50 protein-coding genes (2 of these 50 running past the window's edge) are annotated in these 57,671 nt (G+C 49.9%); 39 read left to right on the top strand and 11 right to left on the bottom strand.

From position 1 onward, the window contains the following. Positions 1–76, bottom strand: partial view of an ion transporter gene (locus tag AAC007_RS03635; protein ID WP_339674634.1) — the start only. It extends 746 nt beyond the left edge of the window; 76 of the gene's 822 nt are visible here — the first part of the coding sequence; it begins with the start codon at positions 74–76; the stop codon falls past the left edge of the window. A gap of 6 nt (positions 77–82) precedes the next feature. Beyond that, a complete protein-coding gene (gene bioA / locus AAC007_RS03630; protein WP_339674633.1) occupies positions 83–1,384 on the bottom strand; it encodes an adenosylmethionine--8-amino-7-oxononanoate transaminase in 1,302 nt (433 codons plus the stop codon). A gap of 213 nt (positions 1,385–1,597) precedes the next feature. Between bioA and AAC007_RS03625 the strand changes: the two genes are divergently transcribed. Beyond that, a complete protein-coding gene (locus AAC007_RS03625; protein WP_339674632.1) occupies positions 1,598–2,962 on the top strand; it encodes a class II fumarate hydratase in 1,365 nt (454 codons plus the stop codon). Positions 2,963–2,997: 35 nt separating this feature from the next. Here AAC007_RS03625 and AAC007_RS03620 read toward each other — a convergent pair whose 3' ends face one another. Together AAC007_RS03620 and AAC007_RS03615 are read right to left on the bottom strand one after the other, a co-directional pair. Further along, entirely contained in the window at positions 2,998–3,453 is a 456-nt protein-coding gene (locus tag AAC007_RS03620; RefSeq protein ID WP_339674631.1) for a DCC1-like thiol-disulfide oxidoreductase family protein, read from the bottom strand. Between the two features lie 46 nt (positions 3,454–3,499). After that, positions 3,500–4,162 carry an arylesterase gene (locus AAC007_RS03615; RefSeq protein ID WP_339674629.1) on the bottom strand — a complete coding sequence of 221 codons (663 nt, stop codon included), beginning with the start codon at positions 4,160–4,162 and terminating at the stop codon, positions 3,500–3,502. On the opposite strand from AAC007_RS03615, the gene AAC007_RS03610 reads away from it, so the two are divergent. Both AAC007_RS03610 and AAC007_RS03605 read left to right on the top strand, forming a co-directional pair. Continuing rightward, a complete protein-coding gene (locus tag AAC007_RS03610) occupies positions 4,161–4,844 on the top strand; it encodes an ABC transporter ATP-binding protein (protein ID WP_339674627.1) in 684 nt (227 codons plus the stop codon). The two genes, AAC007_RS03615 and AAC007_RS03610, sit on opposite strands and share 2 nt — an antisense overlap. Then, positions 4,841–7,348 (top strand): FtsX-like permease family protein, encoded by a 2,508-nt coding sequence (locus AAC007_RS03605; protein WP_339674626.1) that lies wholly within the window; start codon positions 4,841–4,843, stop codon positions 7,346–7,348. Before AAC007_RS03610 ends, AAC007_RS03605 begins: the two co-directional genes overlap by 4 nt. A gap of 25 nt (positions 7,349–7,373) precedes the next feature. Here the strand turns inward: AAC007_RS03605 and AAC007_RS03600 are convergent, their stop codons facing one another. Then, positions 7,374–8,039 (bottom strand): TetR/AcrR family transcriptional regulator, encoded by a 666-nt coding sequence (locus AAC007_RS03600; RefSeq protein ID WP_296435339.1) that lies wholly within the window; start codon positions 8,037–8,039, stop codon positions 7,374–7,376. Positions 8,040–8,257: 218 nt separating this feature from the next. On the opposite strand from AAC007_RS03600, the gene AAC007_RS03595 reads away from it, so the two are divergent. Then, the gene (locus tag AAC007_RS03595; RefSeq protein WP_296435332.1) at positions 8,258–9,049 is read left to right on the top strand and encodes an SDR family oxidoreductase; all 792 of its coding nucleotides are present in this window, start codon (positions 8,258–8,260) and stop codon (positions 9,047–9,049) included. 20 nt (positions 9,050–9,069) lie between these two features. On the opposite strand, the gene AAC007_RS03590 is transcribed toward AAC007_RS03595, so the two are convergent. Next, positions 9,070–12,777, bottom strand: coding sequence for a translocation/assembly module TamB domain-containing protein (locus tag AAC007_RS03590; protein WP_339674625.1), 3,708 nt, complete (start codon positions 12,775–12,777; stop codon positions 9,070–9,072). Further along, positions 12,774–14,579, bottom strand: a complete 1,806-nt coding sequence (locus AAC007_RS03585) for an autotransporter assembly complex family protein (protein ID WP_339674624.1) — start codon at positions 14,577–14,579, stop codon at positions 12,774–12,776. Before AAC007_RS03585 ends, AAC007_RS03590 begins: the two co-directional genes overlap by 4 nt. A 207-nt stretch (positions 14,580–14,786) precedes the next feature. Here AAC007_RS03585 and AAC007_RS03580 point away from each other — a divergent pair, with 207 nt between their 5' ends. Continuing rightward, complete coding sequence (locus AAC007_RS03580) at positions 14,787–16,100, top strand: MFS transporter (protein ID WP_219041643.1); 1,314 nt, start codon at positions 14,787–14,789, stop codon at positions 16,098–16,100. A gap of 26 nt (positions 16,101–16,126) precedes the next feature. Here the strand turns inward: AAC007_RS03580 and AAC007_RS03575 are convergent, their stop codons facing one another. Continuing rightward, the gene (locus tag AAC007_RS03575) at positions 16,127–16,792 is read right to left on the bottom strand and encodes a nitroreductase (RefSeq protein ID WP_295871821.1); all 666 of its coding nucleotides are present in this window, start codon (positions 16,790–16,792) and stop codon (positions 16,127–16,129) included. A gap of 152 nt (positions 16,793–16,944) precedes the next feature. Then, complete coding sequence (locus tag AAC007_RS03570) at positions 16,945–17,925, bottom strand: malate dehydrogenase (protein ID WP_295871823.1); 981 nt, start codon at positions 17,923–17,925, stop codon at positions 16,945–16,947. 296 nt (positions 17,926–18,221) lie between these two features. Between AAC007_RS03570 and ttcA the strand changes: the two genes are divergently transcribed. The 23 genes from ttcA (at position 18,222) to AAC007_RS03455 (ending at position 41,229) form a co-directional block, all read left to right on the top strand. Beyond that, complete coding sequence (ttcA, locus tag AAC007_RS03565; protein ID WP_295871825.1) at positions 18,222–19,130, top strand: tRNA 2-thiocytidine(32) synthetase TtcA; 909 nt, start codon at positions 18,222–18,224, stop codon at positions 19,128–19,130. Between the two features lie 410 nt (positions 19,131–19,540). Beyond that, entirely contained in the window at positions 19,541–20,233 is a 693-nt protein-coding gene (locus AAC007_RS03560) for a hypothetical protein (protein ID WP_339674623.1), read from the top strand. Next, positions 20,230–21,225 carry a FliG C-terminal domain-containing protein gene (locus tag AAC007_RS03555; protein WP_295871828.1) on the top strand — a complete coding sequence of 332 codons (996 nt, stop codon included), beginning with the start codon at positions 20,230–20,232 and terminating at the stop codon, positions 21,223–21,225. Before AAC007_RS03560 ends, AAC007_RS03555 begins: the two co-directional genes overlap by 4 nt. Before the next feature lie 143 nt (positions 21,226–21,368). Beyond that, positions 21,369–21,713, top strand: coding sequence for an Hpt domain-containing protein (locus tag AAC007_RS03550; protein WP_295871831.1), 345 nt, complete (start codon positions 21,369–21,371; stop codon positions 21,711–21,713). A 119-nt stretch (positions 21,714–21,832) separates the two neighbouring features. Then, positions 21,833–22,786, top strand: coding sequence for a flagellar motor switch protein FliM (fliM, locus tag AAC007_RS03545; protein WP_339674622.1), 954 nt, complete (start codon positions 21,833–21,835; stop codon positions 22,784–22,786). A gap of 93 nt (positions 22,787–22,879) precedes the next feature. Then, positions 22,880–23,299 carry a flagellar motor switch protein FliN gene (fliN, locus tag AAC007_RS03540; protein WP_295871836.1) on the top strand — a complete coding sequence of 140 codons (420 nt, stop codon included), beginning with the start codon at positions 22,880–22,882 and terminating at the stop codon, positions 23,297–23,299. A 67-nt stretch (positions 23,300–23,366) separates the two neighbouring features. After that, entirely contained in the window at positions 23,367–23,933 is a 567-nt protein-coding gene (locus tag AAC007_RS03535; RefSeq protein WP_296435311.1) for a hypothetical protein, read from the top strand. After that, complete coding sequence (locus AAC007_RS03530) at positions 23,930–24,772, top strand: MinD/ParA family protein (protein WP_295871839.1); 843 nt, start codon at positions 23,930–23,932, stop codon at positions 24,770–24,772. The genes AAC007_RS03535 and AAC007_RS03530 overlap by 4 nt, the downstream gene beginning before the upstream one ends. Before the next feature lie 95 nt (positions 24,773–24,867). Then, the gene (locus tag AAC007_RS03525) at positions 24,868–25,239 is read left to right on the top strand and encodes a response regulator (protein ID WP_295871988.1); all 372 of its coding nucleotides are present in this window, start codon (positions 24,868–24,870) and stop codon (positions 25,237–25,239) included. A gap of 238 nt (positions 25,240–25,477) precedes the next feature. Beyond that, positions 25,478–26,374, top strand: a complete 897-nt coding sequence (locus AAC007_RS03520; protein WP_296435310.1) for an Hpt domain-containing protein — start codon at positions 25,478–25,480, stop codon at positions 26,372–26,374. A gap of 286 nt (positions 26,375–26,660) precedes the next feature. Beyond that, positions 26,661–27,296 (top strand): cytochrome c biogenesis heme-transporting ATPase CcmA, encoded by a 636-nt coding sequence (gene ccmA / locus AAC007_RS03515; protein WP_295871842.1) that lies wholly within the window; start codon positions 26,661–26,663, stop codon positions 27,294–27,296. Beyond that, positions 27,289–27,975, top strand: coding sequence for a heme exporter protein CcmB (ccmB, locus tag AAC007_RS03510; protein WP_295871844.1), 687 nt, complete (start codon positions 27,289–27,291; stop codon positions 27,973–27,975). Before ccmA ends, ccmB begins: the two co-directional genes overlap by 8 nt. Before the next feature lie 111 nt (positions 27,976–28,086). Further along, complete coding sequence (locus AAC007_RS03505; protein WP_339674831.1) at positions 28,087–28,830, top strand: heme ABC transporter permease; 744 nt, start codon at positions 28,087–28,089, stop codon at positions 28,828–28,830. Continuing rightward, the gene (gene ccmD / locus AAC007_RS03500; protein WP_295871846.1) at positions 28,831–29,016 is read left to right on the top strand and encodes a heme exporter protein CcmD; all 186 of its coding nucleotides are present in this window, start codon (positions 28,831–28,833) and stop codon (positions 29,014–29,016) included. Positions 29,017–29,076: 60 nt separating this feature from the next. Next, complete coding sequence (gene ccmE / locus AAC007_RS03495; protein ID WP_339674828.1) at positions 29,077–29,538, top strand: cytochrome c maturation protein CcmE; 462 nt, start codon at positions 29,077–29,079, stop codon at positions 29,536–29,538. Continuing rightward, positions 29,535–31,517 carry a heme lyase CcmF/NrfE family subunit gene (locus AAC007_RS03490; RefSeq protein WP_339674620.1) on the top strand — a complete coding sequence of 661 codons (1,983 nt, stop codon included), beginning with the start codon at positions 29,535–29,537 and terminating at the stop codon, positions 31,515–31,517. Before ccmE ends, AAC007_RS03490 begins: the two co-directional genes overlap by 4 nt. Beyond that, positions 31,504–32,061 carry a DsbE family thiol:disulfide interchange protein gene (locus tag AAC007_RS03485; protein WP_339674619.1) on the top strand — a complete coding sequence of 186 codons (558 nt, stop codon included), beginning with the start codon at positions 31,504–31,506 and terminating at the stop codon, positions 32,059–32,061. Before AAC007_RS03490 ends, AAC007_RS03485 begins: the two co-directional genes overlap by 14 nt. After that, positions 32,058–32,549: a cytochrome c-type biogenesis protein gene (locus AAC007_RS03480; RefSeq protein WP_339674618.1), complete on the top strand. Its 492-nt coding sequence runs from the start codon at positions 32,058–32,060 to the stop codon at positions 32,547–32,549. Before AAC007_RS03485 ends, AAC007_RS03480 begins: the two co-directional genes overlap by 4 nt. After that, complete coding sequence (gene ccmI / locus AAC007_RS03475; protein WP_339674617.1) at positions 32,546–33,754, top strand: c-type cytochrome biogenesis protein CcmI; 1,209 nt, start codon at positions 32,546–32,548, stop codon at positions 33,752–33,754. Before AAC007_RS03480 ends, ccmI begins: the two co-directional genes overlap by 4 nt. Before the next feature lie 155 nt (positions 33,755–33,909). Further along, positions 33,910–37,407 (top strand): chromosome segregation protein SMC, encoded by a 3,498-nt coding sequence (gene smc, locus AAC007_RS03470; protein WP_339674616.1) that lies wholly within the window; start codon positions 33,910–33,912, stop codon positions 37,405–37,407. A gap of 127 nt (positions 37,408–37,534) precedes the next feature. After that, entirely contained in the window at positions 37,535–38,569 is a 1,035-nt protein-coding gene (zipA, locus tag AAC007_RS03465) for a cell division protein ZipA (RefSeq protein ID WP_295871859.1), read from the top strand. Between the two features lie 30 nt (positions 38,570–38,599). Then, entirely contained in the window at positions 38,600–40,627 is a 2,028-nt protein-coding gene (gene ligA / locus AAC007_RS03460) for an NAD-dependent DNA ligase LigA (protein WP_339674615.1), read from the top strand. Further along, positions 40,624–41,229, top strand: coding sequence for a transglycosylase SLT domain-containing protein (locus AAC007_RS03455; protein ID WP_295871865.1), 606 nt, complete (start codon positions 40,624–40,626; stop codon positions 41,227–41,229). Before ligA ends, AAC007_RS03455 begins: the two co-directional genes overlap by 4 nt. Positions 41,230–41,241: 12 nt before the next feature. Here AAC007_RS03455 and AAC007_RS03450 read toward each other — a convergent pair whose 3' ends face one another. Further along, on the bottom strand, positions 41,242–41,682 hold the full coding sequence (locus AAC007_RS03450) for a VOC family protein (RefSeq protein WP_295871867.1): 441 nt from the start codon (positions 41,680–41,682) through the stop codon (positions 41,242–41,244). 135 nt (positions 41,683–41,817) lie between these two features. Between AAC007_RS03450 and AAC007_RS03445 the strand changes: the two genes are divergently transcribed. The 5 genes from AAC007_RS03445 to AAC007_RS03425 all read left to right on the top strand — a co-directional run bounded on the left by AAC007_RS03445 (position 41,818) and on the right by AAC007_RS03425 (position 49,362). Further along, positions 41,818–42,291, top strand: coding sequence for an NAD(P)H-dependent oxidoreductase (locus AAC007_RS03445; protein ID WP_295871870.1), 474 nt, complete (start codon positions 41,818–41,820; stop codon positions 42,289–42,291). Between the two features lie 234 nt (positions 42,292–42,525). Then, entirely contained in the window at positions 42,526–44,940 is a 2,415-nt protein-coding gene (locus tag AAC007_RS03440; protein ID WP_296435299.1) for a TonB-dependent receptor, read from the top strand. Positions 44,941–45,212: 272 nt separating this feature from the next. Further along, a complete protein-coding gene (locus AAC007_RS03435; protein ID WP_339674614.1) occupies positions 45,213–47,702 on the top strand; it encodes a TonB-dependent receptor in 2,490 nt (829 codons plus the stop codon). Positions 47,703–47,786: 84 nt separating this feature from the next. Next, positions 47,787–48,758 carry an XdhC family protein gene (locus AAC007_RS03430; protein ID WP_296435297.1) on the top strand — a complete coding sequence of 324 codons (972 nt, stop codon included), beginning with the start codon at positions 47,787–47,789 and terminating at the stop codon, positions 48,756–48,758. Beyond that, on the top strand, positions 48,751–49,362 hold the full coding sequence (locus AAC007_RS03425) for a nucleotidyltransferase family protein (protein ID WP_339674613.1): 612 nt from the start codon (positions 48,751–48,753) through the stop codon (positions 49,360–49,362). Before AAC007_RS03430 ends, AAC007_RS03425 begins: the two co-directional genes overlap by 8 nt. Here AAC007_RS03425 and AAC007_RS03420 read toward each other — a convergent pair. Further along, on the bottom strand, positions 49,359–50,255 hold the full coding sequence (locus AAC007_RS03420; protein WP_219041614.1) for a LysR family transcriptional regulator: 897 nt from the start codon (positions 50,253–50,255) through the stop codon (positions 49,359–49,361). The genes AAC007_RS03425 and AAC007_RS03420 overlap by 4 nt on opposite strands. Before the next feature lie 181 nt (positions 50,256–50,436). Here AAC007_RS03420 and leuC point away from each other — a divergent pair, with 181 nt between their 5' ends. The 6 genes from leuC to AAC007_RS03390 all read left to right on the top strand — a co-directional run. After that, on the top strand, positions 50,437–51,858 hold the full coding sequence (gene leuC / locus AAC007_RS03415) for a 3-isopropylmalate dehydratase large subunit (protein WP_339674611.1): 1,422 nt from the start codon (positions 50,437–50,439) through the stop codon (positions 51,856–51,858). A gap of 10 nt (positions 51,859–51,868) precedes the next feature. Further along, complete coding sequence (gene leuD / locus AAC007_RS03410; RefSeq protein ID WP_295871886.1) at positions 51,869–52,519, top strand: 3-isopropylmalate dehydratase small subunit; 651 nt, start codon at positions 51,869–51,871, stop codon at positions 52,517–52,519. A gap of 50 nt (positions 52,520–52,569) precedes the next feature. Beyond that, positions 52,570–53,667, top strand: a complete 1,098-nt coding sequence (leuB, locus tag AAC007_RS03405) for a 3-isopropylmalate dehydrogenase (protein ID WP_339674609.1) — start codon at positions 52,570–52,572, stop codon at positions 53,665–53,667. A gap of 29 nt (positions 53,668–53,696) precedes the next feature. Then, on the top strand, positions 53,697–54,815 hold the full coding sequence (asd, locus tag AAC007_RS03400; RefSeq protein WP_295871890.1) for an aspartate-semialdehyde dehydrogenase: 1,119 nt from the start codon (positions 53,697–53,699) through the stop codon (positions 54,813–54,815). Beyond that, positions 54,815–55,786, top strand: coding sequence for an Asd/ArgC dimerization domain-containing protein (locus AAC007_RS03395; protein ID WP_295871891.1), 972 nt, complete (start codon positions 54,815–54,817; stop codon positions 55,784–55,786). Before asd ends, AAC007_RS03395 begins: the two co-directional genes overlap by 1 nt. Positions 55,787–55,923: 137 nt before the next feature. After that, a protein-coding gene (locus tag AAC007_RS03390; protein ID WP_295871894.1) for a FimV/HubP family polar landmark protein crosses the window boundary here: on the top strand, positions 55,924–57,671 show its 5' portion. The gene runs 1,528 nt beyond the window's last position; the window shows 1,748 of its 3,276 coding nt (coding positions 1–1,748); its start codon is at positions 55,924–55,926; its stop codon lies off the right edge, out of view.

Here is a 57,671-nt window from a genome sequence, read left to right as displayed (position 1 = left end):
CGAAATTGCGTCCTGCGCCTGGCTCAGTGCCAAAAATAATCTCGTTTAGCCGTGCCTTAAAACTCGCTTTTGGCATGGGTCACTATTCCTCTTCCGCCACAGCAGCCACAATTTGTCTGCAGAGATAAGTCAAATCTTGATCGCTAATAATATACGGAGGCATGGTGTAAACCAGTTTACCGAAGGGGCGCATCCAAATACCTTTTTCGATGAAGCGAGCTTGAATGCTGGTCATGTCAACCGCTTCTTTTAGCTCGATAACACCGATAGCGCCAAGGCATCGCACTGCAGCCACTGATGACAAAGGTAGGGCGTTGGCGAGCTCCTCGCAGAGTATACGCTCAATTCTTTGTATATTCGTTTGCCAGTCATCGGCTAGTAAAAGATCAATGCTGGCATTGGCAATACTGCAGGCGAGGGGATTCCCCATGAATGTTGGGCCGTGCATAAAGACACCCGCTTCGCCATTGCAGATACCTTCGGCAATACGATCACTGCAAAGCGTAGCGGCCAGTGAGAGATAACCACCTGTTAAGGCCTTACCTACGCACATAATGTCGGGGCTGATGCCCGCATGTTCGCAGGCAAATAATTTTCCTGTGCGACCAAAGCCGGTGGCAATTTCATCGTGTATTAGCAGGACGTCGTATTCGTCACAGAGTGCGCGGAGTTGTCTCAGATAGTCGCCACTGTAAAAGCGCATGCCGCCAGCGCCTTGGACTATCGGTTCAACAATGACGGCGGCGAGTTCTTGATGATGTTGTGCTAGGACGGCTGTCATTTCAGCGAGGTCGCCCTCACTGGCGGCTTCACCAAAAGCCGTGCGCGGTGATTCAACAAACAGGTGCTGTGGCAGCACTTTCGTAAATAAGTGGTGCATACCGGTGACGGGGTCACACGTCGCCATCGCGCCGAACGTGTCGCCGTGATAGCCACTGCGCAGAGCGAGTAATCGGGTTTTGTGTTGTTTGCCAATCGAGTACCAGTATTGCAGGGCCATTTTAATGGCGACTTCAACGGCTACTGAACCCGAATCTGAGATGAATACTTTGCTTAAGGGCTGGGGCGTTATGTCGACCAAGCGTTTTCCCAGTGCGGCTGCCGCAGGGTGAGTGATGCCACCAAACATAACGTGGGACATATCATTGAGCTGCGTATTTGCCGCCGCATTGAGTTTGGGATGATTGTAGCCGTGGATGGCGGACCACCAGGATGACATCCCGTCAATCAGCTCTGTGCCATTTGCGAGTGTCAGTCGCACCCCTTTTGCGGAAACGACCGGGACCATTTTTGCGGGATTTAGCATCGATGAATAGGGATGCCAAATGTGGTCTTTGTCCCATTGAAGCCATTGTTCGGTGCTGGCATTGTGGTAGTCAGTCATTATTGTCCCCCTGTGAATTGGCGTTATTTTAAGCATTTAGACGAGATAACACGAGTGCGCCGATATTCTGTGAAGGATTCGGCATCATTTGTGCGCTAAGGTAATAATTGCACGCTTGTTTAGCGCTAGGATTTTGCTAACGGAACGCATATAAAGTTGTCACTATCAGTGAGTGACAATGACAGTGTTTAGAGTGAATAGGACGGAGCGAGTATGAGCGAATACCGGATTGAACGCGACAGTATGGGTGACGTACAGGTGCCGAAGAATGCGAAGTACGGTGCCCAGACCCAGCGTGCGCTGAATAATTTTTCGATTAGCGATCTCACCCTGCCCAGTGACTTTATTTCAGCAATAGTCCGCATAAAGCGCTGTGCGGCGATGGTAAACCGGGAAGAGGAATTATTGCCTGAGCCGATATTTCAAGCCATTACCAATGCCGCAGACAGGGTGTTAGCCGGTGAGTGTAGCGATCAATTCTCCGTAGACGTGTTTCAGACGGGGTCGGGTACTAGCACTAATATGAATGTAAATGAGGTTCTCGGAACCTTGGCGGCCGAGCAAAGTGGCTTGGCGATTAGTGCAAACGACCATATTAATATGAGTCAGAGCAGTAATGATGTGATTCCTAGCGCTATCCATATCAGTGCGGCGCTGGCAATGCGTGATCGCTTGCTGCCTGCCCTTGAGCATTTAGAGCTGGCGATTCGCGATAAGGCACGCAGTCTGGACACGGTGATTAAGACTGGACGTACCCATTTAATGGACGCCATGCCGTTAACGTTGGGGCAAGAGTTAAATGGGTGGGCGGAGCAAGTGCGCAAATCCAGGGAGCGTCTGCAGGATGGGCTGAAATACCTAAGCCAGCTCGCGCAGGGAGGCACAGCCGTCGGCACTGGTGTAAATGCACCGGATCTGTTTGCGGAAAAATTTTGTGCGGCTATAAGCATTGATACCGGCATTGGATTTTCTCCTAATCCGTCTTTGTTTGAGGCCTTGTCCTCGCAAGATACCGCGGTGGCAGTGTCTGGGCAGCTTAAGGTGCTCGCGGTCGCACTGCTTAAGATAAGCAATGATCTGCGATGGATGAATAGCGGGCCACTAGCAGGTTTATCCGAAATTCGCTTAAGTGCATTGCAGCCTGGTAGCAGTATTATGCCGGGTAAGGTCAATCCGGTTATTCCCGAGGCGGTGGCGATGGCCTGTGCGCAGGTGATTGGCAATGATAGTTGCATCACCATCGCCGGGCAGTCAGGTAATTTTCAGCTAAACGTGATGCTCCCGGTGATCGCCTACAACCTGTTGCAGAGTATTCAGTTAATGAGTAATTCCAGCCTAGCCTTGGCTGATCAGGCCATCTCAGGCTTCGAGGTAAACAATGAGGTGTTGGCTGAGAGCGTTGCCAAGAACCCGATATTAGTGACAGCTTTAAACCCTGTTATTGGTTACTTGGCCGCCGCTGAAATTGCAAAAAAAGCCTATGCAGAAAAGCGTCCGATAATAGACGTGGCTGAAGAAATGACTGAATTGACGCGAGAACAGCTTAGCGAATTATTGGATCCGCTAAAATTGGTATGAGCCGTGTCGCAAGGTGCCGCTTGCAGGAGATAAATTTACTGACGGTCAATGTTTAAAAAACGCATTTCGTGGTCCGAGTGTGGCAGTGTACAGGTCGAATATTTGCCGAAAATGGTATAGCGATTTGAGGCAATGAAATCGTAGCAAAAATCCCTCGCGGGACGGGGGATTAACTTGAAAATGACAAGTAGGCGCCAGGGGTAGGGCATGGTAGCCATAATACGTAGGAACGCCGTACTCTTTTGGTAAATTTGGCCACTGTCCAGATAGTACATGGTCTTGTACTCACCCTCTGGTTCATCGATTCGCAGCTGATAGTGATCCATCAGTACTACGCCTTCTCTGGATTGTACTGATGCGAGTTTGAATTGCTTGGCTTTGTCGTATCGAATGATAAAACGGCTCCAAACATGACAAAGCTTGCATACGTCATCAAACAAAATCACCTTATCTGCGGTTTGGAGTAAGCTTGTTTCCTTTGCGGAGCGCATTGCATTCTCGCTTTTAATGACTGGTGAATCGGTGGCTTACAAAAACTTAATCCAGCATGTCTCGCAGTGAGGGTAATACGTTCTGTACTATCAGGGCTTGTGCATCAGCTGTCGGATGAATGCCGTCGCTTTGCATTAGCTTGCGGTGGCCTGCAATGGACTCAAGTATAAAGGGCACCAGCGGCACCTTAAGTTTGTCGGCGAGTTGAGCGTAATTTTGCTCAAAGGCGTCAGTGTAGCGTTTGCCGTAATTGGGTGGAATTTTCATACCCAGCAATAGCACTTGAGCACCAGTATTAGCGCTTTGGGTGATCAATGCGTGTAAGTTTTTACGTATGCTGAGGATAGGGTAACCGCGCAGGCCGTCATTGCCACCCAGCTCAATGATGACAATGCTGGGGTTGTGCTCTTTAAGTAGCGGTGGCAAGCGCTGTAATCCGCCAGCCGTTGTTTCACCGCTAACGCTAGCATTAATGATGGTGACGCTATCTTCTAAATCATTTTGCAAGAGTTGTACCCAGCCTTCTTGCTGGCGGATGCCATACGCGGCACTAATGCTGTCGCCAAGAATTAATATTTTATGTTGGCTTGTATCATCGGCATAGGCGGCCGGTGCACATATTACTAAGCTAATTAGGCTAGTAAGAAGAGTGGTCAGCAGCAGTCGATTTATACCGCGTGAGTATATTAGGGAAATAAATTTCATCATGATTCGTGTCAATAATCTCTGTAAAACGGTTGTCACTGGCGGCCAGCAATTAGACATACTGAAAGGGATCAGCTTTGAAATCAAGGCGGGTGAGAGTGTTGCCATTGTTGGTGCCTCTGGTGCGGGTAAGTCGACCTTGCTTGGCTTGCTTGCCGGTCTCGATAACGCCAGCAGCGGTGATATTTATTTGCACGGAGAAAATATTAGTGTGATGGATGAAGATCAGCGCGCAGCGTTGCGAGCGCGCCATGTTGGTTTTGTATTCCAATCCTTTCAACTGTTACCTGGAATGACAGCTCTTGAAAATGTGATGTTACCACTTGAGCTAGCCGGGCGCCCTGATCCTGTCGGCGAGGCAAAGCAGTATTTAGACAAAGTTGGCCTGGCTGAGCGCGGCGGCCACTATCCGCGCGTGCTTTCTGGTGGTGAACAGCAGCGAGTGGCCTTAGCTAGAGCATTTGCCGTTGAGCCGGATATTTTGTTTGCCGACGAGCCGACGGGTAATTTAGATGAACACACAGGTCAGCGTATTGTTGATTTGCTCTTTGCGCTAAACAGTCAAAGCCAAACGACTTTGGTTCTGGTTACCCACGAAATGAATTTGGCCGAACGCTGCGATCGGATTCTGGTCATGCACGATGGTCAGCTGCGCGAAGAATCCGTTGTGAGCTCGGCAATATGATTGTTCGGGGTATGCGCCATTTAGTTAGAGCTTGGCGCGGCGGTGAGCTGGGCCTTTTGGGATTTTCACTTGCCTTAGCAGTTGCGATTGTAAGCGGTATTGCCGGATTTTCCGACCGTTTGAGTCGTGGTATGGAGCAGCAAAGTCACCATTTTCTAGCGGCAGACCGGGTGTTAAAAACGTCGCGAACAGTGCCTGATGTCTGGCTGAGTACCGCTAAGGACTTCGGACTGCGCACTGCGAAGCTAGCCAGTTTTCAATCGATGGTCTATGCCGGCGACGACGCAATGCAGTTAGCATCGATAAAAGCGGTCTCGGACGACTATCCACTGTTAGGAAACGTTGGTGTCAGTGTCGAACTTTTCGGTGCAGCGGATATGCGCTCATCCGGTCCGAAGTCAGGCGAGCTCTGGATGGACTCGCGGCTATATGCATTGCTTGATTTGTCGGTGGGTGGCGAGGCTGCGGTGGGCGAAAAAAGTTTTGTGGCGACGCAAGCCCTTATTAGCGAGCCTGATCAGGGCAATATGAATGAGATGTTGGCGCCACGCGGCATGATTAATTTCGCTGATTTAGCAGCGACTGGTGTAGTGCAGCCCGGTAGCTTGGTTCGATACCGCTATTTATTTGCCGGCACGGAAGAACAACTTGCTCGATTTGAACAATGGCTGGAACCGCAATTAGAAGAGGGTCAGCGTTGGCAGGATGTCCGTGATGGTCAGCCTGCGATGGCCGCAACACTGAAGCGCGCTGAGGGGTTTTTACTATTGGCTGCAAGTCTTGGTGTTGCTTTAGCTGGCGCCGCTATTGCCTTGGCGGCTCGTCGTTACGGTGAAAGAAATACCGACAATGTTGCGATTATGAAAGCCCTCGGCGCGAGCCGGCGGCAGGTGCTTAGCCACTATATTACGCAACTTACTCTATTGTGCGCGGCGGCGATTTTAGTTGGTGGAACTGCCGGTTATGGTTTGCAATGGGCATTGTTTGCAAGCTTGAAAGAATTTATTTCAGTCGATATTCCCGTCGCAAGTTGGCGTCCGCTTATTGTCGGTGCTGTCACGGCTTTTGCCTGCACAGCCGTGTTTGCGATGCCGCCAGTGTTTGCCTTGAGTAAAGTCTCTCCCCTGAGAGTGTTGCGCCGCAGTGATGAAGATAGCAGTGCGGGCTTGCTGGCTAGTGCTTTGATCGGTGTTGGTGGTCTCGGCTTGCTGATGTGGTGGTATAGCGATGACGTGTTTATGAGCGCCGCAGTATTGCTTGCCACCTTAGCAACAGGAATTTTAGCTAGTGCATTAGTTCTATTTGCCATTTCGTTCGCTCGGCGCAGTTTTCTTGAGCGTGCGGCTGGCGCATTGCGGATCGCTTTGGCAGCGATATATCGGCGTCGTGTTGGCAATGCCTTTCAAGTAGCGAGTTTTGCGTTGTCGCTAATGGTGCTTAGCTCCCTTGGTTTGCTGCGAACCTCTTTGCTAGAGGACTGGCAATTGCAGCTACCCGCAGACGCCCCGAATCATTTTTTAATTAATATCCAGTCCTCAGAAATTGCGGCACTGGCAAGTTTCTTTAAACAAAATGCTTTGAACGACGCCGGCTTATTTCCAATGGTTCGAGGTCGCTTAACGCATATCGATGGTCAAAAAGTCAGCGATATTAAAGATATTGAGGCCAATAGTGGCGGTATAAATCGAGAGCTAAATTTAAGTTGGGCAAAGGATTTACCTGATGATAATTCACTGGTGTCAGGCAGTTGGTGGCCAGATCTTGCGCCGAGTAATTTCGCTGGTGGTGATATCGTCCCAGTGTCAGTTGAATTAGAGCTCGCTGAAAAACTCCACCTTAAATTAGGTAGCGCGCTGTCTTTTAATATTGGTGGGCAAGAGCTTGAGGCCCAGGTGAGTAGCATTCGCCGACTGGATTGGTCGAGTATGCGGCCTAATTTTTACTTTATGTTTCCGCCACAAAGTTTAGAGGTGTATGCCGGCAGCTATATCACAAGCTTTTATTTGCCAGCTGATAAAAAAGCCTTACTCAGTGATCTGCTGCGCCAGTTCCCGACCCTGACACTCATTGAAATTGATGGCGTTATTCTGCAGATGAAAGCCGTGGTGAGCCAAGTCAGTACCGCCATTGGCTTGGTGTTGGTACTCATCGTAGTGTGTGCATTGCTGGTTGGTGTGGCGAATGTGTTGGCGAGTCTCGATAGTCGCTTACACGAAAACGCAATTCTACGGACCCTTGGCGCCAGTAAAAAATTAATAATAAGAGGCTTATTGCTTGAGTTTGCAGCAGTGGGTTTGTTGTCGGGTCTCATTGCCGCAGTGGGCAGTAATATTGCGCTGAGCGTTTTGCAGTACTGGGTGCTTGATATGGATGTGACGCTGCACGCGAGTGTATTTGTTTTTGCGCCAGTGATCGGGGTCCTAACAATGTGTTCTTTGGCGTGGCTGCTATGCCGTCAACTTGTTACCCAACCACCGCTCGTGGTTCTGCGCCAAACGCGCTAGCAATGGTAAATTACCAGCGCGAGTACTAGGCGTTTTCCGGTGGGTAGGGCGTTAGTACGTCGGGAAGTTTCGAAATCTCGCTTGGGTCGGTGCAGAGGCCAGCAATCATCATTCGCAAAGATTTCTCTGCTTGCAGGTCCAGGTCGCGGTGGTAACCGTAGGTGTCACCGTGGTCGAGCATGAGTGTTGCAACGCCGTGTACGGCTGCCCACACTGTGTGAGCCATCGAGGCAACGTCATCTAACTCCCTCAGAACGCCGGTTTTGTAACCGCGTTCAACGCCAGCTCTCACCTTGTATATAGCTTCACGCCCCGCAGCAAATAGCTCGGGATAGTCATTTCGCGGCTGCAACACTGGACCAAACATGAGATGGAACATTTCGGTGTGGGTCTTTGCAAATTGAACATAGCCAAGGCCAAAATAGAGCAGGCTAATATCAGCGCGAGGTTCGCGTTCACTGGGTAAGCAGAACTCAAAAAAGCGACGGAATCCCTCAGTAGCCAGAGCGGCGAGCAGGGCGTTTTTGTCTTTGAAATGTCGGTAGGGCGCAGTTTGAGACACGCCGATTTCTCGCGCGAGGGCTCGTAAACTAAGCTCTGCGATACCACCGGTTATGAGATGCTTTTCTGCCAACGCCATTAATTCCTGACGCAGATTGCCGTGGTGGTAGCTGGTAGTTGTGGTGGTCATAGTCATTGCTTTGTCGTCTGTCATTCAGTGCGATGTTGACAGTGATTATATCTGGTGTCATGTGTTTTTTTTGATTTTTGCCATTATGACGGCAAAGTTGCGCAATTCTAACGAATTTCTATGCTTTAGTCGCTTAATTGCGTTGGCTATTTTAATGTGACAAATGTTGTTGGCTCGGCTTTAACGATGCCAATATTGAATATGTACTTGGGGGACGAATGGAATTACATGTCGAGAATAAAGTGTATTTGGTGGCTGGTGCTAGCAAGGGTCTGGGTTACGCCATTGCTGAGCAGCTTGCGCTCAACGGTGCATCGGTAGCGATCGCCAGCCGCAGTGAAAGTGCAATTAAAGCCTCAGCACGCGCACTGAGTGAGGCAACTGGCGCTGATGTTCGCGGCTACACGATGGATGCCAGTAGCGGAGTAAGTATTGCGGATTGGGTAGCCCAAGCCAGCGCCGATTTCGGCAGGGTGGATGGCTTAGTCGTCAACGCCGGTGGCCCACCGCCAGGGCAGTTTGATGTGTTTAGTGATGAAGACTGGCAGGCGGCGTTTGAACTGACTCTGATGAGTGCGGTGCGCATGATTCGCGCGACGCTGCCACATTTACGCGCGGCGGGTGGGGGATCGATTCTGACCTTGACCTCTTCGTCGGTTAAAGAGCCCATTGATTTTCTATTGCTGTCGAATGTCATGCGCTCTGGCGTCACTAGTTTGGCCAAAAGCTTGTCTAAGCAGTTGGCCCCCGAAAATATCCGTGTAAATAATTTGGTTCCAGGCTTAATCGCAACTGATCGTATGGTGAATCTCGATACCGCGCAGGCTAAGGCAAAAGGGATCAGTTTCGACGAGCAGCGAGCTGCCAGTCAGGCATTGATCCCGATTGGCAGGTATGGTGATCCGAGCGAATTTGGCAAAGCAGGGGCATTTCTATTGTCGGATGCCGCTAGCTACATCACCGGTGCGACGTTGGTCGCCGACGGCGGCACGATGAAAACGGTCTGGTAGTCGCGTTTTGTATACGCAGTTTAATGCTGACCGTGCTCAATTTTGTAGAGAAGATCAATACTTTGCGCCTTACCAGATTGGGCTTTCAAACCCAGGTTTTTACTGAGGCTGTAGTCTAACTGCACACTACCAGCGGGTGTGAACAGGTTTTGAACATAGCTGATAAATAACTCTGGCGTAAGATATTTTCCAACCACTAGCGAGCTGTCTTCGTAGGTATCACCGCCTTGTAAGGTAATGACATCGACGCCAAAGGTATTTTGCAGAGTATTGGTAATACCGCGGCTCTGCGAAATACCCAAGGCGGTGGCGGCGTTCATTACCTGATTCGCGTCGGATTTATTCATGTCAGATGGGGCTTTCCCGGTGATGAGGATCGCTAGCACATCGGTGGGAGGACGCGCTGGGTTAGAGAACAATTCGCTGCGTATGTCCTGTGCAAAACCGCCAATATTGACACCGACCGTGACGGTTTTGGTTTCCCTAACCGCAGTGATATTCAAGCCTGGGTTGTCCAGTGGCCCTTGAAAAATAAGTAAGCCGCGCTCGACATTTAATTTTTGTCCGTAGGCTTGATAGACGCCATCATATAAAGAAAGTGAGCCAAAGGCCTGCAGTAGCCCCTCCGGTTTTTGGGTCACTTTTAATTTGCCGCCTAGCCTAGTGCTTAAGCCATAGCCTTTAAATTCGAAACTGTCATTCAAGCTAATGTCGATGCGGGTGTCGATCGCTCGTGACTGAGAAAGGCTTTTATTGGACTGTTTGTTGACGATGCGTTCGTCTACGGATACCCCAGCAGCTTGCTCGGGCAGTGTTTTGAGAGTGAAGTTACCTTTGGGTATATCTAAGCTACCGCGAATCTTTATTAATTCTGGGGTGAGATCAACATTAATACTTGGCGATATAAGGACTAAACCATCGGCGATATTCAGTGTGGTAAATTCTTCGCCGCGTAGCTGAATTTGGCCGCTAGGTCCGCCGCTGTCGCCCAATTCGCCGTTACCGACAATACTAAGAAACCCTTTGCCAGATTGAATTTTACTGTCAATTTGCCAGGGGCCTTCGCTGTCGAATGACAGTGTTGCATACGCATTTTTCAATGAAATCCCCAGGTCGGGTAAACCCATTGCCAGCTCAGTTAGCTTAACGCTGCCCTCTGCTTTCGGCGCGGCGAGCTGTCCAGTTGCGACCACATTGGCAGTGAGGACGCCGTTCAATTTTTCAAGTTGTGGGAAGAGTCCACCTAACCACAACAGATTGCTGAAGCCACCGTTGATATCACCATTAAGTTGACTGTCGCTCTGCAGGCCGTCGGTGTGAATATTGGCCGTGATGCTGCCAATATCATCAATACTAAAGCCCGTCTTACTTGTTAATTGGTTGTGTTGGATATCGGCCTTGGTGTTAAGCACGGCGCGATAGTCGATGGCTGCTTGATCTTCGTTTTCTTGATAGCGAATGATGGCGTCTTGGCTACTTAAATCTAAATTGCCACTGAGGTCGTCAGTCTTGCCGGTGATGGAGACGCGGCTATTAACTGTGCCGGCGAGGGCTGTGCCGGGGGGTAAGCTGGCATTAAAGTATGCAAGTGGAAACGAATCGATAAGCCCAGTAGCGCTAAGTTGATCGTTTTGAAGTTTGCCGTCGGCGCACACCTTGGTCTGGTCTTGCGTCAAACACAGGGCGTCGAGTATTACATTGCCGGCGGCGAGCTCAAGTTTACTCGTGTTAGCAAGCCGCCAAGCGCCACTGGCTTTGCTATCTAAGACAATATTTTGAATGTTACTGATCCACCGATACTGCGACTTAAGTTGCGTTAACGAGGCGCTCATATCGAGCTCCAGGTGTTTGTCCTTGTCATCTAAGGCCAGCGATAGTTGGTGTTGCTGCATCGTGCCGCGGCCACTCAGTTTTAATGTCGCGTCGTTTAGTATGGAGGCTGAAATACCACTGCTCGTTAGATCAATGTTAGCGCTCGCGTTGGCCGTAGTATTCAGGTTTAAATTCGCACTCCTAACAGTGTATTGCTGGTATTGGAGCTGACTGAGCTGCAAGTCGGCATTGACGACGGGGGTTTGGCCCTTGTCGAATAGTTGTTTTATAGCGTCGCCGCGCAGGCTACCTTTAGATTTTAAAGAGCCGCTTAGCTGAGGCAAAATTTGCTGGAGATTCGGTGAGTTGATGTCCCAGTTTAGCTCGCTTTTCGTTGTTAGTTTGCCATCCGCGCGAAGGGTGTTGTCACCTAGTTGCAGAGCCAGTTGTTTAAATTCTTGGCCTAGATTGCTGATACTTACCGCGCCGCTGCCGGCGATGGTTTTGTTCGCAAGATCGCCCGCCAGCTGATTAATAGTCACCTCAGCTTGGTAGGCTTTTTCAGTCCACGAACCCGTACTGTCGATATTTGCCGCGAGGGTTATCGGCCACTCTGGCAGTATGTCGCCGGTGTCAATCTGATTGGCGTCCAGATTAAGCTGCCAGCGAACTGGCGAAGAGGACTGCTGTTGAATGGCGGTTTCTAAAATGCCGTTGGCGTCGATCTTACCTGCCATTTCAAGATTGCCGACTTCGGTTTGCAGTTTTAGCGTCGCAAGATCTAAGGCGAGTTTATTGCCGTTCAGCACTAATTTAACTGAGCCAGGTTTTGCCAGTGCGTTACTGATAATCGCTGCCGGGGATGTATTATCTTGCAAAGGTGGTTTTCCGCCACTTACGTTAGCCCTTGGGGAAGTTGCAGTGAGCTCACTTGCAAAGTCCATGGAGTAATTGTCCCATTTGCCATGCAGACGTAGATGGCCTTTGTCGCTACTTAAAAGCGGCATGCTACTTTGCCCATCGCTGACTTCATTAAATTGCGGTGGGAGGGCGATACTGGCCCAATGAAATTTAGCATCCAGTACGATCTTATTAATATCGACAATTGCTTCGCTGGCTTTGTACCAATTCGATATAGCGATATCACCTATGATTTCACTTGGCTGCGTAAGGGTGTGTTTTAAGCGCAGCTGCTGAAGGTCGCCAGACAATTCGCCATTCCCGCTGAACTCCGCTTGTTGCTCAAGGTTTAACAGCCAACTCAGATTGAAATGCATTTTATAGGGCGCGTGATTGCGTAGTCTGCCCTTGAGAGTCGCTGAGTACAGCTTACTTTTGACTGCCAATTCCTTAATGGAAGTACTTAATAGCCCGCTGTGAGCGCGCAGCGAAATGCGGTCGATAGTTTGGGTATTGTCTTGATTGCGTATACTTATATTTTCAATCTTTGCATCTTTCACACTAATCGGGATCGGCGGCCCCAAGTTCGGCCATGTGCTGGGTGACTTTTCGATTGGCGCTTCCGTGTCGGTTTTAAGCACAATATCAAGCTGATCAATATGTAATTTATGGACAGTGAACTCACCGCTGAGTATTCCCCACAGATTCCAGGCGCTGTCGATGTTGGCGATATCAATATCTGCCGCAGCGAGTGGCAGGTGCAAATCTTTCAATTGGATGCCGCTGGCGAGGGTGCCGCTATACGAGGAGAACGTCGCCTGCGGTGAAATATACTGAAGACTTTTTGAGAGTAACCAGTCACTGCCACGCTGAGTATCCAATATAAGATATACCGCGGCTAAGAGTGTAATAACTAGTAGCGCACAACTTAGAATGCCGCGAATAAGCCAAGTCGCGACGGTTGTATAAATCTGCTTTAAGCGCGGCGTCTTCGATGAATTTGTTCTGGGCTTCATAAATCTGGCCCCATTGATAAGTGGAAGCGAAAACCGCCGTCTTTTAATGGGAAGCCAAAGTCCACGCGTATCGGCCCAATCGGTGAAAACCAGCGTAGACCGATGCCCAGGCTGCTGTAAAAAGTGAAATCGCTGGTATCGAAGGCGTTGCCAGCATCGTAAAAAGTGGCGAGCGCGAAGTCGCCCCACACCCGATGGTCATATTCGAGGCTGCCGGTTAGCCGGTGTTTGCCGCCAATAACTTCGCCGGCACTGTCTTCTGGTCCGAGTGATTCGTAGGCAAAGCCGCGGACGCTACTGTCGCCGCCGGCAAAGAATCGCAGCGATGCGGGCAGTTCAGAAAAGTCGTCGAGGGCGGTGATGCCAAGTCCGCCGCGACTGATGACACGCCCACCAAGTAGCGGGAAGATGATTTTTCCGTCCAGTTCAAATTGTGCAAGGCTGACACTTGAGACCACGCCATCTAAAGCACCGCGCACCGCTGTAGTGATTCGCCAACCCTGTGTGGGGTAACGACGGTCATTCGCTTTGCTACGTGCGTAGGCGAGCCCCGGCATGAGTAGTGTCGATGTGTTGTCGACGTTGGCAATTTCAAAGTTTTCGCGGAGAAATTTCAAACTTAAGGTCTGAACCCAGCCGGAGTCAATGAGTGAAATCAGCGCGACTTCCGCACGATAGCTGGTACTTTCGGAGGTGTCGGTATCTTTCTGTTGAACGCCGGTAGACCACACGGTTTTGTCAGTAAGTGGCTTGGTTCCGGGTTGAGAGTATTGATAGCCGATGTTAGATAAAATCGGTGAATACTGGCTGCTGATTTGGTAAGTGTCGCCGTCGGCGTTGACGCGCCGGTTCCTGAGTCCATAGCTAAGCCTTGGCCCCGTATCGGTAGACGCACCGATACCGGCGGTGGTTTCATACTCTTTCTTTGGCGTGGTGCTGATATAAGTTGCCACTTTGCCGCTGTTAGCGTCGGGGTTGTCTTGATCGACACTCACTGACTCGAAATAATTACTGCTCACCAAATTGTTCTGCAAGGTAATGAGCTTGTCTGCTTCAAACGGCGTGTTGCTTTGAAAGGGCAAATACCGCACTAACAGCGAGTCATTTAATAAAGACGGCCCAAATGTGATGTCGCCGAAAAGATAGCGAGCGCCGCTCTGGTAAGTAATGGTAATGGCGGCGGTGTTGGTGTCGGTGTTGATGTCTAAATTGTGTTGGCTAAATTTACCGTCAAAATAACCGGCATTGCGCGCCCGTTGGCTTATTTCCTTTTTAATGTCTTCGTAGTCACTGTGTCGCAAATCATTCCCAGCTTTGGTGGGTAACTTCTGCAAATAGTCGAGGAATACAGCATCGCTTTTCCCTGGGCCTTCAATGCCTACGTCGAGAGTAGCTATTTTAGTGACCGGACCTGGTTGAAGTGCCAATTCCAATTGCCAGCACTCAATCTCGTCGTTCTTTTTTAGTCGTTGTAGTGGCTTTGTCACCGCGGATAAGCCGCTTTTATCGGTGTCTTGTGCGAGCCTTTTTTCTCTGCTTTTGGTGAGCGTCCATTTACCGTTGTAGTAGCCTAGCGCGCGAAGCGCCTCAGAGATCTTGTCGTCGCTGCCCCTAAGTTGGCCGCGGAGCTTAGCTTCGGATAAGTCGCAGGCGATATCGTTTAGCGCAAGATGGGCGCGTATGTTGTCTTGCAGTGTGCTCTTACCGCCGTGAATAACAAGGGTGGCGTTATCGTTTGCCGTAACTTGTCCGCAGGTACAACAAAGAAGTATCGCTGTGAGGTGCTTAACCCGTTTTGACATAAATCCAGTATGTGTGTGACGGCGTGAATGAGGCCTCGATTATGCCTTGCTAGATTTTCGCTAGCTACTTTAAAGTTGAAAAGTGGGGCTATTGAAGGAGATATTTACAAGGATACAGCTGCTAGAATGATTGTCAGGTTTGCGGCTAGAAAACGATGGCGAACGGTTACGGGTTTAAATCACTTATTTTATAGGGCGTAGGAGTATATGAGGCGGTTGTTGTTGCCACTGACGGCGTTACTTTTATCTGATGCATTGCTGTTGGTGGGGCATGGGTTAATGCTCACCTTGCTGCCTCTGCGCGCCGAAATTGAGCAATTTACCGCAACCCAAACAGGTTTGACCGCATCTACCTATTTTGTTGGTTTTGTTATTAGCTGTTTGGTCACGCCGCATATCGTGCGTCGGGTAGGGCATATACGCAGTTTTGCGGTATTAGCGACGATATTTTCTGCAGTGGTTTTGCTGTTTCACGGCTTACCCAGTTTTGTTGCCTGGTTGGTGCTGCGCTTTGTGGTGGGTTTCTGTATTTCCGGTTTGTACATGGTAATAGAAAGCTGGCTCAATGATCGCGCTACTCGCGAGACACGGGGTACGATACTGTCGCTGTATACCGTCATCAACTTAAGCATGATCATTGTCGGTCAGCAAATGCTGAATTTTGCTGACCCATCGGGACCCTTATTGTTTGGTTTGGCAGCGATATTATTGTCACTCGCCATAGTGCCAGTCTGCTTAACCGCGACCTTGGCGCCAACGCCGATGCCGGTTGTAAAACTCAATTTTCGGCGGCTTTGGCAGTTGTCTCATGTCGGTATGGAGGGGGCGATTACCAGTGGTCTTGTCACTGGTGCCTTTTGGGCATTGGGGCCGGTGTATGCACGCGGTCTAGGTTTAAATACCTCCGAGTTAACCCTGTTTATGAGCGGCGCCGTACTTGGCGGCGCTTTGTTTCAATTGCCCTTGGGGCGCTTATCCGATCGTTATGATCGGCGCTTGGTATTGTATTTTAACTGTCTCGCGGGCGCGGCTGTGTCGATGGTTTTGGTCTTCGTCCCAGTTATCGGCAACTTGTTGTTACTGTTGTCGGTGCTGTGGGGTGGGGCGGTGATGACCATGTATTCAATTTGCTTGGCGCATACGTCTGACAACGCCGAGGCCAGTGATTTTGTCTTAATAGGCAGCGGCATTTTATTTTTGTTTGGTTGTAGTTCAGCATTGGGGGCGCCATTGGCCTCGATCTTTATGTCACTACTTGGTCCACCGGGGCTATTTGTTTTTTCGGCGGTATGTTTGCTGGGGTTCACCTTGGGAATTTCGATTCGTCGAAAATCCCATGTTCTGCCTCTTGTCGATTCAACGGAACCTTTTGTTCCGGTCTCGGTTACCTCGCCAATGATTTTTGAGCTGGATCCGCGAACAGAAGACGCAGATGTCGCGCAGGCAGCGGGTGGTGAGCAGGAAGAGAAGTCAGACGGCGAAGCGAAAGTCGTTGAGGTGATTGACCCTATTGAACGCTAATAAGGTCAATCAGTTTAGGAGGCGGTTTAGTCGACGAACTGCACTAAGTCAGCAAGGGGCGCGCGATCCATAATGACTTGGTTGATTTGCGTTCCGATGTCTTCGTAGCCAAAGGACAATCCGCAGATAATACCGTTGCCTTCCGGAATATTGGCGATTTTAAAGACTTCGTCGGGATAAAACGCCAATGCGCCTTGGGGGCAACTGGCTAGACCGTGCTCCACCAGGATTAGCATCAATGTTTGCAGATAAATACCCACGTCTACGGCGTTGACAGGTCCCATACTGGTTGGCATTGATATAAAGGCGACATGCGGGGCATCAAAAAACTCCCAGTTTTTCATCATCAGAGCAAAGCGCTTGTCTTTCTCGTGGCGCTCAATACCCATGGTGCCATAGTAGTCCATTGCGCATTGATATTGGCGGTCTTTATAGACCCCTGTCAGGTTTTGGTCCCCTGGGGTGAAAGCGGACGACGGCGCCTTGCCCGCACTCATTTCGGCAAAAATGGCAGCCTGCAAATCTTTTCTCGCTTGACCAGACACCACCACGGTATGACAGGGTTGGGTGTTGCAGTTCGAGGGGGCGAAGCGGGCCTGATCGAAAATTTTCTCAAGAAGCTCCGGTGGAACGGGGTCGGGTTTAAAACCGCGTATTGATCGGCGGGCTTTTACGGCATCGGAGACGTTCATCTGGGAATTCCCTAGTGATTTTTTAAAGAGTTAAAACGGTAAACGATTTTTAGCACTGAGTCATCGATTGTGGTGGCAAAAGCTGTCTATTTGGCGCGCAATAAAAAAGCGGCCGAGGGCCGCTTTTTTATTTAGTGCAAAAGACGAAGATATTATGGCAGTAAGTGTTTTACACCATCACGCTCTTCGGCAAGCTCTTGCTCAGTGGCTTGCATTTTACCACGGCTGAAATCATTGATTTCAAGGCCTTGAACAATTTCCCACTCGCCATCTTTACAGCGGCAAGGGAAAGAGTAGATCAGACCTTCTTGAATGCCGTAGCTACCGTCGCTGTAAACACCCATAGAAACCCAGTCATCACCTGTGGTGCCTAGTGCCCAGCTGCGCATATGACCGCTGGCGGCGTTTGCTGCAGAGGCCGCAGAAGATGCGCCGCGCGCTTTAATAATGGCTGCGCCGCGTTGTTGAACGGTTGGGATGAAGTCGCCTTCAAGCCAAGCTTGATCAACGAGGTCACTGGCGTTTTGGCCAGATACTTTGGCGTTGAATAGATCAGGGTATTGAGTTGCTGAGTGGTTGCCCCAGATTGTCATATTGGTCACGTCGTTGACTGTCTTGCCAGTTTTGATAGCAATTTGAGTCATGGCGCGGTTGTGATCCAAACGGGTCATCGCCGTGAAGTTGCGCGCAGGAATTGACGGCGCATTGCGTTGAGTGATCAGGGCGTTAGTATTGGCTGGGTTGCCGACAACCAACACTTTAATGTTTTTGCTGGCATTCTGGTCAATGGCTTTGCCTTGAACAGAGAAAATGGCAGCGTTTGCTTCCAGTAGATCTTTACGCTCCATGCCTGGGCCGCGTGGACGTGCGCCAACAAGCAGTGCGTAATCAGCATCTTTAAAGCCGACATTTGGATCGTCGGTGCACACTACGCCAGCCAATAATGGGAATGCGCAGTCTTCAAGCTCCATGCGAACGCCTTGCAGGGCATCCATCGCTGGGGTGATGTCTAACAGGTGCAGAATAACGGGCTGATCGTCGCCCAGCATAGCGCCGGATGCGATACGGAAAAGAAGTGCGTAGCCAATTTGGCCGGCTGCACCGGTAACGGTGACGCGAACTGGTTGTTTCATTGGGCGATTCCCTTTCTGGTGGTGGTCTGATTTTTGAGCGGGTGCGATCGGACGTGGATTACACAGTCCGACATGCACCCGTGCCGGGGTCTGGCCGTGTACAAGACACCTCATGCCAGCAGATTTTGGCGGGCTAATGATAGTCATCTCAGTCGCGGATTGCCAGCGCTTGAGGCCGATAAGGCCAAATACCGGACTCAGGAGGCGGTTGTTAGCGCCGCTGAGCGCGTGATTGTGGCCGCTGAGTACACGTTTCTATATAATGCGCGACCCAACTCTCTATTTGATTTTCCGCTATGTCTAGCTTGCCAAAACTTGAATTCAATAAACTTCAAAAGCGTTTACGCCGCCATACTGGGCAGGCGATTGAAGATTATAAAATGATCGAAGAGGGCGACCGCGTGATGGTCTGCCTGTCTGGCGGCAAAGACAGTTATACCATGCTCGATATTCTGATGAACCTGCAAAAAAGCGCGCCGGTAAAATTCGAGCTGATTGCGGTCAATATGGATCAGAAGCAGCCGGGATACCCGGAGCACGTGCTGCCAGATTATTTAGATGCCTTAGGTATTGAATACTACATCGTTAACAAAGACACCTACTCTATAGTTAAGCAGAAAATCCCAGAGGGTAAGACAACTTGCGGACTGTGTTCACGTCTTCGCCGCGGGACGCTATACGCCTTTGCGGAAGAAATTGGCGCTACAAAAATAGCTCTGGGCCATCACAAAGACGATATCGTGCAGACCCTGTTTTTAAATATGTTCTACGGCTCACGCTTGTCGGGAATGCCGCCAAAACTCCTCTCTGATGACAAGCGCAATATCGTTATTCGCCCGCTGGCGTATTGTCGCGAAACTGATATCGAGGCATTTGCCGCGCACAAGGAATTTCCGATTATTCCCTGCAATCTCTGTGGTTCTCAGGAAAATCTCCAGCGTCAGAATATTCGCAAAATGCTGATGGACTGGGAAAGGGTGGATGGCAGCCGCATAGAGAAGATCTTTTCTTCCATGCAAAATATCGCTCCTTCGCAGATGGCTGATTCCAATTTGTTTGATTTTGCCTCGCTGACGATAGATCGCACAGGCGAGCGCAAAGAGTATGAGTTCGACTCCACTCAAACGATCGATGCGGGTGGCCTGCCGTCGTCATCTCAGCCCGCCGAGCGCAGCAATTTCATAGAACTGACTGAATTGAGATAAATATCTTGGGCGGTTGCTGGGTTTCGGTAACCGCTATTATTTCGCGTAATTCTGCCATTCCTGCATAGCTTGCCCGCGGCTGCCCCTGTCCTTATCCCCACTTGTTTTGTTGACCCTCCTTACGCGTTGCCAATAGTGGCCCAATTACTGCTTTATCCATACAGATTAACAATTTACTGGTGATGGTTACGGTAGTTTGTCTGGGCTTTGGGCTCTTTCTGTCAAAATATTGACAGATATTGTGATAGGTATGATTTAAATGCTTGTCATTTTTTTGACATTGGGCTGGGCTTCGCTGGCAATAAAACCGATGCCTGTCTGAATAGTTAACGGCGATGTAACTCAGTAAGTGGGGTTGTGCAGTGACTTGAATAGAGTGCTGATGACATCGCGCATCAAGAGGGAAGCAGGTGGACGAAGAAGAGGTAGGGCTAAGGTCATTTTCTGCGGCAACACTGTGCGCCTTGGTATCGGTCACGCTGTGCATAGCTCTTGGCGGCAGTGTGTTATTTGAAGCGGCCTGGCAGCAATGGCGCTTTAACGGGAGTACTGGACATGAGCTTATCGCAAATGATCCGCGCAGCCAGCGTGAAGCGAGTCTTGAGCGCAAAGTACTTGCTTTGGCGACCTCACTACTGCCCGCAACTGATATCAAGGTATCAGTTCAAGTTGAAAGTGCCAGCGCGAATGGCCAAGTAGCGGAGCTCAAATCCGTATTGTTAATAATTGACCGCGCGCAGCCAGATAATAACATTGAAGAGTCACTTTTAAGCTTGGTAAGTGCGGGTTTGGCGATTAATTCGGCCCGCGGGGACCAGCTAGCGGTGCGGTTTCATCCCTTTCCCAGTATCAATGACACGGCCTATGAAAAGTTTGGACTTAGCCCGTCACAACGGATGTTACTCGGCCTTGGTATCTCTTTGCTTGGTCTAATCGGTTCGGTTTTGCTTTTCCACCATTACCGCAAGATCAGGGCAAAAACCTTGCAATTAGAAAACGATTATCGGGATCAGTTGCTGCGATTTAAGGCGATAGCCCAAGAAGAGCCCGCGCGTGTTGCGAGCGTATTGAGCGGATGGCTGAATGGGACGCCGCTTAAATGACCGCGTCGACTCACCTATCTGATGTTGAGCAAGCGGCAGCGTTAATTATGTCGCTAGATAAAAGTCATGCCGCTGCAATCATGCGGGCTTTACCACCCGCCGATGTACATCGTATCGCGGCAGCAATGAGTGGCATGGATGCGCCCAGTAGTGGTGAATTTAAGCAGGTGCTTGCTCGCTTTCATCTTGATGTTAAAACCTTTTCCGGCGTCAAACCCAGTGCCAGCGATGCGGTGCTTAGCTTGTTAGAGGAGGCGTTGGGCGAGGAGCGGGCAGCTCTGCTGGGAGATCGCTTGGCTTTGCACGGCCAGTCTCGGCAGATCACAAAACTAAAATGGTTAGAACCCAATACCATTGTGGATATAATTCGTCGCGAGCATCCACAAATTCAGGCGGTTGTGATCGCCTGTTTGGCGCCGAGGCAGGGCAGCGAGGTGTTGCTCGCTTTCGAAGAGTCGCGACGCTTAGACTTGCTGGGTCGCTTATCAAGTTTAAAAAATTTAACTCCGGCTGCACTAGAAGAGTTGGATTGGTTGCTGGAGCACTATTTTAGTGATGTGGGCAGGCCGCTTGGTCGGGCAATGACAGGCGACTCTTTGGCGGCGGCCCTCCTCAATGAAATGGATGTTGGTGCGGAAAGTAATTTGCTCAATGGTTTGCGAGCGAGCCAGCCTGAGCAGGCTGCGAGAGTCGAAGAGTTAATGTTCGGCTTTGCCCAAATTGCGAATATGGCAGAGCAGGATATCGTGATTCTTGCAAAGCAGCTTGCCCCAGAGATAATGGCGCCAGCCTTAGCAGAAGCTGGCGCGCTGCTCCGCCGTCGATTTTTAAGTGCGGTAAGTGACGATAAAAAACATGAAATCATGGCCTTGTCTCGTCGATTTACACAGGCAGAAGCTCATGCTGCACAAGCGGAGGTTGTCAGTGTGGCCAGACAAATGGCCGCGGTGGGGGAAATCATTCTAGACGCCCGTAAAATAGATGTGTTTTAGTCTCGCTATCGGATTGTATTGACGAAATGTCGTGAGAGGTTAGTTTTAAATACTAAAATACGGAATTTTCCTCCACAATAACTCTTTTTGTAATACCTATTAATATTTTAAATAAACAGAGTTAAACAAGGACGTTTAAGCGTATGCCTACATTGAATTTTGCGGTACTCGAAGAGCTCCGTGATTTTATGGAAGAAGATGTTTTTACCCTCATTGATGAGTTTGAAATTGATACTCAAGAGCGCTTAAGCTTGGTTGAGAAAGCAATTCAAGATCAAGATGCAGAGACGCTGCGAACAATGGCACATACCATGAAAGGTGGTGCCGCGTCCTTGGGCGCAGAAAATCTATCTCAACATTTCCGTGGATTGGAGTTGCGTGGCCGAGATGCGAGCTTTCGTGATATTCAGCAGGATTTCAGCAATACCCAGCGTAGCTTTGCGGAAGCGATGCTCTCAATTCGCCGCTGGTTAGATGGCATTAAATAGGAGGGTCAATTTTTTGACGCACCCCTCTTTTTTAAGTCATTGATTTACATAATAAATAATTGGCTTGAGTCTTGCTAAATACGCTGTACTCTCCTAGATAGTGCGGTATAGGCGTAATGGTGAAGGATTTACTCTCCCAAGCAGAAATCGATGCGTTGTTGGCGAATGTTCAGGCGCAAACGCCGCGAGCTGAGGCCAGTACTTCATCGTCTGTTGATGCCCGCTCTTTTGATTTAGCTAGCCGGCGACGCTTGAAAAAACGCCGCTTACCGGGCTTAGAGCACATCAATAAACGATTTTCAGAATATTTCCGCGATAGTATTTCCGAAGTTTTAGGGCAAAGCCTGGATGTCGCCGCTATTGACCTTCAGTTTTTACCCTACAGTGAATACCTGCATTCATTGTATGTTCCCACATCTCTAAACCTCATGCGTTTACATCCTTTAAGCGGGACGGCGATGGTGGTTTTTGACGCGCGCTTGGTATTTCGTTTGGTGGATATGTTTTTCGGCGGCAACGGTACTCAGGGTCATGCTGACGGCAGGGATTTTAGTAAGGTAGAGCGTCGAGTTATTCGCAGGCTAATCGACCGCGCCCATCAAGACTATGACCGCGCTTGGCGCTTGGTGAGAGCGATCAGCTGCGAATCACTGGCAATGGAGGTCAATCCGGCCATGGCGTCAATAGCTGGGCAGTCTGAAATCGTCGTTGTTAGCCGTTTTCAGATTGAGCTGGATAGTGGCGGCGGCGGTGAATTTAATATCGCCTTGCCGTTGGCGATGCTAGAACCTGTGTTGGAATCATTAAGTAAAACCGAATCTGCTGAGCAGCTTGGTGACAACTCGCTGTGGCATACCAGCTTGAGCCAATCAGTGATGGATATGAGTGTGCCTACCCGCTGCACATTGGCTGAGCCAGTGATGAGTTTAGGGCAGATAGCTGCCCTGCAGGTTGGCGATGTGATCCCCTTTAGTAGCCGTGAATTATCGGTGATAAAAGTGTCTGGGGTGCCAATGGCACGGGCACAGCTGGGCGTGGTAAATGGTTTTTTAGCCCTCAAAATTGCTGAGTAAGTTGCCTTATATGTACTGCCTAAGCATACGTAAAACGGTTGTATAGTCATCTGGACCTTGATTGTTAAATGGTTACCGAGAGATTGAAATATTATGGATAAGCAAGACGAGCTTCGTCGTCAGCGACAAAATTTGAAAGAGGAAATGGAAGCGGCCGACCGAGCTGGTATTCAACACGCTAGCTCGGCTGGGCGTAAGGGACAGGTGGAGGTCGACGGCCCTGCAGCGAGACTTCGCGATCGAAAGTCCCCCGGTCCAGATTTATCAATGGTGATGGATATTCCCGTTAGACTTACCTTGGAGGTAGGGGGGAGTGATATGCCGATTCGAGATCTACTGCAGCTGCATCAAGGCGCTATTGTGGAGCTTGATCGTATGGCGGGCGAGCCTTTGGATGTGATGGCAAATGGCACGCTTATCGCTCGCGGAGAAGTAGTCGTGATTGAAGATAAATTGGGAATTCGGCTTACTGAGGTGGTCAGTCAAGCGGAGCGGTTACAATCCTTGCGATGATGATATGTCCGCATAGTTAGATGTGCGTAACGAATACCAAGTGGCCATAGGTGGGAGAACAAAAATAATGAGGCGTAGGCTGGTGTTTTTGAGTCGCGATAAAGCAAATCTCTGCGAGATTGTGGAAATGTTAAATCAACCCCATTTACAGGGTTGGCGGTGGCGAATATTTACTGAAGCAAGGGCAGAGGTTCAGCGTCTCGGGCTGCCATTGGCAAGCCCGCTTCTGTTGACCAATATGCTTGGTGGCGCATGGCGGGGCGGCTTTTGGGGGCTTTGTTTAGGGTGGCTGCTGGTGATAATTTCATTTGCGCTGTTTCAAATTAATGCAGGCTTAGTTCGCGATATTATTCTGTATTCGCTACCCCTGACCCTACTGTTTTTTGGTGCGTGGGAGGGGGGCTTGTTAGGGTTAATGCAAGAAAATTCAGCGCTAGATGACTACCGGCCATATGCAGCAGATAATTTGTTCGTGCTTTTAATTGACGTTCAAGCAGTAGATCAGCGTCTGTTAAAGAAGATTATGGCGATGTGCAAAGCGGAGCAAATTGGCGAGCACACTCACAGGATGTGGGGTTTTCCCTGGCGAGAAAATATTTACAGCAAACCTAAATCTACTGCGGAGCCCTCATGACACGCCAAATCCAAGTCATAGCGGTAAGTGGTGGCAAAGGCGGCGTTGGTAAAAGCAATGTTGCTATAAATCTTAGCGTCGCACTGGCTGAAGGTGGCGCGCGCGTGGTGTTATTGGATGCCGACTTTGGCTTGGCAAATGTGGACGTCTTACTTGGTTTAAAGGCGAGCAATACTATTGAGCAGGTGCTCGATGGCCAGTGCACACTCGAAGAAGTGTTATTAGATGGGCCCGCGGGCATCAAAATTATTCCTGCATCGTCGGGTACGCGACGTTTAAGTATGCTGAGTTCGCTGGAGCACGCTGGATTGATTCGCGCCTTTAGCGATATCGCCAATCAATTAGATGTGCTGGTAATTGATACCGCCGCGGGAATCTCAGATTCTGTAGTGAATTTTCTCAGCGCTGCACACGAAGTGGTCATGGTGGTTTGCAATGAGCCGAGTTCCATTACCGACGCCTATGCACTGATTAAGCTGCTTAGCCGCGACTTTGGTCGCAGCCGATTCCGAATTTTGGCAAATATGGTTGCAGACGAACAAGAGGGACGGCAACTTTTTGACAGTTTAAATCAGGTTTGCGGCCAGTTTCTGGACGTGGGTTTGATCTACGCTGGCGCCGTGCCCTTCGATACTAAATTGCGAGACTCGGTGCGCCAGCAGACGGCGGTTGTTCTGGCCGCACCAAGCAGTATTTCGGCGAGAGCGCTGCGCGATTTTGCAAAGCAGGCTCAGCGGTGGCCGCTACCTGCCAAGGCGGAAGGTCATTTGGTGTTTTTTGTTGAGCAACTGCTAGCGGCAAGCTCCCGTTCCGGTGGCGCGTTGGCAAATAGCAAATGAGCGATGACGATCTAGACAACTTATCGCCGAATCCTTTTGGCATAGCTAGTGACGAGAGTGATCCAATTAATTCGGTGTTTTCCTCACCGGCTGAGATGCGTATCTTGGTGGTGGAGAGCTTCTCGACTATGCGGCGTATTATTCGCAACTTACTTACCGACCTAGGCTATCGCTATATTAGCGAGGCAGAGGACGGGCTTTCGGCACTACCTATGCTTCACAATCAGCGTTTTGACTTTGTGATTACCGATTTAATCATGCCAAGAATGTCTGGATTAGATTTGCTGCGCGCGATTCGGGCCGATGCAAACTTAAGTCATATCCCCGTGTTAATGATTACCGCCGATGCCAAGCGTGAACAAATTATTGAGGCCGCGCTAGCTGGGGTGAATGCCTATATGGTGAAACCTTTCACTGCCGCAACCTTGGAAAGCAAAATACTTTCGATTATTAATAGCCGAGCGTAAGTCTTGGCAATGCCTTTTCCCAGCAATAAGCAAGCTTCCATCTCGAAACATCACTCCTAGCTCAAATTGTCTGGCCGAAAATGCTGGAATGTGACCGACCTTGCAGCTTAGCGCCAATTAAATGTGGATAATTAATAGTAATATCGATTGGACGAAGGGCGTACCTACCCTGAGTTACTTTGATGTCTGACATCGCCAACTCGGATTTTCGGCGACACCATTCTAAATAGGGCCCTGTGTGAACGAGCACGAACACGAAGGTATTTTGGCGATTTTCCTTTCGGAAGCGGAGGAGATTGTTCAACGCCTGTCGGAACAGTTGGCGGAATTGCATTACGGCTATGATGGTCAGCGCATACTCGATGATATTCATCGTGGATTTCATACTCTGCACGGTGGTGCAACCGTGTTGAATATGCCCGAGTTGGCTGAATGCGCGCAGTTGACCGAACGGGTAATGGAGCGAGTGCGGACTCGCCGTGTGTCAATAACACCGAGTTTAGTGTCATTATTAGTGGCGGCAATTGGTAGCCTGGAACTGATGTTGGCGCGTCGCATAAACCATCAGCCGCCGCGGCCAGTCGATAAAGAATTAAAAGCGCGTTTATTGCGAGCGGCGGATCGCAACAATAATGAAGCAGCGGCAAATAACCCAGTGGAATCATCACTTGATACAATGGGTGTGTTTTTTGATGGTCGTTTACAGCCCCGCGACAATCAGATCGCGAGCATAGCCCCCTCAGTTTTACATTATGAAAAGACGCGTTTTGAACCCCTGCAAGCAAAGCAAGGCACTGATGTGCTTGCAACCCGGCAGTTTGAGCAAGGCACTGCGGGTAACTTTCCGCTGGACTCACCGAAAGGATTCGAGTCGATAGATAGTGCGGTCGCTACGCTTACCCGTGAGTCCTTGGCTACCTTGAGCGGGCTCAGCGATACTCCCGGAACAGCAGAGGGCGATGCCCTTAATTTAGTGCGCGAGTTAAGTTGGGTGAAGCAGCGGTTAATGAAGTTTCATGCCAAGGGATATTCTGAAGAGCTAGACAAAGCGCTGACGTATCTCGATTTGGTGACTCAGGACTTTGAAGCTTGGGCGCATGATCGAAGCAGTGACGGCGATACCAAACCGAATTGATCCCGCCACCTATTGTCCCTAGGTACCTAAATGCTGCTACCTTGGTCTAGGGTCTCAGCGTAACAACCATGCTTATCAAGTCAGCGTTAACCTCGAAAATGGCGTATTTACTGCCGTGAACCGTGCTTTTGCGCTCGTTTAAGTCGGAACTAAGCATTGCTATTGAGCTTGTGCTTAGCTTAGATCCACATGTTTTTCGCACTCAATTTCTTCTATTTCGTATATACTTGGCGGCATTTTTACGCATGTCATATGCGTGCCGGCGGGTGAATAGACGGGAGCGATTTTGCTAAATTCGGGCTTGGAAGTTAAGCAGCTATACACTGATCGTGATGATCGGGTGCTGTTTTCCGATTTGAGCTTTCACCTCAATGCGGGCCAGCTGTTACAAATTGCCGGTCCCAACGGCAGCGGTAAAACCAGTTTATTGCGTATTTTGGCTGGCTTATCGAGTCGTTACAGTGGCGAGGTTCTATGGCAGGGAAAATCCCTACAAAAGAATCGTCACGACTATTTGCAGCAATTGCTTTATATCGGTCACGGCGCTGGTATAAAAGCAGTACTTAGCCCACTTGAAAATTTGCGATGGTCATGTGCCCTGCGCGGTGCTGAAAATAGCGATGTCGTGCTTCTTGATGCTTTAAATAAAGTTGGTCTGCGTGGTTTTGAAGAACAGCCGTGTTTCTCGCTATCGGCGGGGCAGCAGCGCCGAGTAAATTTGGCGCGTTTATTCTGTATTCCGGCGCAGCTTTGGATTCTCGACGAACCCTTTACCGCGATAGATCAGGGTGGTGTGTGCGAGATAGAGCAGTGGCTTAGCGAATTTGTGAGTGGCGGTGGTTCGGTGTTGTTAACCACGCATCACAAACTTAGTGTCTCTCAAGGTTTTAATGTTATTACGCTGGGGGCCAGCAATGTCTGAGCCCAAACTGCTAAAGCTAGTCATAGCCGTCTTGCATCGCGATATTGTTGCTTCACTGCGACGTGGTAGTGAGTGGTCGAATCCACTGGTATTTTTTGTCATGGTGTGCGCCTTGTTCCCCCTTGGTATTGGCCCACAGCCAGATCGTCTCGCCGACTTGGCACCCGGTATTTTGTGGGTGGTGGCGTTACTGGCCTCCCTGCTTGCCACAGACAGCTTGTTCCGTGGGGATTTTGACGATGCGACCCTAGAGCAAATGCTATTAACTCATCAATCCCTTTATCCGCAAGTATTAGCTAAAACACTGGCGCACTGGCTAATGACAGGTTTGCCCCTGAGTCTATTGTCGCCAATTTTGGGATTGCTATTGCATTTGCCCGGTGAGGGCATGGTGCCGTTGATGTTGAGTTTGGTACTGGGCACAAGTGTGCTCAGTTTTATCGGTGCTATTGGTGCGGCATTAACGGTGGGCCTGCGCAAAGGCGGCCTGCTTTTGTCGTTGATTGTATTGCCGCTATATATTCCCGTGCTTATTTTTGGCAGCAGTGCGGTGAAAGCGGCGATAGAAGGTGCCGCCTATTTACCGCAGCTCGCTATGTTGGGCGTGTTTTTTCTCGCGGCCTTGGCACTTGCGCCTTTAGCGATATGCGGAGCGCTGCGAATTAGTGTTGATCAATAGCCGTGTGCTAATGCTTTATAACTTGCCGCGAGGCTGCGGTATACTGCTCGACTTTTACGTTGATCAGATTGGCGTTTGAATTGAATTTTAAAAGAGATTATTGCTTTGTCGATTAGCTCAACCTTTCATAAATGGGGCTCTCCGCGCTGGTTTTACCAGTTTAGCGGTCGTTTACTACCGTGGCTGGCGATCTTTTCGCTATTGTTGTTGGTGGGTGGCGCCGTTTGGGGCTTGGCCTTTGTGCCGGCTGATTACAAGCAGGGTAATAGTTTTCGCATTATGTATATTCACGTGCCCGCGGCTGCGGTTGCGATGGGCGCTTACATGACGATGGCGACTGCCGGCGCGATCCATTTGATTTGGCGGATGAAGTTGGCCGCCATGGTGATGAAAGCCATCGCACCCATTGGCGCTTCCCTAACGTTCCTGTCGCTACTTACCGGCGCGGTGTGGGGTAAACCGACCTGGGGCACATGGTGGGTGTGGGATGCGCGTATCACGTCGGTTTTAATTTTATTCTTTTTATATCTCGGTGTGATTGCCCTGCATCAAGCCTTTGAAAATCGAGACGCGGCGGCGAAAGCCTGCGCGGTTTTGGCAATTGTTGGTGCAGTGAACATACCCATTATTTATTGGTCAGTAGAGTGGTGGTACAGCCTGCATCAACCAGCGAGTATTAGTTTTACTGGCGAGTCGACAATTCACCCGAGTATGCTTCACCCCCTCATGGCAACGCTGTGCGGTATGTATCTGTTTTTCGGATGGTTGCTTTTGCTGTATACCCGAATCGAAATTTTAGAGCGAGAAAAAAACACGCGCTGGGTACAAGATCTTATTTGCGGGGAGTCACGCTAAATGTATTTCAATAGCGTTAGCGAATTGCTCTCTATGAGTGGTCACGGTAGCTATGTTTGGTTTAGTTACGGCGTGTCGGCCTTGGTTTTAGCGACTTTAGTCATTGTTGCACGACGTAGACGTGCCGCGGCTGAACAACATATTCGCGCTCTAGTTAGACGCAAGGGCGCGACTACATCAAATTGATTGAAATTTTCTCCGTTTGTGCTCAGCGCTAGCGGTACTGTTTAAGAGAGTGTTATGGCGATGCATCCACAGCGCAAACAGCGCTTATTGATTGTTGTATTTATTTTGCTGGTCGCGGGGCTTGCCGCTGGGTTGTTGGGTTACGCCTTAAAAGAAAATATTAATTTGTTTTATCCCCCAGCGGAAATTGCCTCTGGTAAAGCGCCGGTGGACAAATTTATGCGAGCGGGCGGGATGGTGCAGGAAGGAAGCGTAGAGCGGGCCAGCGACAGCTTGAAGGTTCGGTTTGTGGTCACCGATTTTAGTGCGGTAGTGACGGTGGAGTACGAGGGCATTTTGCCGGATTTATTCGCCGAGGGGGAAGGAGTTGTCGCGTCGGGTAAATTAGGCGAGGACGGTATTTTTTATGCCAGCGAAGTGCTGGCAAAGCACGATGAAACCTATATGCCTCCCGAGGTTAGCGATGCTTTGGAAAAGTCTGCTGCTAGTCGAGCTGCGCAACAAGAGAAGGGTAGTCAGTGATAGTTGAAATTGGCCATTTTGCTTTAATACTAGGCTTTTGTTTTGCCCTTGCGCTGGCGATCCTGCCGTTGTGGGGTGTGTTTCGCGGCGATCACTTGGCTATGCGCGCGAGTCGCTATTTAAGTTTTGCGCAATTCCTGTTCACAACTGTCGCCATTGCCAGCCTGTTTTATGCTTTTTTAAGCGATGATTTCTCTGTCGATATCGTTGCTGCTCAATCGAATACGCTGTTACCAATGGCCTATAAATTCAGTGCCTTGTGGGGTGGTCACGAAGGTTCGCTATTACTGTGGCTGGAAATACTCGCGCTTTGGACGGTTGCTGTCGCAATTTTTTCAAAGCAGTTACCTCTCGATATTCTAGCCCGTGTGTTATCCGTAATGGGTATGATTGCGGTGGGCTTCTTTGGCTTTTCGCTCTTTACGTCGAATCCCTTCGCCCGTCATTTATTGAATACACCAGCTGACGGTCAAGATTTGAATCCATTGCTACAAGACCCGGGTATGGTGATTCATCCGCCCATGCTGTATGTCGGCTACGTTGGGTTTTCGGTGGCTTTTGCCTTTGCGATAGCGGCGTTAATGAGTGGCCGAATGGACGCAAGTTGGGCGCGGTGGTCGCGGCCCTGGACTAACATTGCCTGGCTGTTTTTGACCGTGGGTATCGCCTTGGGCAGCTGGTGGGCCTATTACGAACTGGGTTGGGGCGGCTGGTGGTTTTGGGACCCGGTTGAAAACGCGTCTTTCATGCCTTGGCTAGTTGGCACCGCCTTAATTCATTCACTGGCTGTCACTGAAAAGCGGGGCGTATTTAAGAGCTGGACCTTGCTGCTGGCAATTTTTGCATTCTCACTGAGCTTGCTCGGTACCTTTTTGGTCAGGTCGGGGGTTTTAACCTCAGTCCACGCGTTTGCCGCAGACCCAACCAGGGGTATGTTTATTCTTGGCTTTTTGGTCATCGTGGTGGGGGGCTCGCTAACGCTTTACGCTTTTCGCGCACCAACGTCACAGACGGCACCCTCATTCACGTGGCTATCTCGCGAGGCCTTGTTACTCGTCAATAATATATTGCTGCTGGTCGCGGCAATGACCGTTTTGATCGGCACATTATTCCCGCTGATAATGGATTTCGCCGGCTTAGGTAAATACTCGGTGGGCCCCCCGTATTTTAACGCCATATTTGTGCCCTTGATGTGTTTGCTGGCCTTGGTGGTTGGTATTGGTCCGCTATCACAGTGGAAGCGAAGTAAGCCGGAGTCTTGGTTGAAACCGGTGTTGATTGCCTTTGTAAGCAGTCTGATTTTGGGTTTGCTACTGCCGCAAACCTTTGGTGATGGCTTGCACATTGGGGCGATTATCGGGGTGTTACTGGCGGCGTGGATTGTGTTGAGTAGTGTCGTGAATCTACGCGACAAGGTTCGCAATGCAGCAACACTTATGCAGGGGCTGCGCCGACTTACTCCCTCTTATTACGGCATGTTAACAGCGCATATTGGTTTTGCCTGTAGCGTGCTAGGCGTGGCGATGGTCACTAGCTTCAATCACGAACAAGATATTCGTATGACAGTGGGGGAGCGCACGGAGAGTGCATTCTCTTACTCGGTAAGTTTTGACTCAATTCAAGCGATCTCCGGTCCAAATTATCAGGGCCAGCGCGGCACTTTTTCGCTGTGGAAGGACGGCGAGTTTATAGCCGAGATGCATCCTGAAAAGCGCCGCTACCACGCCAGAAGTAGTCAGGTCATGACTGAGGCGGCAATTGATGCTGGTTTAATGCGCGACGTCTTTATTGCCTTGGGCGAGCCTGTTGGCAAAGATGCCTGGGCCGTTAGAGTTCACGTCAAGCCCTTTATTCGGTGGATTTGGTTAGGCGCTTTGCTAATGGCGCTTGGTGGTTTACTCGCAATCTGTGACAAGCGTTACCGGCCAAAACAAAAAGCGATAATCGACGGGAATGGAGATCGCAGTGCAACGGTTTAAATTATTTTTGCCTTTAATTATTTTTGCTATTTTGGCAGCTATTTTCTTCGGAGTAGAGCGTCGTGTTCTGACCGGCGACTATGTGCCAACTGATTTGCCGTCGGCGCTAGTAAACAAACCACTGCCTGAGTTTTCTGAACCGGCTCTTGATGACGGCCGCATAGTCAATAAGTCGCATATTATAGGCGAGGTTTTCTTGCTTAACGTTTGGGCTACCTGGTGCCCGACCTGCCATTATGAGCATCCATTTCTCGTCAAGCTTGCCGCGCAGGGCGTTAAAATTGTCAGTATAGATTATAAGGATGACGCTGAGGCCGGACGACGCTGGTTGGCTGAGAAAGGTGATCCTTACACAGTAACTTTGTTTGATGAGGATGGCTCCCTCGGCTTGGATCTTGGCGTGACTGGGGCGCCGGAAACCTATTTAGTTGACGCTGAAGGCATTGTCCGGTTTCGCTATCAGGGCGCACTCGATCAAACTGTGTGGGATCGTGAGTTTGCCCATCGAATTGCCGAGCTGAACGGTCGGGGCGCTGTGCAATGAGGGGATTAATACTATGTATAGCGATGATGCTATACGGTGCTGTCGCGTCGGCGGTTATTGAAACCTACCAGTTCGACACACCGCTGCAACAGCAGCGTTATCATGCTTTTATCGAAGAGCTGCGCTGTCCCAAATGCCAGAATCAAAATCTTTCCGGCTCTGATTCGGCGATTTCGAAAGACTTACGTCGTCAGATTCATCGTATGATCATGGACGATAAGTCGGATATAGAAATAACGAATTATATGGTCGATCGCTACGGCGATTTTATTTTATATCGTCCCCAGTTTAATGGCCAAACAGCGGTGTTGTGGCTTAGCCCAGTCGCCTTACTATTACTTGGCTTGTTAGTTTGGTGGCGTATGGCCAGCGGTCGGAAGCGCAGTAAATCGACTGTGGATTCTTCGCTGTCAGTGGCAGAGCAACAGCGCCTGAATGAATTGCTGGGTGATGATGCCAGCGGCGAAAAGTCGGGGGACCGGCAATGATAAGTTTATATACTGGGTTTGGCTGTTTGCTATTGATAGCCGCTATATTTGTGCTGTTATCCATGCGTAGCCGCGGCCCATCTCAGAATGATCAGGAACTGCATCGCCGAGCACAGCGTGATTTTTATCGTCAGCGTCAAAATGAATTAGCGAGCGATCTAGCGTCAGGCCTAATTGATCAAGCGCAACTTGCTGAGCTTGAGCGGGAATTGGATAGACAGTTGGTCGCCGAGTCCAGCGGCGATAGCGCCACAACTTCTTCAAGTGCTAAGCGCGGCTATATTCTAGCAGTGTTGATATCCATCCCACTCCTTGCGATAACACTGTATGAGTATTTCGGCTATCGACAAGATTTACAGCTGCGGGAGTTACAGTCCGAAATTTTGAGCGAGGGCTTCAGTGACGAGCGTTGGCAGCGCTATCAAGATATTGTGGGTGTCATTCTAGAGCGGCGGCCAGATAGCGGCGAACATTTGGTAATGATGGCGACCTTGTTCCGTCAGCAGAGCGACTTTGCCGGTGCCTTGCCTTATTACCAGCGTTTAGCACGGTTGTTTCCAAAAGACCCCAACGTGTTGGCGCAATTGGCTCAGGCACGTTATTTAGTTGGTGATCGACAAGTTGATCAAGAGACCCGAAGCTTGCTCGAAAGGGCGCTGGCGATTAATCCTACTCAGGGAACCGCCTTGGGCGTTTTGGGTATCGATTCCTTTGCTAATAAGCAGTATGTAGATGCGATATCGTATTGGCAGAAACTACTGGTGCAATTGCCAGCTGGTTCCGCAGAGATAGGCGTCATTAGTGGCGGTATTGCCGAAGCTAAGCGACTAGCCGCCGCTGCGGGTAATATGCAAACGCTGGAAGTGAATGTGAGTGTGGCGGCTGAGCTAGGCGCATCGCCAGAGGGCGTTTTGTTTGTTGTCGCTAAAAGTAGCGACGGCAATCCGATGCCGGTGGCTGCCTTGCGCGTCCCTTTATTGACCCAGCAGGAATGGCCTATTAATCTTCTGCTAACAGATGCGGACGTGATTAGGCAGGGTAAGCAGCTAGCCGATTTCTCAGAGCTTACGCTGTCGGCACATATTAGTAGGTCAGGGACAGCCATCCGTCGTGATGGTGATTGGGTTGGCGAGTCAATTCAGGTTGATGTGAGTAAAGTGGCCGATCCATTGACCTTGTCGATTACGGCAGTGCAGGGAAAATAGTGTGAGACGCGCTCTCTGTTCACAAATTCTCAAATTCTGCTGTCAGTCCTTGCTGCTATCGCTATAATCGCGCATTGCACAATTTTTCCTGTTGTTGCCTCGAGAACACAATAAAACTCAGCGTGGCGACACCATAAAGTGTTGGTTATTGGTTTATGCGTCTTAAAAGTATCAAGTTAGCGGGTTTTAAATCGTTTGTAGATCCGACGACAGCTCATTTCCCGACAAATTTGTCGGCGGTGGTCGGCCCGAACGGCTGCGGCAAATCAAATATTATCGACGCCGTGCGTTGGGTAATGGGGGAGAGCTCGGCTAAAAACCTGCGTGGCGAGTCAATGACAGACGTCATATTCAATGGCTCGGTCAATCGCAAGCCTGTTGGTCAAGCCAGTATTGAGTTGGTGTTTGATAATACCGATAAGAAACTGGGCGGCGAATACGCGGCTTACGATGAAATAGCTATCCGCCGCAAAGTGACCCGTGAGGGTCTCTCCGAATACTATCTTAATGGCACCAAATGCCGTCGTCGCGATATCACCGATATATTTCTAGGCACCGGTCTGGGGCCTCGCAGTTATGCCATTATTGAGCAGGGCATGATCTCGCGCTTGATCGAATCTAAACCGGAGGAATTGCGGGTATTTATCGAGGAAGCGGCGGGCATATCCAAGTACAAGGAACGTCGCCGCGAAACTGAAAACCGCATGCGTCGAACCCAAGAGAATTTGGAGCGTTTGACCGACCTTCGCGACGAGCTCGAACGGCAGTTGCAGCATTTGCAGAGACAGGCCGCAGCGGCGGAAAAATATACAGAATACAAGAAAGAAGAGCGTTTACTAAAAGCCCAGCTACAGGTTTTACAGTGGAAGGCGCTGGACGATAAGGCTGGTTTAAAAGAAAAGGAAATCAATGCCTTAGAGCTGGAACGTGAAGCGATTGTTACAGAACAGGTTGGCTTAAATACCGGGATCGAGCAGGCACGAGACCAGCACAGCCAGTTGAATGACGCGTTTAACGAAGTGCAGGGCCGGTTTTACAGTATTGGCGCAGAAATCGCGCGAGCAGAGCAGGGCATTCAGCATCAGCAGCAACGTCGTCAGCAGTTAGATGCAGACCTGCAACAGCTCAGTGTGAATATGCTTGAAACCACGCGGCATTTGGAAAGCGATCGTGAAAAGATTGCGCTCTGGGAAGAGGAAATTACCGAGATCGAGCCGGAGTTGGAAATCACTGACGCCGCTGAAGAAAGTGCCGCCGACGCATTGGCTAACGCAGAAGATGCCATGCAGTCCTGGCAGCAGCGTTGGGACGAGTTTAACCAACTGGCGGCGGGCCCGCGTCAACGCGCAGAAGTCGAACAATCTCGAATTCAGCATTTGGAGCTGAGTTTACAGCGTTTGCAAGAGCGCATTGAAAAGCTGGACCAAGAGCGCCGTGGCCTGAATCTCGACGAAAGCGACGATGATATCGAGTTACTTCAACAGGAAACGGCAGAAGTTGAATTAGAGGCATCATCTGCGCAGGAGCGTCACGAGCAGATTATTCCGCAGATCAGCGAGTGCCGTGAGCGCATCAAGCTTGCGAGCGACGAGCTGGATAGTTGTCGAAGCGAATTGCAACGTATGCGCGGTCGTATGGCATCACTGGAAGCCTTGCAACAGGCCGCGCTGGGTCAGGGCGACAAAACTACCGCGAAGTGGCTTGAAGAGCAGGGCCTGGCGAACACGCCGCGCTTGGCAGAGCAGCTTAACGTTGCCGATGGCTGGCAGCAGGCGGTCGAGACCGTATTAGGTGATCAATTACAAGCCCTGTGTGTCGATTCGTTGGACGGTGTTTGCGGGATTTTAGACGGCCTCAAAGAAGGTAGTGTTTGCTTTGTTGAAGGCGCGGCAAGCTCCACTTCCTCTACTGTCACTCTCGCTGACAAGGTTAGCGGTAATGCAGCGTTGCTTGGCGTTCTGAGCAGTGTTCGTGTTGCAGATGATTTAGTTGCAGCGCTGGCAATGCGCTCTGGACTGGCAGCGCACGAGTCGGTGATTACCCCCGAGGGCTTATGGCTAGGTGCAAATTGGCTGCGTGTTAGCCGTGGCAACACCGAGCAGGGTGGCGTATTGCAGCGTCAGCAGGACTTGCAGGAATTGCGCGAAGCGATAGACGCCGCTGAGTTGCGTATTCAAACTATTGTTGATGGCTTAGATGCCGATCGCGGCTTGTTAAAGACACAGGAGCAAGATCGGGAAAACCTCAACCGCGAAGTGCAGCAATTTAATCGCCAATACAGTGAGCTGAAAGCCAAGCTAAGTGCCCAGCAGGCGCGCGTTGAACAAGTTTTAGCTCGCCGTCAGCAATTGGATGGCGATGGCAAAGACTTGCGCAATCAGTTCCAGTTAGAACAAGAGTCTGTTGCCGAAGCAAGAATGACCTTGCAAGAAGCGATTGAATCTATGGAGCAAGACTCGGGTAAGCGCGAAGCTCTGCTTAGCGAGCGCGATAACAATCGCACAATTCTCGATGCGGCTCGGCAAACGGCTCGGCAGAGTAAGGATCACGCTCACCAACTCGCGATGCGCCATCAGTCACTGCGCACCCAGCGCGACTCCGTATTACAGAATATTGGCCGTACCGAAGAGCAATTGGCTCAATTGCAGGAGCGTCGCGAGCAACTGGCGGCGAGCTTAGATGAAAACGACGCGCCGATAGATGATTTAAAAATTGAATTAGAAGCCCGTCTCGAACAGCGCTTAGCGGTTGAAGAGGAATTGGCTGAATCCCGCCGCGCGCTTGAAGTGGTCGACCACCAACTTAGAGAGAACGAGCAAAAGCGTCACGGTATAGATTTACGTTTGCAGGCTGTGCGTAATAGCTTGGAGCAGGCTAGGGTAGAAAATCAGGGGCTGCAAGTTAGGCGCAAGGGTTTACAAGATCAGCTGCAAGAGGCGCAGTTTGATCTTCAGTCAGTGCTCGAAAGCCTGCCTGAAAATGCCAATGAAGCTGAGTGGCTAGAGTCCTTAGAGCAAGCGGGCAGACGTATTGCTCGGCTGGGCCCGATAAACCTGGCGGCGATTGAAGAGTATAAGCAGCAATCTGAGCGCAAAAACTACCTGGATTCGCAGAACAGCGATCTGGTCGAGGCCCTGGAAACCTTAGAAGGCGCTATTCGTCGTATCGACAAAGAAACTCGCAACCGTTTCAAGGAAACCTTCGATAAGGTAAACGGCGGTTTGCAGGATCTATTCCCGAAGGTGTTTGGGGGCGGGAGCGCCTCACTTGAAATGACCGGCGACGATTTGCTGAACACTGGTATTTCGATAATGGCGCGACCACCGGGCAAGCGGAATAGCACAATTCACTTGTTGTCGGGCGGCGAAAAAGCACTAACAGCTATTGCTCTGGTATTTTCGATTTTCCGACTTAATCCCGCGCCGTTTTGTATGCTTGATGAAGTTGATGCACCGCTAGATGATGCCAACGTTGGACGTTACGCTCGTCTGGTGAAGGAGATGTCTTCCGAAGTGCAGTTTATTTATATTAGCCACAACAAAATAGCGATGGAAATGGCGCACCAGCTAATGGGTGTGACTATGCACGAGCCGGGGGTTTCACGCCTTGTCTCGGTAGATCTTGAAAAAGCGGCAGAAATGGCAGCGATGTAAAATAGCGCAAACGGGCTAAAATCTGGATATTTCCTAAATCGCGTGGAACAATGGCGACAGAACTTTATCCAAAGCCACAGCAAATTTTCGAGGATACGGCCACTGCGGCTAATTTAAGGGCTAGGTAATGGATCTCAATGTGAGAGATTGGTTAATTATTATTGGCGCTTTGCTGGCGACGGCGGTGCTACTTGACGGCTTTCGGCGCATGCGCAAAGACCGCCAGGATACTATTCGATTACGGTCTAGAAATCGACAGGACGAAGTCGACCTGTCTAATCCTGAATTACCATCGGGTACAGCTCGTGTGGTGGCGGTGAGGGAAACGCCGAGCTTGCACGTAAAGCGCGCCCACACGCCAGCACCAAAGCCACGTCGCGAACCTGAATTCGCCGTCGATGACGCCGTTGAGGACGTCGAAGTCGATGACGATAAAAATGATAGTTATGACGAAGATAGTTTTGCAGACAATGCTTACGATGATGATGGTCATGACGCAATCAAGGCGCTCGACGACAATATCTTGTTTACTGATCCGGCTGACGAGTATCGCTCTAAAACTCCCGAAGAGGATGACGACGAAGACGAAATCGTAGCGGGTTGGTCTTCCCATTCCGGCGATGACTATGATGATGAGCCGTTGCGGGCGCAAGCAGACGATGCACCCGAACATATCGTTGCTGGGGATGCTGATAAAGGCGCTCCGACTAAGGGCGATAGCGCGCCGACAGAGCATCACGAGCTGCTTGTCATTAATGCCATGGCAGCTGAAGGTAAGCCATTCAAAGGCAATGACCTACTGCAAATTTTGATGGCCTGCGATGTTCGCTATGGAAAAATGAATATTTTCCACCGTTATGAAAAAACGGATGGTACTGGCGAGATTCAATTCAGCGTTGCTAATTTGGTCGAGCCTGGAAATTTCAATCTTGATGAAATCGATGAATTTACCACCCCAGGTGTCGTGTTCTTTATGCATCTACCGGGTCCCAAAGAAAGCATCAAAGCCTACGAAGCGATGGTTGAAACCGCGCGTTGCTTAGTAAAAAATCTTGAGGGAGAACTGCGCGATCAGACTCACAGCGTAGCGACCAAGCAAACCCTTGAACATTATAAACAACGCATCCGGGATTTTGAGCGTCGTCAGCTAACCCTGATGTAATCGCGGTGCACGATAATAACGGCGTTTTGAATGTCTGACAGTTCCCTGCGAGAGCGCTTAACGGCGCTCCGCGATCAGCTCCACCACCATAGCTATCAATATTATGTGCTCGACGCGCCGCAAATTCCGGATGCTGAGTACGATCGACTATTTAACGAACTTCTGAGTATTGAGAAGGCACACCCCGAGTGGCAAAGTGCCGACTCGCCGTCGCAGCGAGTTGGCGCCGCCCCTTTGCCGGCATTCAGCCAGGTTCGCCATGAAACCCCGATGTTATCGCTTGATAATGTGTTTTCTGAACAAGAGCTGCTGGATTTTGATCGCAGGCTCAAATCACGTTTAGAAGAGGGCGTCGCCGTCAGTTATGCCTGTGAGCCAAAATTGGACGGCATTGCGGTAAGCTTGCTCTACGTAGACGGCGTATTGATTCGCGGCGCTACCCGTGGCGATGGCAGGGTGGGCGAAGACATCACTCAAAATGTCAAAACCATCACCTCAATTCCCATGCGACTGCGTGGCAATGATTTGCCAGATGAATTGGAAGTGCGGGGTGAAATCTACATGCCTCGCGCTGGTTTTGAACGCATAAACGCCCTTGGTCGAGACACCGATGGCAAAGTGTTTGTGAATCCTAGAAATGCAGCGGCGGGCAGTTTACGTCAGCTCGATAGTCGAATTACGGCCAAACGCCCGCTGGAAATGAGTTGCTACGGTATCGCCCAGCAGGAGGACGAGTCACTTTTCGCCACCCATAGCGAAGGCCTGCAGCGATTGCGTGAGTGGGGCTTTTTGGTTAGCCCGGAACTGCGAGTGGTCGACTCTATTGCCGGGTGTCTCGCTTACTATCAGGATCTATTAGCGCGCCGAGATGCCTTGGCTTACGATATAGACGGCATTGTCTTTAAAGTAGATTCCTTGGCGCTGCAGGGACAGCTCGGTTTTGTGTCCCGCGCACCGCGCTGGGCAATTGCGCATAAATTTCCTGCGCAGGAAGAAATCACTTTGCTCCGCGACGTTGAATTTCAGGTTGGTCGAACCGGCGCAGTTACACCAGTTGCCAAATTAGAGCCGGTGTTTGTCGGTGGTGTGACCGTCAGCAATGCGTCCTTGCATAATTTTGACGAAATTGAACGCCTCGGAGTGATGGTGGGTGACTATGTCATTGTTCGCCGCGCGGGAGATGTTATTCCACAGGTCGTTCAAGTTGTTTTAGATCGCCGTCCTGAGGGCGCCACTAATATCATTGCTCCCGAGCATTGCCCGGTTTGTGGAAGTGCCCTTGAGCGTGCGCCCGGTGAGGCGGTGTTGCGTTGCAGTGGTGGTTTGGTTTGCGGTGCCCAGCGCAAAGAGGCAATTAAGCATTTTGCCAGCCGCAAAGCCATGGATATTGATGGCCTTGGCGACAAGCTTGTTGAGCAGTTTGTAGACGCGGGATTAATTGAAACCGTTGCTGACCTGTATTTGCTAACGGTTGAAGCCATCGCCGATTTGGAGCGAATGGGGCAAAAGTCAGCGGAGAATTTAATCGCCGCACTTGAAAAATCTAAAGTGACCACCTTACCGCGCTTTTTGTATTCGCTCGGTATTCGTGAAGTCGGCGAGGCAACGGCCCTTAATTTGGCGCGTCATTTTGGCGGCTTAGCTGAGTTGATGGCAGCGACTGAAGAGATGTTGGTTGAGGTAGAAGATGTCGGCCCGATTGTCGCCAGTCACGTTCACGCATTTTTTGCAACGGAGTTTAACCGTGAGGTAGTTGCCCAGTTGAGCGATCGCGGCGTGAATTGGCCGGCGGCGCAAAAACAGGGCGGCGAACAACCTTTGGCTGGGCAAACCTGGGTGCTTACCGGTAATCTTGAATCGATGACCCGCAGCGAGGCCAAAGAAAAATTGCAGGCACTTGGGGCGAAAGTTGCTGGCAGTGTGTCGGCGAAAACGGATTGTGTTGTGGCGGGTGCCAGCGCAGGTTCAAAATTAGCGAAGGCAGAGGCCTTGGGTGTCAGGGTGCTTGATGAGCAGGGGCTGCTTGCTGTTTTCGCAAGTGAAGGTGGCGCGGTATGAGAATTTTATTTGTTGTCCTCGTCACACTTGTGGTGTCAGCGTGTACCACCTCGCCGCCGCGCAACCCTGGCGATATTTGCTCAATTTTCCGCGAGAAAGATGATTGGTACGGTGATGCCAAAGACGCCTCTGATAAATGGAAATCACCCATCCCGATAATGATGGCCATTATGTATCAGGAGTCACGCTTTGTTGCCAATGCCAAGCCTCCTAAAAAGTATTGGTTAGGGTTTATTCCCGCAGGTCGGATGTCAGATGCCTATGGTTATGCCCAGGCCAAAGACGGCACCTGGAAATGGTATGTAGATAAATCCGGGAACTGGGGAGCAGATCGCGATGACTTTGCTGATGCCATCGACTTTGTAGGCTGGTATAACAATACCAGTAATAAAATAAATGGCATCAGTAATACCGACGTTTATAGTTTGTATATGGCTTACCACGAGGGCCATGGCGGTTTTAAAAAACGCAGTTTTGACGGCAAGCCCTGGTTAAAAAGGGTTGCTGGAAAAGTGTCTTCGCGTGCGGCGACCTACGGTACTCAACTCAGCCGCTGTGAGAAAGACCTTAAACGCGGCGGCTGGTTTTTCGGCATTTTTTAAGCAGTTGGCCAACTACCATTCCCCGGTATTTGCCATCGACAACCAGGGTTCTTGTGGCGGAAGTGCGTCGCCGCGCTGTAACAATTCAATGGATATTAAGTCCGGAGAGCGCACAAAAGCCATGTGGCCGTCACGGGGCGGCCTGCTAATCGTTACGCCTGCATCCATAAGTTTTTGGCAGCTTGCATAAATATCATCTACGGCAAATGCCAGGTGACCAAAATTGCGACCTCCGCCATAATTTTCGCTGTCCCAGTTATAGGTCAGTTCAATGGTCGGCGTTTGGCTAATTTTTGCCCTGGCATAGTCATCCGGTGCGGCTAGGTATATCAGGCTGAAACGGCCTTTTTCGCTGTCGTAGCGTTTTACTTCTTTCAGTCCTAATAGCTCACAATAAAAATGCATGGACGCATCTAAGTCTTTAACGCGAATCATAGTGTGAAGATATTTCATAATCGTGCCTTTAGTCCTTGGGGGAAAATCTTACGCTGCGCTTTGCATAAGGGCAGCGCTGTGCTTCTATGTTGGTAGTTGCGGGTTTTGATTGAAGGTTTAATTCATGTTTCTGATAACAGCGAGCGGCTATTTGTGTCTGAGAGTAAACAAAAACATTTGCTGATTGTATACCACAGCCAGTCGGGCAGAAATGAAAGTTTAGCTTACGCTGCATGCCGAGCAGCACGGGAAGCTGAATCGGAAGTAGAAGTGCGGCTGCTGAGAGCGGCCGAAGCGGGCACGAGGGATATCGAATGGAGTGATGGCTTGCTGCTAATCTTCCCCGAAAATTTCGGTGTTATTGCTGGCGGTATGAAGGATTTCTTTGATCGCACCTTCTATCCGGTCATAGATCGGCAAATTGTTCGCCCCTTCGGTGTTTTGATTTGCACCGGCAATGATGGCAGTAACGCCTTGCGGCACTTGCAGCGCATAGCTAAAGGCTATTCATGGCGTTGCGTGAGCGAACCGTTAATTACGACTGGGGCACCCAATTCTGAACACATTAACGAGGCTGAGGAGCTGGGCGCTGCCTTTGCGGCTGGGCTCAGTATGGGCGTTTTTTAGCCCGAATTTGGTTTGCCGCAGGTTTGGTGATCTCTGATTGTTCACTTTGATCTAAAGCGATCTACTATTCGTACCGCTTGTGGCACTATTCATGTGCGAGCATAGCGGTAAACCACATTTTACTTCTGTGAAATACCGACTAAACTCACTATCAACCCCTATGGTGTGCCGCTTGTTAGTTGCGAGACCCGCGGGGGCGAATAATTAAAATAAATTTTATCGGGAGAGTCTTTAATGACAAGAAAGCGCATAGTAAATCGTCGTGTCGCGCCTATGGTGTTGGCAGTTGGCTTGTGTGCAAATCCGGCTTTGTATGCGGCGCCGGCACTAGAAGAGGTGTTGGTTACGGCTACGCTGAGAACCGAAAGCCTGCAAGATGTTCCCGTGTCAGTCAACGCGATGGCTGGCGAAAAAATGCAGGAGGCAGGTATTGATAAGATTGAAGACCTGCAAGCCTATGTGCCCAACTTATCTATGTCAGAGACGGGCATAGGGACCAATATTTATATTCGCGGTATTGGCTCAGGTATTAACCCCGGTTTTGAGCAGTCCGTCGGTATGTATTTCGACGGTGTTTCCTATAGCCGCGCGCAATTAACCCGTGCACCATTTTTAGACTTGGCCCGTGTTGAGGTTCTGCGTGGTCCGCAAAATATTCTCTACGGTAAAAACAGTATTGCAGGGGCTTTGAGCCTCGTTTCAGCACGGCCTGGGCAAGAGCAGGAGGGTATGATTTCGGGCTTATACGAGCCGGATCACGATGAAAAGATTGTTGATTTTATGGTATCTGGTCCAATAACCGATACGCTGGGCGCGCGCGTAGCTATTCGTAAACGTGAATTCGGTGGGTATATTGAGAACTTGACCTTAAACCGTGATGAGCCGCAGCGGGACGAGTCTACAATTCGCGCAATTTTGGACTGGGATGCAACACCCGACCTCACGGCGATGCTCAAATTTGAATTGGGTAAGTTCGATGTGCTGGGTAGGCAGGTAGAAATCGTAAACGATCAGCCGTCGGCTATATTAGGTGGCGCAACCTATTCGCAAGCTTTGGCGGGTAGCTTCGGTGCCGATTCGTCAGTCTTAAATACAAAACAAGACTACAAGCGTTCGTCGAACGGCGATTACAGTAATAACCGCACTAAAAACATTACTCTTAACGTCGACTATGCCCTAGGTGAAAGCACTTTGACCTTCATCACCGGCTTATTACAGTATGAGTTTGATGAGCTTTGTGACTGTGATTTCACTGGTGCGCCTGTATTTAGCGTACCGTTTGAAGAAGACTACGATCAATATAGCCAAGAAATTCGCTGGGTGTCTGCGGCGGGTGGCACATTAGAGCATATCGGTGGTGTCTACTATCAAAAAAGCAATTTAGATTTTTACGATAGCATCGTAATCGATTCCGGCATTATTCCAGCAGCGGTGTCTTCACGAGTGCGTGCGCAGGCCATTGCTGCAGGTGATTCACCGGCTGTAGCCGATGCTAAGGCTGCTGGAGCAAGCGCTGCGATTGCCAATACGACAACACCTCGGAATTTCACGAGTGACGCCGAGTTATGGTCGGTTTTCTGGCAAACAACGTGGAATGTTAATGATCGCTTAAGAGCGACTTTGGGTTTACGTTATTCAGATGAGACCAAGGATGGCGCTCGGAGCTTAACCGTTGCTGACCTCGCGGGCACAGAGCGCCCAATTGGTACTGTAGATGGCGTATTGGCGAGCTTGTTTAAGATGGAGCGCCACGACCTTAGTGGCAGCCAAAGCGGCGGTAAGTTGGCGCCGTCTTTGAATGTGCAATTCGATGTGAATGACGATGTAATGGCCTACGCAACAGCTAGTCGTGGTCATAAGTCTGGCGGTTTCGATGCGCGATCAAACGCTTCCCCAAGTGCGGCTCCCAACCCAGTTGGTGCGTCAATATCTGGGTCATTTGAATATGACGAAGAGCAGGCAACCAGCTTTGAAGTGGGTGCTAAAACCAGCTTTATGGATGGTCGAGGCGAGCTAAATATTGCCGCGTTCTTTACCAAGTATGACGATCTACAAGTCAGTATTTTTGACGGCACCCTGGGCTTCAACGTCGGCAATGCCGGTGCCGCAGAAACCAAAGGTATTGAACTCGATGGTCGCTTTGCGTTGACCGATAACCTCTTGATGACGGGCGCTTTGGCCTTTCTTGATTTCGAGTTTACCGACTTCCCAAATGGTCAGTGTTATCAAGGGCAAACGCCAGATTCGACAGTTAATGGCGTGAACTATTGTGACTACGAAGGTATGACGAACCAGTATGTGGCGGATTATTCCGGCAACCTTGGTTTTGTTTATACTCGGGAATTTGGCGATGCAATGGAGTTTCGTGCAGCGACTGATTTCACCTTTACCGATGATTACAATTCGTCGCAAAACCTAGATCCTAGTCAAGAGCAAGATGGCTATGTTGAGGTAAATATGCGTTTGGCCGTTGCCGATGTGAAGTCAGGTTGGGAAGTCGCACTCATCGGTAAAAACCTGACGGATGAGGATGTGGTCTCTTATTCAAATGATGTACCGCTTGCGGATAGCAGCTTTGGCAGTATCGGCCATTATGCGTTTATCGAGCGGCCACGCAGTGTTGCGGTGCAGGTGGCTTACCGTTGGTAATCATGTGAAAACAATGGAGTGGCTTTGTTCTTAAGATTAAAGAGCGCGATGTGAGTCGCGCTCTTTTTTACTTGTATTTGTTGCCCTCATTAAAGACTCTTATTTGGATTAAAAGAGCTAAGTCGTTGAACTAATCCCCAAAATAAGTTATGTTTTCATTGCATACATCTTGGCTTATATCTAAAATGTAAGCTATCTTGAGATTAGGCTGCTGAGTAGCCCTTGGCTATTGGTAGCACTATAAATATAAAACTATCGCACCTGGAGGTCTCATGACCTTGAAACGTCCTGATTTTGGTTTTCATCGTTCTGCAATAGCAACGGCTATTGTGCTGTGTTCCTCATACTCCGTTGCCGCTCCTGTCCTTGAGGAGGTGATTGTTACCGCCACTATAAGGGCGGAAAGTTTACAAGATGTTCCGGTTTCCGTTAACGCCGTGTCCGGCGAAAAAATGATGGAGGCTGGTATTGGCAAGGTTGAAGACCTGCAAGCTTATGTGCCGAACCTAACAATGTCTGAAACCGGTATTGGCACCAATATTTATATTCGCGGTATCGGCTCTGGTATTAACCCAGGCTTTGAACAGTCTGTGGGTATGTATTTTGATGGTGTTAGCTATGGTCGAGCTCAGCTGTCACGCGCACCATTTCTCGACTTGGCGCGTGTAGAGGTTTTACGTGGCCCGCAGAATATTTTATTCGGTAAAAACAGCATTGCAGGTGCTCTGAGCTTGATATCTGCCCGTCCGAGTCAGGAATTCGAAGGCATGGTTTCTGGTACGTATGAAGTTGAAACCAATGAGCGAGTGCTGGATCTTGTATTGTCGGGCGCGATGACGGATACCATTGGTGGTCGTTTGGCAATCCGTAAGCGCCAAACCGATGGCTATATGGAAAACCTCACTCTTAACCGCGATGAGCCAGAACGGGATGAACAGACTATTCGGGCCATTTTTGAATGGGATGCGAGTGCAAATTTAACCGCTGCGCTAAAGTTGGAAGTTGGTCAGTTTGATGTAAATGGTCGTCAGATTGAAATTATTAATGATAATCCTTCGACAGATAGTACATTTAACGGCGAGACATATGCGGGGATTCTAGAAAGCTATGAGGTTGGACCTGGCGGTCTTCTAGGTACCGTGAGTTCTGATCCGTCAGTACTTAATAATCGCCAAGATTATAAGCGATCTTCAAACGGGGATTTTAGCTATAACGACACTCATAATGTGACGTTGAATGTTGATTACGCGTGGGGTGACCATACCTTTACGTTTATTACCGGCATTTTGGGGTATGAAACATCTGAATTATGCGACTGTGACTTTACCGGTGCGGAGGTGTTTAGTGTTGCTGCTGAAGAGGAGTACTCACAGTTTAGTCAAGAAGTTCGCTGGGTATCCCCTGTGGGCGAAGATTTTGAATTTATAGCGGGTGCTTTTTACCAGCAAAGTTCTTTGGATTTCTTCGATAGTATTAGAGTTGGAAGTGATATCTTGCCGACATTGCTAAACGGTGCAGATGTCCTAGAAGGCGGTGCTCGTGGTGAGACACCTCTTGATGGCGACATAATAGGTGGTCCATTAGGATTGCCTGTTTCCGGTGTGGGTGATGCCGGTACTGAGATAATTAATTTGGGGACCCCGCGTAACTTTGCATCAGATACTAAGTTACTTTCTGGCTTTATCCAGGCTACCTGGAATGTGAGCGATTTTACCCGCGCAACGCTGGGCTTACGTTATTCCTATGAAGAGAAGGACGGTAAGCGCAGTCTTGATTTAACTGATATTACTACGGGGCAAAGTCGTGATATCGGGGAGGTTGATACTGTTGTAGCAAAAAACTTCTCCGCTGAGCGTCATAATTTAAGCGGTGACCGTTCCGGCGGCAATTTGGCGCCATCACTGAACCTTCAGCATGACTGGAATGATGATGTGATGCTGTATGCCACAGCGAGTGTTGGATATAAATCTGGCGGGTTTGATGCTCGGTCAAATTCGTCACCGGGTGGTGGTAAAAATCGTCCAGCTGCTCCTGAGATAGATGGGAGCTTTGAGTATGACGATGAGCAGGCAACCAGCTTTGAGCTTGGTGCTAAAACCACATTACTAGGTGGTGCTGCTGAGTTGAATGTCGCGGCTTTCTATACTGAGTACGACGATCTTCAGGTTAGTATTTTTGACGGAACATTGGGTTTTAATGTGGGTAATGCTGGTGCGGCGACCACAATGGGTTTAGAGCTAGACGGTCGTATGGCGTTGACAGAGAATCTGATGATGACCGGCGCATTAGCCTTCTTGGATTTTGAGTTTACAGAATTCGCTAATGGCCAGTGTTATCAAGGGCAGGCTGTAGACTATGAGGTTGATGGTAACCCTTACTGCGACTATAAAGGTAAGACTAACCAGTATGTTGCCGATTATTCAGGTAACCTGACATTTGTTTATACCACGATGCTGTCTAAGGATCTTGAGTTCCGTGGTGGTGCCGACTTTGTGTTTACCGGCGCTTATAACTCTTCACAAAACTTAGACCCAAGCCAAGAACAGGATGCTTACATTAAAGCTAATTTGCGCCTCTCTTTAGCTGATGTTGCTGCCGGTTGGGATGCCGCGATTTTGGTTAAGAATTTGACGGATGAAACCACCATTTCTTATTCAAATGACACGCCGTTATCTAACAGTACTTTTGGCTCGATCGGTCACTATGGTTTTATTGATCCACCAAGGACTACGGCTCTACAAGTAACATATCGCTGGTATTAAGATTGCTCTTTAGGGTAATTTAATAACGCCGCGCAAGCGGCGTTTTTTTTGCCTGTTGGTTTTATTTAATAGAGAAATAACACTGTGAAGAGCATTGAACAAATTGTCCTTGGCGCAGCACGTGACATACTCGCGAAGGGTAATAGCGGCTGGTTGTGCACCGTTGTTAAAACCTTTGGCGCTTCGCCGCGCCCCTTGGGCTCTTTACTGTTTATGGATGCTCAGGGGCAGGTCTTTGGATCGTTGTCAGGCGGCTGTATAGAGGACGAGCTGCTCGAGAAACTGCAGCGTGGCGCTTTGGCTAGCGATCGGCCGGAGATATACGAGTACGGTGTCAGTCCTGAAGAGAATGAACGTTTTGGTTTACCTTGCGGCGGTCGTATGCAGGTTTTAGTGGAGCCTATGTCTGCGTCTACCGATTTTTGTAACATGCTCACGGATCTGTGTGACGCTATTGGCGGTCGGCATGCAATGCGCAGGCGGGTGAACTTAATAACGGGTCAGTGGCAGTTAGAAATCGTGACCAGCGCCGAGCCGCTGGCAATTGTCGACGAAACCTTGGTTCAAGATTTTGGCCCGCGATATCGTTTACTGTTAATCGGCGCAAACGAACTGGCGCGGTGTATATCTGAAATTGCCTTGGCCATGGACTACCGCGTGATTGTGTGTGATCCCCGGGAGGATAGGCGTGAGCAGTGGACTGTCGTCGGTGCTGAGTTAAGTGCCTTAATGCCCGATGAGGCGGTCAGTGAATTTGCTGACCCGTATACCGCTGTGATTACCTTAACTCACGATCCCAGAATCGATGATATGGCGTTGATGCAAGCGCTGCTAGAGCCGCTGTTTTATGTGGGTGCTTTGGGCTCTGTTAGGACGTCGGCGAAGCGCCGCGAACGCCTCAAACAATTAGATATTAGCGACGAACAAATTGATCGCCTGTACGCGCCAGTGGGTTTGGCGATTGGCAGTAAGTCGGCGATGGAAATTGCATTGGCAATTATGGCGCAGTTAACTCAGCTGCGGTCATCGTCCATGAAGGTTGTTCGCGGTGGCTGAGCAAATCCTAGCGTTACCGTTACTGATATTAGCCGCCGGTAAAAGTAGGCGGTTTGGCAGCGAGGACAAACGTTTTACCGCATTGCCTCATGGCGGTGAGTTAATTAACGCGCTAGTGCGTCGGGGGCGAAAAGCGGGATTGGATGTGTATGTGGTGCTTGATCCAGCGGATGATGTGTCGGCGAGGATAGATGCGCCCTGCGTTTTTGCGCCGAATGCCGGTGTCGGGATGGGGGCGAGTATTGCCGATGCTGTTGGCATTTTTGCTGAGCGTTCTGAAGCAGAGGCGCTTTTGATTATGCCGGCGGATTTGCCCCTGCTGCGGGTAGAATCACTGCGCCGAGTTGCCGAACCTGCGACCGCGCAGCGTATCGTCATTCCTACTTTTGATGCTAAGGGTGGTCATCCGATTGCTTTCGGGCGGGAATATTGGCCGGCCTTGAGTAAGTTGAGTGGCGATGAAGGCGGACGTAGTGTTATTGCTTCAGCACGGAGCGAATTTGTTGATGTTATTGAGTTGAATGACGAGGGCATTTGTCTCGATGCGGATACCCCAGAGCAGATGTCTGCTTTGCTATTAAAGCTTCGCCCGGTGCTGCGTTAAGATTTACTCCCCATCTTATTTTTGTCGCTGGCGGCACTTAATAAATCGATAAAGGCTTCTGCCGCATTGGAGAGGCTGCGGTTGCGGTGATGAACGCAGCCAAGTGTTCTACTCAGGGTTTGTCCTTCCCAGTTCAGCGCAACCACGCTGTCGTCCAAAAGCGTTAAGGGTAAAATGCTCCAGCCTAGTCCAATACTGACCATGACCTTAATGGTTTCAAGATAGTTGGTCGACATACCGATATTCATATTGAGTCCACGCTGATCAAACAAATCCTTGATGATTTGCCCGGTGTAGGTATTTAGACCAGGTGGAAGGGCTGTGTGCTGACTAAGCATTTCGGCATTAACGCTGCTGTGCTGTGCTAAGGGGTGGTTATGCGCGACGGTAACCGCGAGTGGATCTTCCCACACCGGCATTGATTGCAATTGCTGCTCACCGGTAGGTGACAGTGTGATGACCGCTAAATCCATTTCGCCGTGCAAAATAAGCTGATGCGCCTGCTCCGAATCCATAAAGTCGATATCGAGCTTCACCGCCGGGTAGAGCTGACTGTATTTTCGCAGTATAGGCGGTAGGCGGTGCAGGCCAATATGATGGCTTATTCCCATCGACAAGCGGCCGCTAACTTGGCCGCGCAGATCATGAATACTGCGAACGGCTTCTTTTATGTCTTGTAATATCCGCCGGCTTTGCGGAAGCAGTGCTTGGCCGGCTTCGGTCAGGTGCACCTTGCGGCCAATGCGGTCAAATAATTTGCAGTTCAGCTGAGATTCGAGTGCGGCGATGCGTTTACTCACCGCGGGTTGGGTGATGTAAAGCTGTTCTGCGGCAAGTGAAAATGACTGCTGCTCGGCAACGGCAAGAAAGGCTTTTAAAGAGTCGGTATCCATGGGTGTTAGGATATTATCATTCCATATTGGAATGCAAATAATGAAAAATATGAATTTGTGTTATTTGATTGTGCTGCGTAGTATTGCGGTTCTGATAACTGACTACACGGGTAGTTTTGCTATCGCAGACTGGGTAAATACGCTTAATTCACAAAGCGTGCGATGAAATGGGGCAGGGATTATGGCTGGACAAACGCTTTACGACAAACTGTGGAATGCGCATCTGGTAAAGGAGCGCGATGATGGCACGGCGTTGCTTTATATCGACCGTCATTTGGTGCATGAAGTAACTTCGCCGCAGGCTTTTGAAGGTCTTCGTTTAGCTGGCCGTAAACCATGGCGCATCGGCGCGAATATCGCGACGCCTGATCACAATGTGCCGACTGAGCTCGTTGAGCGTAGCGGCGGCGTAGAGGCCATTGCAGACGAAGTGTCGCGGATACAAGTGCGCACCTTAGATGAAAACTGCGATGAGTTTGGTATCACCGAATTTTCAATCAATGATGTGCGCCAAGGTATTGTGCACGTGGTTGGCCCTGAGCAGGGCGCAACGCTGCCCGGTATGACGGTGGTGTGTGGCGATTCCCATACTGCAACCCACGGCGCCTTAGGTGCTTTGGCGCACGGTATTGGCACTTCTGAAGTGGAGCATGTGCTTGCTACGCAGTGTTTGATACAAAAGAAAAGTAAAAACATGCTGGTGCGAGTGGATGGCGAACTCGGTGCTGGTGTTACGGCAAAGGACGTGGTGCTGGCCATTATCGGCAAAATCGGCACTGCGGGTGGCACGGGTTACGCCATTGAATTTGGTGGTGAGGTTATTCGCAAGCTGTCGATGGAAGGACGGATGACCATTTGTAATATGGCCATCGAAGGGGGTGCCCGGGTTGGTATGGTGGCGGTTGATGACGTCACTATCGACTACGTTAAAGGTCGCCCGTTCGCGCCGAATGACAACGAGTGGCAGCTTGCGCTGGAATACTGGAATACTCTGCATAGCGATGACGACGCGGTATTTGATAAAACCGTAGTACTTAACGGCGCAGATATTTTGCCGCAAGTCACGTGGGGTACAAGTCCTGAAATGGTATTGCCGGTGAGTGGTATTGTGCCTAGCCCCAATGATTACACTGATCCCGCACAGCGCAGCGGCTGCGAGCGCGCCTTGCAATATATGGGGCTGACCGCAGGCCAGGCGATTACCGATATTAAGCTCGATCGGGTATTTATCGGTTCTTGCACAAATTCGCGTATTGAAGACCTGCGCGAAGCGGCTGCTGTAGTTCGCGGTAAAACGGTGGCGGCCAATGTGAAAGAAGCCATGGTTGTGCCTGGGTCTGGTTTGGTTAAAAAGCAGGCTGAAGCGGAAGGATTAGACAAAATATTTTTGGACGCGGGTTTGCTGTGGCGTGAACCTGGCTGCTCAATGTGTTTGGCAATGAACGCCGATAAGCTTGGTGCCGGTGAGCACTGCGCGTCAACATCTAACCGCAATTTTGAAGGTCGTCAGGGCTTTGGCGGGCGCACCCATTTGGTGAGTCCGGCGATGGCTGCCGCAGCGGCGATTGCGGGCCATTTTGTCGATGTGCGGGATTGGATCTAAGGAGTTTATGATGAAAGCATTTACAGTTCTTGATGGTATCGTAGCACCGATGGATCGCGCCAATGTCGATACCGATATGATTATTCCCAAGCAGTTTTTGAAGTCGATAAAGCGCAGTGGCTTTGGCCCCAATTTGTTTGATGAGCTGCGTTATTTAGATGAGGGGCAGCCTGGCCAAGATAGTTCTGCGAGGCCTTTAAACCCTGATTTCCCGCTTAATTTTCCGCGCTACAGCAATGCGTCTATTCTTATCGCGCGTGAAAATTTTGGCTGCGGTTCTAGCCGCGAGCACGCGCCGTGGGCACTGGAGGACTATGGTTTTCGCTGTGTGATCGCGCCGAGCTTTGCCGATATTTTCTTTAATAACTGCTTTAAAAATGGCGTATTACCGATTGTTCTCGCGGCAGACAAGGTGAACGAGCTGTTTAAAGCGATGTACGCCGATGAAGGGTTTACATTAAAGATTGATTTGGCCGCCCAGCAAATTGTGACGCCTGCGGGTGAGGCAATTAGTTTTGACGTAGATAGCTTCCGCAAGCACTGCTTGCTGAATGGGCTAGACGACATTGGTTTAACCTTGGAAGACGCCGACGATATTCGGGTTTTTGAATCTAAGTGGCAGCAAAAATCCCCTTGGTTATTCCGCGAGCACGGTGTTTAACACCTTGTTCAATGGTCCCGAAACCATATTATTTTTGAAAGGAATTTAACGTGACAGAACGTCAACAAAGAAATATTGCCATATTACCCGGTGATGGCATCGGTCATGAAATCATGGCAGAGGCAGCAAAGGTCTTGGAGTGGGTTAATGAGTCCGAGGGCCTTGGGCTGGTATTACAGCATGCGCTAGTGGGCGGAGCCGCAATTGACGCCCACGGAAGTGCCTTGCCTGCGGAAACCTTCGCTATTTGCGAAAAGGCTGATGCGATTTTACTTGGTGCAGTGGGTGGTCCAAAGTGGGATAAATTGCCGCCAGCAGATCGTCCAGAGAAAGGTGGCCTCCTTGAAATTCGAAAGCGTTTAGATCTATTTGGCAACTTGCGTCCGGCTATTTTATATCCGCAGCTGGCGGGTGCTTCTTCGCTGAAACCGGAGCTGGTATCGGGTTTAGATATTCTTATTGTCCGCGAATTGACGGGTGGTATTTACTTCGGTCAGCCACGTGGAATTCGCGAATTAGAAAATGGCGAGCGCGAAGGTTACAACACATACGTTTATAACGAATCGCAAATTCGTCGAATTGGTAAAGTGGCGTTTGAGTTGGCGCAAAAGCGTGGTGGACGTTTATGTTCAGTTGATAAGGCGAATGTCTTAGAAGTGACTATGTTATGGCGTGAAGTGATGGACGAGATGGCCAAAGACTATCCCGACGTCGAGCTAAGTCATATGTATGTCGATAATGCGGCAATGCAGCTTATTCGTGCGCCAAAGCAGTTTGACGTGGTTGTTACTGGCAATATGTTTGGCGATATTTTGTCCGATGCCGCTGCTATGTTGACCGGTTCTATTGGCATGTTGCCGTCAGCATCATTGGATGTGAATGGCCGCGGTATGTACGAGCCGTGTCATGGTTCTGCACCAGATATTGCGGGCCAAAATAAGGCAAATCCGCTGGCGACTATCTTGTCAGTGGCGATGATGCTGCGTTATTCACTTAACGAAGCTGCGGCGGCGCAACGTATTGAAGATGCAGTGAGTACGGTTTTAGATCAGGGTTTCCGCACGGCCGACATTTTCTCAGAGGGCAATAATTTGGTCGGCACCGTTGAAATGGGCGACGCGGTTATCGCCGCCTTGGCATCAGCGTAAATTCAGCACTACAGAATTCAGGAGAAATTATGAAAAAGGTAGGTTTTGTCGGTTGGCGCGGTATGGTCGGTTCAGTATTGATGGGCCGCATGTTAGAAGAAAAAGACTTTGATGGCATTGAGCCAGTATTTTTTACCACCTCTAATGTAGGTGGGCAGGGCCCGGCAATTGGTCGCGATATCGACACATTGAAAGACGCTAGTGATATTGCTGAGCTAGCGGCGATGGATATTATTATTTCCTGTCAGGGCGGCGATTATACTAAATCGGTTTTTCCAGCCCTGCGCAGCAGCGGTTGGGATGGCTATTGGATAGATGCCGCTTCATCGCTGCGGATGGATGATGATGCGATTATTATTCTCGACCCGGTTAATCTCGATGTGATTAAAGATGGCTTGAGCCGCGGTGTTAAAAATTTCATCGGTGGTAATTGCACCGTGAGTTTGATGTTGATGGCAATTGGCGGGCTATTCCGCGAAGGCTTGGTGGAGTGGGTGAGCGCTCAAACCTATCAAGCGGCAAGTGGCGCTGGCGCGCAGAATATGCGTGAGCTGATTAACCAAATGGGGTCGGTACGTGATTGTGTTGCCACCGAACTCGCCGATCCCCGTTCAAATATTTTAGACATCGATCGCAAAGTGGCAGAAGCAATGCGCAGCAACAGCTTCCCGAAAGATAATTTTGGTCACGCACTGGCCGGTAGCTTATTGCCGTGGATTGACACTCAATTAGAAAATGGCCAAAGCCGAGAAGAGTGGAAGGGCCAGGCTGAGACCAATAAGATTTTAGGTCGCGCAGATTCGCCTATCGCTATCGACGGTAACTGTGTGCGTATCGGCGCTATGCGCTGCCACAGTCAAGCGATGACTATCAAACTGACTAAAAATGTCGCAGTTGCTGAGATTGAAGGCATTCTCGCCTCTGCTAACGATTGGGTGCAAGTGGTGCCAAATGATCGTGCAGAAACGCTGGCGAAATTAACTCCAACGGCAGTGACAGGCAAGTTGCATGTACCCGTAGGGCGTTTGCGTAAATTAAATATGGGTGAGCAATACCTGTCTGCGTTTACCGTGGGCGACCAATTATTATGGGGCGCGGCAGAACCGCTGCGCCGCATGCTGCGAATCCTACTTGGTGATATTAAGTAATGGCATATAAGTGTGTTGCAGTATTCGGTGCCTGCGGTCTGGAAGGCGAGTTGCTGCTAACGGCACTGGCTGATGCTGAACTTGGCGTTGACAGTATCAAAGCCTATGCCGATGACGGCGAAGGTGAAACCGTGATGTATCGCGGCAGCCCCGTCGCCGTTCATGAATCAAGCGCGGCGGATTTTAACGGGGTTGATGTCGCTATTATGTTAACAGAGGGTTTTAGCGACCTTAGCTTGATCGATTTGGCGGAAGATGCCGGTGTCGTCGTTCTCGACTGTACCGATACATTGGCGCAGCGTGGTGATGTGGCCATTTACTGCACCAGTTCAGCAGATATTGAAGGTGGCCGATTGTTCGCGATCGCCGACGCAGTAAGTAGCCATGTCGCGGCGGTGCTGCGCCTATTGCCACAGGCGAGTATTCGCTCGGTTAACGTCGCTGTTGCCCAGCCAGTTTCAGTGTGGGGCCGCTCAGGAGTTGAGACGCTGGCGGCAGAAACAGCGCGTTTACTGAATGGCCAAGTTCCTGAAGAGTCCTCGTTTGGTCAGCAATTGGCGTTCAACGTGCTCGCACGCCAGGAGCACAGTGCGGCATTGGAACACAGCTTGGCCAGTTTGTTAGGTTTGGGCGGAAGCGCTGTTGCTGTTTCCGCCAGCGAGATGTTGGTTCCCGTCTTTTACGGTCACACTGCGATGCTGCGAGTAAGCTGTGTCGACAAAGTTGAACTTGCGGAAGTAAAGCGGCAATTGGCGGAAAGTGAGCTTTTCAGGCTGTTTCCATCAGGCGATACCTCAGAAGCGACGCCAGTTAATTTACAAGGTAGCGATACGATTGATATTTCTGCACTAAGTGTTGATAGGCAGGATGAAACAGTCTTTCGTTGTACTGTTGTCGGTGATAATCTTCGTAATGGTGCGGTGATTAACATAATTGCTCTGCTTAAAATCTTGATAAAAATCAATATCTAGCTTATATCTACGCATGTTGTTTAGAGAAATGGCGATACATCGTCATGGGCAGTGTCTGCCCAGCGGAGATTCTTTATAAAAGCGCAGCCCATTTGGCTAGTGGCAAATAGGCGCGTTAATACACAAACGGTGACATTATGATGCGGAATAGGCTGGCAAAAGCGGTACTGACAGTTGGTGCCCTGCACAGCGGTTTAGTCAGTGCACTCGGCCTTGGTGAGTTAACACTGGATTCTACTCTGAACCAGCCTTTTCGCGCTGAAATCCCAATCCGAGATATTGGTGAGTTAGACGTAGCACAGATAAAAGTACAGCTAGCCGATGCCAGTGCATTTGAAAATGCGGGGGTTGATAGGAGTCAATTTCTATCTAGCTTGCAGTTTCAGATTGAAGTAATCGGCAGTGGAAACGGCCGTATTATTGTCACCACCGAAAAAGCTGTCGTTGAACCCTATCTTGATTTCATTGTTGAAGCGAGATGGCCCAACGGCAAAATGATACGCGAATACACGGTGTTGCTGGATTTACCGGTCTATGCTGATGATAGTCCCGCGCGAGCAGTGAATCCAAGCGTTGCCGCATCAGCGCCGAAATCTTCGCTTAGTACACCAGTGCAAAGCCAGGCACCGGCGCGTGAGTTGGGCGGCGCCATTGGAGCGGTAGATCGCGCTCCGCCAACTGCGCGCAGTGTTGATCGTCAACAAGAGTTGCCTCCCGCAGATAGCCCTGCCACTGAATACCGAGTTCAACATCACGATACTATGTGGCGAATAGCGGGCAAATTGCGTCCCAGTTCGTATGTGACAACTCAGCAAACCATGCTGGCTTTAGTAAAAAAGAACCCGCAAGCCTTTGTGAATGGCAATGTGAATCAGATTAAGTCGGGTTATGTTTTACGCCTGCCAACTGAAGACGAAGTTCGCCAAGTTGACCACCAAGAAGCAGTGGAGGAAATACAATTACAAGCAAAGGAGTGGCGCGGCGAGAGAGTCGCCAGATCCACTACACCTAAAGCCGCTTCGGCTGCGGCATCTTCATCGTCGTCGGCAACACCAATGGCGCCGCAAATTGACGCAACCGCAAAATCCCCTAACGAACCAACGTCAGATACTGATACAGCGGTTAAATTCTCTCTGGGCAGTGCTGGTAGCACCGACAGTGGAGACGAACTTGATGCCATGCGTGATCAAATTCGTGTAGAGAAAGAAAATTTAGAAAAAACCCAGCTTGAAAACAGTGCGATGCAAAATCGTGTTGTAGAAATGGAAAAGCAGATCCAGACACTGCAGAGCTTAATTGAGCTCAAGAATAGCCAGTTGGCTGCCTTGCAAAATGGGCAGCAAGTGCCAGATGCTTCAGCGATTAGTGATGAGGCGGAAGCTGAGGCAATGGCTCCCGCTGTGGCTAGTGAAGCCAGCGCCGAAACAGATTCTGCGACGGATGTCGCTGTCGCCCCCAAAGTAGATGCCGACGCCAAGCCGGCAACTGAAAAGCCAGCTGCTGCTAATAAGCCTGCAGCCGTGAAAACACCTGTCGCCCAGGCCCAAAATTGGTTAAGCGAAAACCTAATGTTGGTTCTCGGCTTTGTACTTGGCTTATTGGCGCTGTTAGTTTTATTCATTCGACGCCGTAATTCGGCTGAAGATGATGCTGACTTGGCGGCATTTGATGACGATTTAAGCGATAAGGATTCAATTGAGTCTCCGGTATTGTTTGCTAGCGGTGGTGAGTTTGATCGCGATTCGTCGAAAGCATTTGATGCAGTAGAGGCCGGTGACGACCCTGAGGCGGTGTTCAGTTCCGACGACTTTAATTTTGATGATTTAGGGGACGATTCACTCTCGAATGCGGAATCGACAGATTCCGAAGAAGTGATGTTGGCCGA

The sequence above is a fragment of the uncultured Zhongshania sp. genome, assembly GCF_963975605.1.
Taxonomy (GTDB): Bacteria; Pseudomonadota; Gammaproteobacteria; order Pseudomonadales; family Spongiibacteraceae; genus Spongiibacter; species Spongiibacter aquimaris.
This window is presented reverse-complemented; position numbering and strand designations above follow the sequence as displayed.

Coding starts and splice junctions, on each gene's coding strand:
- ccmI (WP_339674617.1), top strand. CDS start 32,546: ATGATAAGTTTATATACTGGGTTTGGCTGTTTGCTATTGATAGCCGCT.
- leuD (WP_295871886.1), top strand. CDS start 51,869: ATGAAAGCATTTACAGTTCTTGATGGTATCGTAGCACCGATGGATCGC.
- AAC007_RS03455 (WP_295871865.1), top strand. CDS start 40,624: ATGAGAATTTTATTTGTTGTCCTCGTCACACTTGTGGTGTCAGCGTGT.
- AAC007_RS03580 (WP_219041643.1), top strand. CDS start 14,787: ATGAGGCGGTTGTTGTTGCCACTGACGGCGTTACTTTTATCTGATGCA.
- AAC007_RS03595 (WP_296435332.1), top strand. CDS start 8,258: ATGGAATTACATGTCGAGAATAAAGTGTATTTGGTGGCTGGTGCTAGC.
- AAC007_RS03555 (WP_295871828.1), top strand. CDS start 20,230: ATGACCGCGTCGACTCACCTATCTGATGTTGAGCAAGCGGCAGCGTTA.
- AAC007_RS03585 (WP_339674624.1), bottom strand. CDS start 14,579: ATGTCAAAACGGGTTAAGCACCTCACAGCGATACTTCTTTGTTGTACC.
- ttcA (WP_295871825.1), top strand. CDS start 18,222: ATGTCTAGCTTGCCAAAACTTGAATTCAATAAACTTCAAAAGCGTTTA.
- bioA (WP_339674633.1), bottom strand. CDS start 1,384: ATGACTGACTACCACAATGCCAGCACCGAACAATGGCTTCAATGGGAC.
- ccmE (WP_339674828.1), top strand. CDS start 29,077: ATGCATCCACAGCGCAAACAGCGCTTATTGATTGTTGTATTTATTTTG.
- AAC007_RS03605 (WP_339674626.1), top strand. CDS start 4,841: ATGATTGTTCGGGGTATGCGCCATTTAGTTAGAGCTTGGCGCGGCGGT.
- AAC007_RS03450 (WP_295871867.1), bottom strand. CDS start 41,682: ATGAAATATCTTCACACTATGATTCGCGTTAAAGACTTAGATGCGTCC.
- AAC007_RS03480 (WP_339674618.1), top strand. CDS start 32,058: ATGAGGGGATTAATACTATGTATAGCGATGATGCTATACGGTGCTGTC.
- AAC007_RS03420 (WP_219041614.1), bottom strand. CDS start 50,255: ATGGATACCGACTCTTTAAAAGCCTTTCTTGCCGTTGCCGAGCAGCAG.
- AAC007_RS03525 (WP_295871988.1), top strand. CDS start 24,868: ATGCGTATCTTGGTGGTGGAGAGCTTCTCGACTATGCGGCGTATTATT.
- ccmD (WP_295871846.1), top strand. CDS start 28,831: ATGTATTTCAATAGCGTTAGCGAATTGCTCTCTATGAGTGGTCACGGT.
- AAC007_RS03440 (WP_296435299.1), top strand. CDS start 42,526: ATGACAAGAAAGCGCATAGTAAATCGTCGTGTCGCGCCTATGGTGTTG.
- smc (WP_339674616.1), top strand. CDS start 33,910: ATGCGTCTTAAAAGTATCAAGTTAGCGGGTTTTAAATCGTTTGTAGAT.
- AAC007_RS03615 (WP_339674629.1), bottom strand. CDS start 4,162: ATGATGAAATTTATTTCCCTAATATACTCACGCGGTATAAATCGACTG.
- asd (WP_295871890.1), top strand. CDS start 53,697: ATGAAAAAGGTAGGTTTTGTCGGTTGGCGCGGTATGGTCGGTTCAGTA.
- ccmB (WP_295871844.1), top strand. CDS start 27,289: ATGTCTGAGCCCAAACTGCTAAAGCTAGTCATAGCCGTCTTGCATCGC.
- AAC007_RS03590 (WP_339674625.1), bottom strand. CDS start 12,777: ATGAAGCCCAGAACAAATTCATCGAAGACGCCGCGCTTAAAGCAGATT.
- zipA (WP_295871859.1), top strand. CDS start 37,535: ATGGATCTCAATGTGAGAGATTGGTTAATTATTATTGGCGCTTTGCTG.
- AAC007_RS03600 (WP_296435339.1), bottom strand. CDS start 8,039: ATGACCACCACAACTACCAGCTACCACCACGGCAATCTGCGTCAGGAA.
- AAC007_RS03530 (WP_295871839.1), top strand. CDS start 23,930: ATGACACGCCAAATCCAAGTCATAGCGGTAAGTGGTGGCAAAGGCGGC.
- fliN (WP_295871836.1), top strand. CDS start 22,880: ATGGATAAGCAAGACGAGCTTCGTCGTCAGCGACAAAATTTGAAAGAG.
- AAC007_RS03570 (WP_295871823.1), bottom strand. CDS start 17,925: ATGAAACAACCAGTTCGCGTCACCGTTACCGGTGCAGCCGGCCAAATT.
- AAC007_RS03620 (WP_339674631.1), bottom strand. CDS start 3,453: ATGCGCTCCGCAAAGGAAACAAGCTTACTCCAAACCGCAGATAAGGTG.
- AAC007_RS03575 (WP_295871821.1), bottom strand. CDS start 16,792: ATGAACGTCTCCGATGCCGTAAAAGCCCGCCGATCAATACGCGGTTTT.
- AAC007_RS03625 (WP_339674632.1), top strand. CDS start 1,598: ATGAGCGAATACCGGATTGAACGCGACAGTATGGGTGACGTACAGGTG.
- AAC007_RS03435 (WP_339674614.1), top strand. CDS start 45,213: ATGACCTTGAAACGTCCTGATTTTGGTTTTCATCGTTCTGCAATAGCA.
- AAC007_RS03610 (WP_339674627.1), top strand. CDS start 4,161: ATGATTCGTGTCAATAATCTCTGTAAAACGGTTGTCACTGGCGGCCAG.
- ligA (WP_339674615.1), top strand. CDS start 38,600: ATGTCTGACAGTTCCCTGCGAGAGCGCTTAACGGCGCTCCGCGATCAG.
- leuC (WP_339674611.1), top strand. CDS start 50,437: ATGGCTGGACAAACGCTTTACGACAAACTGTGGAATGCGCATCTGGTA.
- AAC007_RS03395 (WP_295871891.1), top strand. CDS start 54,815: ATGGCATATAAGTGTGTTGCAGTATTCGGTGCCTGCGGTCTGGAAGGC.
- AAC007_RS03535 (WP_296435311.1), top strand. CDS start 23,367: ATGAGGCGTAGGCTGGTGTTTTTGAGTCGCGATAAAGCAAATCTCTGC.
- AAC007_RS03550 (WP_295871831.1), top strand. CDS start 21,369: ATGCCTACATTGAATTTTGCGGTACTCGAAGAGCTCCGTGATTTTATG.